The organism is Amycolatopsis sp. WQ 127309 (assembly GCF_023023025.1).
Lineage (GTDB): Bacteria > Actinomycetota > Actinomycetes > Mycobacteriales > Pseudonocardiaceae > Amycolatopsis.
The window spans coordinates 7205030-7260520 of the sequence record NZ_CP095481.1 but is presented as its reverse complement, the minus strand read 5'-3'; the positions used below and the strand labels follow the sequence as shown (position 1 = coordinate 7260520).

53 protein-coding genes and 1 pseudogene (2 of these 54 only partly in view) are annotated in these 55491 nt (G+C 73.6%); 17 read left to right on the top strand and 37 right to left on the bottom strand.

Features of this window, described 5'->3' with window-relative positions; genetic code table 11:
• Positions 1 to 157 carry the 5' portion of an MDR family MFS transporter gene (locus tag MUY22_RS32815; RefSeq protein ID WP_247051043.1) on the bottom strand. Its footprint begins 1316 nt before the window's first position, so only the first 157 of its 1473 coding nucleotides appear in the window; it begins with the start codon at positions 155 to 157; its stop codon lies off the left edge, out of view.
• Between the two features lie 88 nt (positions 158 to 245).
• Here MUY22_RS32815 and MUY22_RS32810 point away from each other — a divergent pair, with 88 nt between their 5' ends.
• The gene (locus MUY22_RS32810) at positions 246 to 830 is read left to right on the top strand and encodes a TetR/AcrR family transcriptional regulator (protein WP_247051042.1); all 585 of its coding nucleotides are present in this window, start codon (positions 246 to 248) and stop codon (positions 828 to 830) included.
• A 223-nt stretch (positions 831 to 1053) separates the two neighbouring features.
• On the top strand, positions 1054 to 1404 hold the full coding sequence (locus MUY22_RS32805) for a DoxX family protein (RefSeq protein WP_247051041.1): 351 nt from the start codon (positions 1054 to 1056) through the stop codon (positions 1402 to 1404).
• On the opposite strand, the gene MUY22_RS32800 is transcribed toward MUY22_RS32805, so the two are convergent.
• From MUY22_RS32800 to MUY22_RS32785, 4 genes are all read right to left on the bottom strand, one after another.
• A complete protein-coding gene (locus tag MUY22_RS32800) occupies positions 1405 to 3432 on the bottom strand; it encodes a glycosyl hydrolase family 65 protein (protein ID WP_247051040.1) in 2028 nt (675 codons plus the stop codon).
• Between the two features lie 110 nt (positions 3433 to 3542).
• A complete protein-coding gene (locus tag MUY22_RS32795) occupies positions 3543 to 4445 on the bottom strand; it encodes an NADP-dependent oxidoreductase (protein ID WP_247051039.1) in 903 nt (300 codons plus the stop codon).
• On the bottom strand, positions 4442 to 5398 hold the full coding sequence (locus MUY22_RS32790) for an alpha/beta hydrolase (protein WP_247051038.1): 957 nt from the start codon (positions 5396 to 5398) through the stop codon (positions 4442 to 4444). The genes MUY22_RS32795 and MUY22_RS32790 overlap by 4 nt, the downstream gene beginning before the upstream one ends.
• Positions 5399 to 5425: 27 nt before the next feature.
• Positions 5426 to 5986 (bottom strand): hypothetical protein, encoded by a 561-nt coding sequence (locus MUY22_RS32785; RefSeq protein ID WP_247051037.1) that lies wholly within the window; start codon positions 5984 to 5986, stop codon positions 5426 to 5428.
• 139 nt (positions 5987 to 6125) lie between these two features.
• On the opposite strand from MUY22_RS32785, the gene MUY22_RS32780 reads away from it, so the two are divergent.
• From MUY22_RS32780 to MUY22_RS32765, 4 genes are all read left to right on the top strand, one after another.
• The gene (locus MUY22_RS32780; protein WP_247051036.1) at positions 6126 to 6695 is read left to right on the top strand and encodes a TetR/AcrR family transcriptional regulator; all 570 of its coding nucleotides are present in this window, start codon (positions 6126 to 6128) and stop codon (positions 6693 to 6695) included.
• Between the two features lie 61 nt (positions 6696 to 6756).
• Positions 6757 to 7674, top strand: coding sequence for a serine protease (locus tag MUY22_RS32775; RefSeq protein ID WP_247051035.1), 918 nt, complete (start codon positions 6757 to 6759; stop codon positions 7672 to 7674).
• Positions 7675 to 7791: 117 nt separating this feature from the next.
• Complete coding sequence (locus tag MUY22_RS32770) at positions 7792 to 8427, top strand: hypothetical protein (RefSeq protein ID WP_247064233.1); 636 nt, start codon at positions 7792 to 7794, stop codon at positions 8425 to 8427.
• Positions 8424 to 9581: a PrsW family intramembrane metalloprotease gene (locus tag MUY22_RS32765; RefSeq protein WP_247051034.1), complete on the top strand. Its 1158-nt coding sequence runs from the start codon at positions 8424 to 8426 to the stop codon at positions 9579 to 9581. The genes MUY22_RS32770 and MUY22_RS32765 overlap by 4 nt, the downstream gene beginning before the upstream one ends.
• A gap of 73 nt (positions 9582 to 9654) precedes the next feature.
• Here MUY22_RS32765 and MUY22_RS32760 read toward each other — a convergent pair whose 3' ends face one another.
• On the bottom strand, positions 9655 to 10155 hold the full coding sequence (locus tag MUY22_RS32760) for a DUF6630 family protein (RefSeq protein WP_247051033.1): 501 nt from the start codon (positions 10153 to 10155) through the stop codon (positions 9655 to 9657).
• A gap of 78 nt (positions 10156 to 10233) precedes the next feature.
• Here MUY22_RS32760 and MUY22_RS32755 point away from each other — a divergent pair, with 78 nt between their 5' ends.
• Positions 10234 to 11820 (top strand): amidase, encoded by a 1587-nt coding sequence (locus MUY22_RS32755; RefSeq protein ID WP_247051032.1) that lies wholly within the window; start codon positions 10234 to 10236, stop codon positions 11818 to 11820.
• 14 nt (positions 11821 to 11834) lie between these two features.
• Here the strand turns inward: MUY22_RS32755 and MUY22_RS32750 are convergent, their stop codons facing one another.
• Together MUY22_RS32750 and MUY22_RS32745 are read right to left on the bottom strand one after the other, a co-directional pair.
• Positions 11835 to 12698 (bottom strand): AraC family transcriptional regulator, encoded by an 864-nt coding sequence (locus MUY22_RS32750; protein WP_247051031.1) that lies wholly within the window; start codon positions 12696 to 12698, stop codon positions 11835 to 11837.
• 33 nt (positions 12699 to 12731) lie between these two features.
• On the bottom strand, positions 12732 to 13154 hold the full coding sequence (locus MUY22_RS32745; protein WP_247051030.1) for a hypothetical protein: 423 nt from the start codon (positions 13152 to 13154) through the stop codon (positions 12732 to 12734).
• A gap of 115 nt (positions 13155 to 13269) precedes the next feature.
• Between MUY22_RS32745 and MUY22_RS32740 the strand changes: the two are divergent.
• From MUY22_RS32740 to MUY22_RS32730, 3 genes and pseudogenes are all read left to right on the top strand, one after another.
• A pseudogene (locus MUY22_RS32740) lies at positions 13270 to 13992 on the top strand (oxaloacetate decarboxylase); the annotation flags it as partial.
• Positions 13993 to 14257: 265 nt separating this feature from the next.
• Positions 14258 to 15076: an alpha/beta fold hydrolase gene (locus MUY22_RS32735; protein ID WP_247051029.1), complete on the top strand. Its 819-nt coding sequence runs from the start codon at positions 14258 to 14260 to the stop codon at positions 15074 to 15076.
• Between the two features lie 43 nt (positions 15077 to 15119).
• Entirely contained in the window at positions 15120 to 15692 is a 573-nt protein-coding gene (locus MUY22_RS32730) for a TetR/AcrR family transcriptional regulator (RefSeq protein WP_247051028.1), read from the top strand.
• 102 nt (positions 15693 to 15794) lie between these two features.
• Here the strand turns inward: MUY22_RS32730 and MUY22_RS32725 are convergent, their stop codons facing one another.
• Together MUY22_RS32725 and MUY22_RS32720 are read right to left on the bottom strand one after the other, a co-directional pair.
• A complete protein-coding gene (locus tag MUY22_RS32725; protein ID WP_247051027.1) occupies positions 15795 to 17210 on the bottom strand; it encodes a hypothetical protein in 1416 nt (471 codons plus the stop codon).
• A 97-nt stretch (positions 17211 to 17307) separates the two neighbouring features.
• Complete coding sequence (locus tag MUY22_RS32720) at positions 17308 to 18747, bottom strand: FAD-dependent monooxygenase (protein ID WP_305879318.1); 1440 nt, start codon at positions 18745 to 18747, stop codon at positions 17308 to 17310.
• Between the two features lie 115 nt (positions 18748 to 18862).
• On the opposite strand from MUY22_RS32720, the gene MUY22_RS32715 reads away from it, so the two are divergent.
• Positions 18863 to 19828, top strand: a complete 966-nt coding sequence (locus MUY22_RS32715; RefSeq protein ID WP_247051026.1) for an Lrp/AsnC family transcriptional regulator — start codon at positions 18863 to 18865, stop codon at positions 19826 to 19828.
• Positions 19829 to 19834: 6 nt separating this feature from the next.
• Here the strand turns inward: MUY22_RS32715 and MUY22_RS32710 are convergent, their stop codons facing one another.
• A complete protein-coding gene (locus MUY22_RS32710) occupies positions 19835 to 21289 on the bottom strand; it encodes an alpha/beta hydrolase (RefSeq protein WP_247051025.1) in 1455 nt (484 codons plus the stop codon).
• 85 nt (positions 21290 to 21374) lie between these two features.
• Here MUY22_RS32710 and MUY22_RS32705 point away from each other — a divergent pair, with 85 nt between their 5' ends.
• Complete coding sequence (locus MUY22_RS32705; protein ID WP_247051024.1) at positions 21375 to 22520, top strand: sensor histidine kinase; 1146 nt, start codon at positions 21375 to 21377, stop codon at positions 22518 to 22520.
• The gene (locus tag MUY22_RS32700) at positions 22517 to 23122 is read left to right on the top strand and encodes a response regulator transcription factor (protein ID WP_247051023.1); all 606 of its coding nucleotides are present in this window, start codon (positions 22517 to 22519) and stop codon (positions 23120 to 23122) included. The genes MUY22_RS32705 and MUY22_RS32700 overlap by 4 nt, the downstream gene beginning before the upstream one ends.
• Here the strand turns inward: MUY22_RS32700 and MUY22_RS32695 are convergent.
• From MUY22_RS32695 to MUY22_RS32685, 3 genes are read right to left on the bottom strand one after another with little or no spacing between them, the layout of a single operon-like run.
• On the bottom strand, positions 23119 to 23922 hold the full coding sequence (locus MUY22_RS32695) for an alpha/beta fold hydrolase (protein WP_247051022.1): 804 nt from the start codon (positions 23920 to 23922) through the stop codon (positions 23119 to 23121). The genes MUY22_RS32700 and MUY22_RS32695 overlap by 4 nt on opposite strands.
• The gene (locus MUY22_RS32690; protein ID WP_247051021.1) at positions 23915 to 25201 is read right to left on the bottom strand and encodes an O-acetylhomoserine aminocarboxypropyltransferase/cysteine synthase family protein; all 1287 of its coding nucleotides are present in this window, start codon (positions 25199 to 25201) and stop codon (positions 23915 to 23917) included. The genes MUY22_RS32695 and MUY22_RS32690 overlap by 8 nt, the downstream gene beginning before the upstream one ends.
• Complete coding sequence (locus tag MUY22_RS32685; protein ID WP_247051020.1) at positions 25198 to 26229, bottom strand: isopenicillin N synthase family oxygenase; 1032 nt, start codon at positions 26227 to 26229, stop codon at positions 25198 to 25200. Before MUY22_RS32685 ends, MUY22_RS32690 begins: the two co-directional genes overlap by 4 nt.
• A gap of 237 nt (positions 26230 to 26466) precedes the next feature.
• On the opposite strand from MUY22_RS32685, the gene MUY22_RS32680 reads away from it, so the two are divergent.
• Complete coding sequence (locus MUY22_RS32680) at positions 26467 to 27630, top strand: S8 family peptidase (protein ID WP_247051019.1); 1164 nt, start codon at positions 26467 to 26469, stop codon at positions 27628 to 27630.
• 53 nt (positions 27631 to 27683) lie between these two features.
• Here the strand turns inward: MUY22_RS32680 and MUY22_RS32675 are convergent, their stop codons facing one another.
• Both MUY22_RS32675 and MUY22_RS32670 read right to left on the bottom strand, forming a co-directional pair.
• Positions 27684 to 28505 carry a hypothetical protein gene (locus tag MUY22_RS32675; protein ID WP_247051018.1) on the bottom strand — a complete coding sequence of 274 codons (822 nt, stop codon included), beginning with the start codon at positions 28503 to 28505 and terminating at the stop codon, positions 27684 to 27686.
• Between the two features lie 234 nt (positions 28506 to 28739).
• Positions 28740 to 29276 carry a TetR/AcrR family transcriptional regulator gene (locus tag MUY22_RS32670; protein WP_247051017.1) on the bottom strand — a complete coding sequence of 179 codons (537 nt, stop codon included), beginning with the start codon at positions 29274 to 29276 and terminating at the stop codon, positions 28740 to 28742.
• An 86-nt stretch (positions 29277 to 29362) separates the two neighbouring features.
• On the opposite strand from MUY22_RS32670, the gene MUY22_RS32665 reads away from it, so the two are divergent.
• The gene (locus tag MUY22_RS32665) at positions 29363 to 30328 is read left to right on the top strand and encodes a TIGR03564 family F420-dependent LLM class oxidoreductase (RefSeq protein WP_247051016.1); all 966 of its coding nucleotides are present in this window, start codon (positions 29363 to 29365) and stop codon (positions 30326 to 30328) included.
• Here the strand turns inward: MUY22_RS32665 and MUY22_RS32660 are convergent.
• The 17 genes from MUY22_RS32660 to MUY22_RS32580 all read right to left on the bottom strand — a co-directional run bounded on the left by MUY22_RS32660 (position 30286) and on the right by MUY22_RS32580 (position 51261).
• Complete coding sequence (locus MUY22_RS32660; RefSeq protein WP_371827700.1) at positions 30286 to 31473, bottom strand: FAD-dependent monooxygenase; 1188 nt, start codon at positions 31471 to 31473, stop codon at positions 30286 to 30288. The genes MUY22_RS32665 and MUY22_RS32660 overlap by 43 nt on opposite strands.
• A 30-nt stretch (positions 31474 to 31503) precedes the next feature.
• On the bottom strand, positions 31504 to 32829 hold the full coding sequence (locus MUY22_RS32655) for a cation:proton antiporter (RefSeq protein ID WP_247051014.1): 1326 nt from the start codon (positions 32827 to 32829) through the stop codon (positions 31504 to 31506).
• Positions 32826 to 35744, bottom strand: coding sequence for a BTAD domain-containing putative transcriptional regulator (locus MUY22_RS32650; RefSeq protein ID WP_256474719.1), 2919 nt, complete (start codon positions 35742 to 35744; stop codon positions 32826 to 32828). Before MUY22_RS32650 ends, MUY22_RS32655 begins: the two co-directional genes overlap by 4 nt.
• Positions 35745 to 35926: 182 nt before the next feature.
• Positions 35927 to 36652, bottom strand: a complete 726-nt coding sequence (locus MUY22_RS32645) for a thioredoxin domain-containing protein (RefSeq protein ID WP_247051012.1) — start codon at positions 36650 to 36652, stop codon at positions 35927 to 35929.
• A 32-nt stretch (positions 36653 to 36684) separates the two neighbouring features.
• Positions 36685 to 37740 carry a serine hydrolase gene (locus tag MUY22_RS32640; RefSeq protein ID WP_247051011.1) on the bottom strand — a complete coding sequence of 352 codons (1056 nt, stop codon included), beginning with the start codon at positions 37738 to 37740 and terminating at the stop codon, positions 36685 to 36687.
• On the bottom strand, positions 37734 to 38327 hold the full coding sequence (locus MUY22_RS32635) for a nitroreductase family protein (RefSeq protein ID WP_247051010.1): 594 nt from the start codon (positions 38325 to 38327) through the stop codon (positions 37734 to 37736). The genes MUY22_RS32640 and MUY22_RS32635 overlap by 7 nt, the downstream gene beginning before the upstream one ends.
• Positions 38314 to 38859, bottom strand: a complete 546-nt coding sequence (locus tag MUY22_RS32630) for a flavin reductase family protein (RefSeq protein ID WP_247051009.1) — start codon at positions 38857 to 38859, stop codon at positions 38314 to 38316. Before MUY22_RS32630 ends, MUY22_RS32635 begins: the two co-directional genes overlap by 14 nt.
• Positions 38843 to 39961 (bottom strand): ThiF family adenylyltransferase, encoded by a 1119-nt coding sequence (locus tag MUY22_RS32625; RefSeq protein ID WP_247051008.1) that lies wholly within the window; start codon positions 39959 to 39961, stop codon positions 38843 to 38845. The genes MUY22_RS32630 and MUY22_RS32625 overlap by 17 nt, the downstream gene beginning before the upstream one ends.
• On the bottom strand, positions 39958 to 41208 hold the full coding sequence (locus MUY22_RS32620) for an HEXXH motif-containing putative peptide modification protein (protein WP_247051007.1): 1251 nt from the start codon (positions 41206 to 41208) through the stop codon (positions 39958 to 39960). The genes MUY22_RS32625 and MUY22_RS32620 overlap by 4 nt, the downstream gene beginning before the upstream one ends.
• On the bottom strand, positions 41205 to 42497 hold the full coding sequence (locus tag MUY22_RS32615; protein ID WP_247051006.1) for an HEXXH motif-containing putative peptide modification protein: 1293 nt from the start codon (positions 42495 to 42497) through the stop codon (positions 41205 to 41207). Before MUY22_RS32615 ends, MUY22_RS32620 begins: the two co-directional genes overlap by 4 nt.
• 5 nt (positions 42498 to 42502) lie before the next feature.
• The gene (locus MUY22_RS32610) at positions 42503 to 43756 is read right to left on the bottom strand and encodes an HEXXH motif-containing putative peptide modification protein (protein ID WP_247051005.1); all 1254 of its coding nucleotides are present in this window, start codon (positions 43754 to 43756) and stop codon (positions 42503 to 42505) included.
• Positions 43753 to 45087, bottom strand: a complete 1335-nt coding sequence (locus tag MUY22_RS32605) for a tetratricopeptide repeat protein (protein ID WP_247051004.1) — start codon at positions 45085 to 45087, stop codon at positions 43753 to 43755. The genes MUY22_RS32610 and MUY22_RS32605 overlap by 4 nt, the downstream gene beginning before the upstream one ends.
• Positions 45084 to 46439, bottom strand: a complete 1356-nt coding sequence (locus MUY22_RS32600) for a M48 family metallopeptidase (RefSeq protein WP_247051003.1) — start codon at positions 46437 to 46439, stop codon at positions 45084 to 45086. The genes MUY22_RS32605 and MUY22_RS32600 overlap by 4 nt, the downstream gene beginning before the upstream one ends.
• Before the next feature lie 6 nt (positions 46440 to 46445).
• Positions 46446 to 48017 carry an NAD(P)/FAD-dependent oxidoreductase gene (locus tag MUY22_RS32595; RefSeq protein ID WP_247051002.1) on the bottom strand — a complete coding sequence of 524 codons (1572 nt, stop codon included), beginning with the start codon at positions 48015 to 48017 and terminating at the stop codon, positions 46446 to 46448.
• A complete protein-coding gene (locus tag MUY22_RS32590; RefSeq protein WP_247051001.1) occupies positions 48014 to 49741 on the bottom strand; it encodes an alpha/beta fold hydrolase in 1728 nt (575 codons plus the stop codon). Before MUY22_RS32590 ends, MUY22_RS32595 begins: the two co-directional genes overlap by 4 nt.
• A complete protein-coding gene (locus MUY22_RS32585; RefSeq protein WP_247051000.1) occupies positions 49738 to 50988 on the bottom strand; it encodes an MFS transporter in 1251 nt (416 codons plus the stop codon). Before MUY22_RS32585 ends, MUY22_RS32590 begins: the two co-directional genes overlap by 4 nt.
• Positions 50989 to 51123: 135 nt before the next feature.
• Positions 51124 to 51261 (bottom strand): hypothetical protein, encoded by a 138-nt coding sequence (locus tag MUY22_RS32580; RefSeq protein ID WP_247050999.1) that lies wholly within the window; start codon positions 51259 to 51261, stop codon positions 51124 to 51126.
• A gap of 130 nt (positions 51262 to 51391) precedes the next feature.
• On the opposite strand from MUY22_RS32580, the gene MUY22_RS32575 reads away from it, so the two are divergent.
• Positions 51392 to 51991, top strand: a complete 600-nt coding sequence (locus MUY22_RS32575; RefSeq protein ID WP_247050998.1) for an alpha/beta fold hydrolase — start codon at positions 51392 to 51394, stop codon at positions 51989 to 51991.
• Between the two features lie 125 nt (positions 51992 to 52116).
• Here MUY22_RS32575 and MUY22_RS32570 read toward each other — a convergent pair whose 3' ends face one another.
• Complete coding sequence (locus tag MUY22_RS32570) at positions 52117 to 52680, bottom strand: TetR/AcrR family transcriptional regulator (protein ID WP_247050997.1); 564 nt, start codon at positions 52678 to 52680, stop codon at positions 52117 to 52119.
• A 98-nt stretch (positions 52681 to 52778) separates the two neighbouring features.
• On the opposite strand from MUY22_RS32570, the gene MUY22_RS32565 reads away from it, so the two are divergent.
• Positions 52779 to 53150: an ester cyclase gene (locus MUY22_RS32565; RefSeq protein WP_247050996.1), complete on the top strand. Its 372-nt coding sequence runs from the start codon at positions 52779 to 52781 to the stop codon at positions 53148 to 53150.
• 61 nt (positions 53151 to 53211) lie between these two features.
• On the opposite strand, the gene MUY22_RS32560 is transcribed toward MUY22_RS32565, so the two are convergent.
• The 3 genes from MUY22_RS32560 to MUY22_RS32550 form a co-directional block, all read right to left on the bottom strand.
• Entirely contained in the window at positions 53212 to 54234 is a 1023-nt protein-coding gene (locus tag MUY22_RS32560) for a S1 family peptidase (RefSeq protein WP_247050995.1), read from the bottom strand.
• A gap of 302 nt (positions 54235 to 54536) precedes the next feature.
• On the bottom strand, positions 54537 to 55274 hold the full coding sequence (locus MUY22_RS32555; protein WP_247050994.1) for a hypothetical protein: 738 nt from the start codon (positions 55272 to 55274) through the stop codon (positions 54537 to 54539).
• Positions 55275 to 55397: 123 nt separating this feature from the next.
• Positions 55398 to 55491 carry the 3' end of a MarR family winged helix-turn-helix transcriptional regulator gene (locus tag MUY22_RS32550; protein WP_247050993.1) on the bottom strand. The gene runs 326 nt beyond the window's last position, so only the last 94 of its 420 coding nucleotides appear in the window; its start codon lies beyond the right edge, outside the window — the gene reads right to left on this strand; the stop codon is at positions 55398 to 55400.

The window sequence follows — 55491 nt, the reverse complement described above, 5'->3', positions numbered from 1 at the left end:
TCGAGACCGGGACGTCGAGGCTGGTCGCCAGCTGGTGCAGGGCGACGCTGACGATCGTCGTGTCGAACACGACCGCCAGCGCCCCCACGACCAGGATCAACGCCGTCTTCAGCACTTTCGGGTCGACGCCGTCGCGCGCCGGGGTGTCCGCTGTCATCACTACCCCAATAAGAGAGGGATTATTTCCTTATTGGCGAGAGTAGGAGGACTGGCGAAGGAATGCAAGTCTCTCTTATCCTGGACGCATGCCGACCGAGGTCAAACGCCGCCGCCGGGGAACCGAGCTGGAGCACGCGCTCCTCGACGCGACCTGGGAGGAGCTGGCGGAAGCCGGCTTCGCGAAGCTGACGATGGAGTCCGTCGCGGACCGCGCGAAGACCGGGATCGCGGTGCTCTACCGCCGCTGGCCGGACAAGAACGCCCTGGTGCTCGCCGCCATCCGGCACTACGGCGACACCCACCCGGTCGAGATCCCGGACACCGGCAGCCTCCGCGACGACCTGCTCGCGCTGCTCCGGAACATCAACGCCGGCCGCATCGAGCTGGCGACGCTCGTCGGCGCGACGTTCGCGGGCCTGCACGACAGCGCCGGCCTCACCCCGGAGGAGGTCCGGCTGACGGTCCTCGGCGACGGCCCGAAACGCTCCGACCCGGTGTACCGCCGCGCCCACGACCGCGGCGAGATCGACCTGACGCGCATCCCGCAGGACGTCCTCGACCTGCCGTTCCAGCTCATGCGCCACGACATCCTGATGACGCTGAAGCAGGTCTCCCCCGAGCGCATCCGCTCGATCGTCGACGACGTCTTCTGGCCGCTCGTCTCGGGCTGACCCCACTCCCCCGGGCGGCTTCCCCACCCGGCGGCGAGGCGCCGGTGAGCGGTCTGCCGCGGCTGGTCGTGAGTGTTTAGGGCGGTTAGAACCGCCCTAAACACTCACGAGGGCCGCGGCAGAGGATTCGCCGGCAGCATCACGTCACCGGCCGAGTTCCGGGCTGTCACGTCTTGCGGGCCCGCGTCGTCCATCGGCGGACAGCCCAGCAGAAAGGGAGGCCATGTTCGCCGCCTATCTCAGCGTTACCCTCGTCGCCGCGGTTTTCACCGGTAGTGCCGCCGTTTTCTACCTGATCGGGCACGACTACCCGAAAGCCCAGGCGGACATGAAGGGCGTCCCGCGGCCGTGGCTGCCGTGGCTGGGTGCGGCCCTCGCCGCAGGGGCGGCCGGGCTGCTGGCCGGGCTCGCCGTGCCGCTGCTGGGCGTGCTCGCCGCCGGTGGGCTGGTGCTGTACTTCCTCGGCGCGCTCACCGCCCACCTGCGCGTCGGTTCCCGTCAGCTTGTCGGCGGAGTCGTGTTTCTGGCTCTCGCCGTGGCGGACCTCGTGCTGAACCTGGGCTACCACGGGTAGTCAGCCGCGGTACTCCAGCCAGTCGAGGTTGATCGAGCCGGTGTCGCCGGGCGCGTAGGACAGCGTCACCACCGGGTCCCGGCCGGTCAGTGGCACGCCGGTGAACGTCACCGTGCCCCAGTCGTCCCAGCTGCCGGAGACCACCGGGAAGCTCACCTGCCGCACGGCTTTTCCGGCCACCGACAGGGTCATCGTGCGCGCGTCGCCGTTGGCGTTCGCGTACCGCACGGTGATCGCGCCGGTCGTGGCGTCGGCCGAAGTGCGGTGCAGCGTGAACGACGACGCGGCGCCCTGGGCCCACAGCCCGTCGAGGAACGCGCGGCCGGAGTAGCCGGTGTGGTTGACGTTCGTCTTGACCCCGCCGGTGTTGTGCGCGTCTTCGGCCTCGAGGTGCCCGGGGGCGGGACAGCCGGCGACGGTGCCGGCCGTGTCGGCGCAGCGGTCGGCGGCGTCCGCCACGTGGTCGCCGTCCCGGTCGCCGGCGGGCGCGCCGGTGAGGGTGATCTCGACGCGGTGGCTGCCGCTCAAGGTCGCCGGGACGGCGTTGCCGGGCGCGGGCCGGCCGTCGAGGGTGAACGCGCTGATCCGGGTGCCCGCCCCGTGCAGGGCGATCGTCAGGTTCGCGTTGCGGTAGCGCAGGTTCCGCAGGGTGACGTCGCCCCAGCCCGCGGGCAGCTCCGGCGTGAACGTCAGGCCGCGGTCGGTGAACGTCAGGCCGAACAGTCCCGTGTGGACCATGTCGAGGAACGCCGTGGCCGACCAGGTCTGGTCGGGCTGTGACCCCCAGTGGAACTTCACCGTGTCGCCGAGCCGCTGCCAGCCGCCGTCGACGACCCCGGTGTCGCCGTTGTAGATCTCCCAGAACCCGCTGTTGCCGCCGGCCAGCTTCGCCAGTTTCGCCGTTTCCGACGCGAACCCGCTCTGGTTTCCCTGCGCCGCCAGCGCTTTCGCCCACAGGCCCTGGACGAGCGGCCAGACGATCGCGTTGTGCCTGCCGGGCTGGGCGGCGGAATAACGGTCCCAGTGCGGGAACGTGTCGGGCAGGCCCCAGGTCATCTCGCGGGCGTGGGCGACGATCGACCGGGCCTGGGCCGGGTCCGCGACGCCGAACAGGATCGCGAACGCCAGCCCGGTGCCCTCCTGGTAGGCGCCTCTCGTGCCGTCGGCGAGCAGCTGGTAGTCGTACAGGCCGGTCGCGCTGTTCCAGAAGTGGTTGTTGATGGCGGCTTTCAGCGCGGCGGCCTTGGTCCGGTAGCCGGCGGCCTCCGTGGGATTTCCCAGCTGGTCGGCCATGTTCGCGGCGTTGACGTAGGCGGCGTAGTAGACCTCGTTGGTGCTCAGGTACATCCCGCTCGCGACGCCCGGCCACGGCGAGCTGCCCGTGCTGACCGACTCGGTCGCGTCGGCGGGCGGCGCGGGGTAGCCGGCGATGCCGTCGTTGAAGAACGACGGGCCGGTGAACAGCCCGTACGTGGCGTTGAACCCGGCCGCGCCGGCGTGCTCCCGGATGGTCAGCGTGTCACCGGCGGTGCGGTAGGCGTCGCCGAGGAACTGCCGGTCCCCCGTGACCAGGTAGTGGTGCCACGCGGCCGTCACCCAGACGACCTGGTCCCACTGCTGGTCGTCCTGCTGCACCCGCAACGCGCCGCTCGCGTCCTTGTCGACGACCGCCCAGAGCGTGTTCTCCGCCAGTGCCGGCGCCAGCAGGCTCGTCGCGTTCCAGCTGTTGATCGACGCGTCCCGGGTCCACGGCTGGTCGTACCCGCCACCGGCGCGGACGAGGCCGACGGCCGGGTCCAGCAAGCCGCTCCTGTCGTAGCGGGCGTCGTAGCCGATCGTGTTGGTGCGCAGCAGGTTGTCCAGCGCGGCCGTGTACGCGGTGCCGAACAGGGCCTGACTGTCCGGGTTCGCGAACTCGAGCGCCGGCGCGGCGACCGGATCCGCCGTCGCCGGCGCCACGCCGGAGACGACGCCGCACGCGGTGACCAGCGCGAGGAGTGCGAGTGCGGTCCTGCGTCCGTGGCTCATGCCGTGCACCTTCCCCGGCACCGGGACCGCCGGACCGAAAGGCCATTGCACCACGGAATCCCGGCCGGGGAGCGGGCCGGCGAAGATCCTGTCCGCTTCTGTCCGGCGCGCTAACCCATCAGCAGTACGAGCTTTCCGCGGACGCGGCCGGCTTCCCCGGCCCGGTGCGCCTCGGCGATGCCGGCCAGCGGGAAGGTGCCGCCGACCCGGACGACGAACCGCCCGGCGCCGGCCAGCCGGCCGATCTCCGCCAGCACGTAGTACGCGCGGCCGGCGTCGCCCCGGCTGAACCGCACCCCGTGCCGCTGCGCGCCGGCGTAGTCCGCGACCGTGACGACGTGCTCCGGGCCGCCCGCGAGGTCGGCCAGTTCGGGCAGGACGCCGTTCCCGGCGACGTCGAGCGCGCGGTCCACGCCGTCGGCGGCCAGCGCGCGCACCCGCTCCGGCATGCCTTCGCCGTACGCGACGGGTTCCGCCCCGAGCGAGCGCAGGAAGTCGTGCGTGGCAGTGCTTCCGGTGCCGATCACGCGGACGCCGCGGGCCACGGCGAGCTGGACGGCGGCGGTGCCGACGCTGCCCGAGGCGCCGTTGACCAGCAGCGTGTCGCCGGCCGCGACGCCGAGCTGGTCGAGGGCCCGCGCCGACGTCTCCCCGGCGACCGGCAGCGCGGCCGCCGAAGCGAAGTCCAGCGACGCCGGGATCGGCGCGTACCAGGACAGCACGGCCCGTTCGGCCTGCGTCGCACCGCCCTCGGACAGCCCGAACACCCGGTCCCCGACGGCCACGTCGGTGACGCCCTCGCCGAGCTCGTCGACGATCCCCGCCGCTTCGTAGCCCATCGTCTGCGGCAGGTCCGGGTCCATCAGGCCTTGGCGCTTCTTCCAGTCGCTCGCGTTGACGCCGGCCGCGCGCACGGCGATCCGGACCTGCCCGGCCGCCGGCCGCGGGTCGGGGAGGTCGACGATTTCGAGCACCTCCGGGGCCCCGAACCGGCTGAACCGCGCGGCTTTCACGCGTCCTCCTTCTCGCGAAGGGGCACGCCGTGCCCGGCGAGGAAACGCCGCTGCTCGGCGACGGCTTCCCGGTCTTCCGGGCTGTCGCCGCCGAACCCGGCGTGCGGCATGGCCTCGAACACGTGCAGGTCGGCCGCGACGCCGGCGTCGCGCAGCCTGCGGTGCATCCGGACGGTGTTGGAAAGGAACAGGTCGCGGGTGCCGCTGCGGAGGAACGTGGGCGGGAAGCCGGTCAGGTCGCCCAGGACCGGCGAGAGGTACGGCTCCCGCGGGTCGGCCCCGGCCGCGTAGAGCGCGTTCGGCGTGCGCAGGCTGCGCAGGACGTTGTCCACGCCGACCAGGGTCCGGAAGGTGTCGCCCGACTCGGTGAGGTCGACCTGCGGGGTGTTGAGCACCAGGGCCGCGGGCATCGGCAGCCCGGCGTCCTTGGCGCGCAACAGAAGCGCCGCGGCGATGTTCCCGCCGGCGGAGTCGCCGCCGACGAACACCCGCGCCGGATCGCGGTCCCGCAGCAGACGCCGGTACACGGCGAGCGCGTCGTCGAGCCCGGCCGGGTACGGGTGCAGCGGCGGCAGCCGGTAGTCCACGCCCCACACGAGCAGCCCCGCGCCCGACGCGGTTCGCGCCGTCGTCGTGCGGCACGCGTCCCCGCCGCCGACCACGAGGCCGCCGGGGTGCATCCAGAGGTAGACCGGCTCGTCCGCGTCCTCCTCGACACCCTCGGGCCTCGCGGCGTACACGGTGACGCCGCCGACGTCCAGGTCCTCGACGGTGACCGGCAGGTCGGCGACCGGGAACCGCCGGGCCGTGGACCGGTTCGCTTCCTCGGCCAGCGCGAGCCAGCCACCGGTGTCGTCCAGGGCCGGGTAGGTCAGCTCGCTCTTGTCGAAGGCGAGCCACTCCCGGGCCTGCTCGCTGACGGTGGACGGGGCGGGGAAGCTGTCGTGGCGCATGACACTACCTTAACTGACTAAATTTAGTCACGCAAGCGCAGTGTTCCGCCGAGCACGGCCCAGGCGCAGGGCGGAGACGAGGAAGAAGATTCCGCCGAGCGTCGCGTAGCCGGCCAGGTTTGTCAGCGAGGCACCGTCCTTGGTGGCCTGCAGGATGAACGAACCCCCGGCCAGCACGGAGATGCCGCCACTGAGGATCATCGGCCACTGCCCGCCGAGGCCGCGGCGGCGGAGTCCGACGACGAGCTGGACGACGCCGGCCACGACGGCCCAGCTCCCCCACACCCGCAGGACGCCGGCGATCCCGCTCGAACCGGCCACGGCCAGGCCGATGGCGGCGAGCAGGCTGATCGCGATGTTCACGTACAGCACCGAAACCGGCTGGGCCGCCTTGGACGAACGGACGTCGACGACGGCGGCGGCCACGTCGAACACCGGGTACAGCACCAGCAGCGCGATGCCGGCGACCCCGAGGCTCGACCCGGTCGCGAACACCAGCGCGGCCCAGACGACGGCGAAGGCGAACCGGACGAAGTACAGCCGTCGCAACGACGAGGCGACGTCGGCGGCGGGAACGGTGGTGGTCATGTTTTCCCCTTCGGACACAGCGAGGTAGATAGAACGATCGGTCTTTCTGATGAGGACTATGGCAGCAGATCGCCGAGTCGTCAAGACCGACCGTTCTATCTGCTACTGTGGAGGCAACGAACCGGAGGCAGGAGTCCAGGTGTCCGAAGCACGCGCGCGGCTGCTCAGTACCGCGACCCGGCTGTTCTACACAGAGGGTCTCCACGCCGTCGGCGTCGACCGGATCATCGCCGAGGCGTCCGTCACCCGCGCCACGCTCTACCGGCACTTCGCGAGCAAGGACGACCTGCTCGTCGCCTACCTGACGGCCGCCGACCAGGCGATCCGCGCCCAGGCCGAAGCCGCCCGGGCCGGTGGCGGCGCCCCGGCCGATGTCGTCCGGGCGGTCGCCCGGTCGATCGCCGACGGCATCCGCTCCCCCGGCTTCCGCGGCTGCGCGTTCCTCAACGCCGCGGCGGAGTACCCCGACCCCGCCCACCCGGTGCACCAGGCCGTCCTCGCCCACCGGCAGTGGTTCCTGGACACCGTCACCGAACTGCTGGCGCGGACCGGCGAGACCGCGCCGGAGCCCGCGGCCCGGCACTTCGTCATGCTCCGCGACGGCGCGATGGCCGCGGGCTGCCTCACCGACCCGGCGCCGATCTGCGAGACGTTCCTGCTCGGCGTCGAAGGAATCCTGCGGTACCGGGACGCTTCCGTCGCGCCGTGAGGCGCTTCAAGATCACCCGCTCGGCGAACAACCCTCCCCGGCGAGCGGGCGTCCACCGGACATGACCACGAACTCGCGCGCCCTTTCCCGAGCCGGCACCCTGCTGGCGGTGGCCGGCACCGCGGCGGCGGTCCTGGCCGCCCCGGCCACCGCGGCCGACGGCGACCAGGTGGTGACGCAGGTGAGCGCGGCCGACCGGGCTGCGGCGCTGGCCCACTGGACGCCGGAGCGGATGCGGCAGTGGGTCGGCGCGGACTGGCTGCCGCCGGCCGAGACGATCGGCCGGGTCTGGGACGGCCCCGTCCCGGCGGGCGTCGGGCGGCTGTTCTTCACCGCCGAGCCCGGGGTCGACGAGTCCTGCACCGCGACCGTGGTGCCCAGTGCGAGCAAGGACGTCGCCCTCACCGCCGGGCACTGCGTCAACGGCGGCCTGGACCGCTTCGACAACCCGATCAAGATCGTCAACGTCGTGTTCGTCCCCGGCTACGACCACGGGGCGGCGCCGTACGGCGTGTTCCCGGTCCGGGCCTTCGCCTGGTCGGCCACCTACTCGGGTCCGACGAGCGGCACGGACGACGACGCGGTGCTCGCGCTGGACCCGGTCGGCGGCCGGCACGCCGCCGACGTCGCGGGCACCCAGGACGTCTCCTTCGACCAGCCGCCGTCCCCGGTGGACACCACGATCCTCGGCTACCCGGTGTCGCAGCTCGCGGGCGGCGAAGCGCTGCTGTCCTGCGCACGGCCGGCCACCCTCGAGGTCAACTCGGTCCTGTCGGACTGGAAGACCGACTGCGACCTGTCCGGCGGCTCCAGCGGCGGCCCGTGGCTGCGGGACTTCGACCCCGCCACCGGCCAGGGCACGATCTTCGGCGTCACCAGCCGGGGCACGATGAGCGAGGACGGCGTCACCCAGGACCTGACGAGCGCCGCGTTCACCGAGCCCGTGCGGGAGCTGTACGAGCGCGCCGGGCGGCTCTGACCCGGATTCACCCGCACGGGTGCACCACGCACCCGGCCTGCCGCGGTGATCGCCGCGGCAGGCCGGTTCGTGTTCTGATGACCGTTACCCGACCCCGCGAGGAGTTGTTCGTTGACCGTGACCGCGCCGGAACCACCGCAGGGCTGGGTGCCGGTCGAGCACCGGCTCTTCGGGCTCGACCGCCGGACCTTCACCCCGGCCCTGATCGTGCTCGCCATCGCCCTGCTGCTCGGCTACGGGCTGCCCGCGCTCAACGCCGCGATCCCCTGGCACAACGAGATCCGGGCCGGTGACCTGCTCGACCTCGGCGACGGCGCGACCGCCGTCCCGCCGGTCGGCTGGCAGCTGCAGAGCGGCACGCTGACCGGCGCCGCCGCCGCGAACCCGACGAGCCTGCAGGTCGTCCTGGCCACCGGCGGCGCGACGATCGCCCTGCGCGGCGCGTCCTACCCCGGCACCGCGGAAGCCTTCCTCGACCAGGTACGGCGTTCGGAGGGCAACGACGCTCCCGCGATCGACGGCACGCGGGGCACGGTGACGACCACCGCCGGGCTCACCGGCGTCGCGCAGAGCACGACGTCGCCGAGCGGTGACGGGCTCGACGTCGCCTTCAAGGTGGCCGGCCGCGGCGAGCCGGCCGACGCCGCGCCCGCGCTGCTGTTCCGGGTGCGTACGGCGCCGGGCCAGTTCGAGCGGTTCCGCGGCGAGATCGACGGCGTCCTGCGCAGCATCACCCCGGGAGCGAACCGGTGACCACGACGTCCGAGACCAAGACGGCCCAGCTCGCCGCCATCGAGCAGTCGGGCTGGGGCCTGCCGTTCCGCTTCTTCCAGCCGCACAACCTGGCGTTCTGGGTGTACCTCGTCGGCGTCGGCGGTGGCGCGCTCGGGATGCTGCGCTACTTCGGCGGCGACGGCGGCTTCTACACCCCGGCCCTGACCGGCGGGATCCTGCTGTTCGGGCTCTACCTCGTGCCCTGGCTGGTGCTGCTGCGCCACCAGAACCGCTACACCGCGCAGCCGGGCCGGCTGCTGACGACGGCGTTCGCCTGGGGCGGGATCGCCGCGACGTTCTGGATCGCGCTCCCGGCCAACACCGCCCTGCTGGAGCTGTGGACGAAGCTCGGCGGCACGGCCTTCGCCGCCGACTGGGCCGCCGGGCTCACCGCCCCGGTCAACGAGGAGTTCGGCAAGGCCCTCGGGCTCGTCCTGCTGATCGGGCTCGCGCCCCGGCTCGTCCGCAGCGTCTACGACGGGTTCATCATCGGCGCCTTCATCGGCCTGGGCTTCCAGGTCTTCGAGGACGTCCTCTACGTCTACAACGGCGCGGCGCAGAGCTTCGGCAGCAACCAGATCGGCGCGTCGCTGCAGGTGTTCCTCTACCGGGGCGCGTCCGGCATCGTGTCGCACGCGCTGTTCAGCGCCATCTTCTGCGCCGGGCTGATGTGGGTGCTGAGCCGGGTGCCGGGTGAGCGCAACGTCGTGCGCGGCGTGCTGACCATGCTGGTGGCGATGCTGTTCCACTTCGCGTGGGACGACATGACCGGCCTCGGCGGCCGCGGTCCCCTGGTCGCCGTGCTGCCGTTCGTGATCGCGGCGATCGAGCTGACGTTCCTGTTCTCCGTCCTGCGCCACGCCGCCCGCCGCGAGCGGGCCTGGACCCGCGACCTGCTCGGCCCGGAAGCCGGCGCGGGCGTGCTCGACCCGCCCCTGCTCGACGCGGTCAGCGGCCTCCGGAAGCAGCGCAAGGCCTACCGCAAGCACGTCCACAGCCGCCGCACGGCGAGGCACCGGATGGCCGCGGCGAGCGACCTGGCCCGGGAGATCGCCCGCGCCGGCGGCCGGGAGACGGACCGGGTCGCCCACGCCCGCGCGGAGGTCGTGCGGCTGGAGCGGCCGGCTCACTGAGGTCCGGCACTCAGGGTCTGTCCCCGCCGCACGTGTTGGCCACCACGCCGCCCGCAACCGCCGACGCGTGACGCTAGGCCGGGAGGACCGCGGCCTTGAAGCCCGCCGCCGCGGCCAGGCCGGGGAGGTCGGCGGCCCGGGCGGGCGGCAGGAGCACGAGCGGGTAGCAGTCGGACTCGATGTCGAGGACGGCGAGCGCGGTGCCCGCGGCCGCCAGCTGCCCGCCCGCCAGCTCCAGGAACTCGAAGGTCGGGAGGTCCGCCTCGGCGAGTGACGCCCACGCCGCGTCCTCGGCCGGCGCGGACCGCAAGGCGCGCAACCGGCCGACGATCTCGTCCGGTGCTTCCTTCCAGTCCACTTCGGCCAGCAGCCCGTGGTCGGCGAGCGCGTCCACCAGGGCGATCCAGGCCAGCTCGGGGATCGCGGTGTCGATGCCGCGGTCGTCGAGGCTGTCGCCGTGTTCTCGCAGGTAGGCCTCGGGATCGTCGTGTGCGGCCGCGGCGTGGGCCCGCACCTGCGGTACCTCCGGCGCCAGCAGCGCGGCCACGGCGATCAGCGCGTCGCGAGCAGTCATGAACGTCCTCCCAGGACACCCATGATCGCACCCGGGCCGACGAATGGCGGCTTGACCCCCGCCGGGTTCAGGAGTCACATGTACGCCGTGATCCGACTGCGCTCGTCCGCCGTGCTCCTCGCCCTCGCCGGCCTCGTCGCGGCCCCGGTGCCCGCACTGGCCGCCGCTGCTCCTGCCCAGGCCGGCCCGGCACTGGGCTTCGACCTGGACGCGGCCACCATCCCCGAGCTCCAGCAGCGGATGGACCACGGCCGGCTGAGCGCCGTGGCGCTGACCGCCGCCTACCTCCACCGGATCGACGCGCTGGACGGCAAGATCCACTCCGTCGTCGCCGTCGACCCGACGGCGTTGCGCGCGGCCGCCGCCAGCGACGCCCGCCGCCGCACCGGCCACACGCTCGGGCAGCTCGACGGGATCCCGGTGCTGCTCAAGGACAACATCGACACCCGGACGCTGCCGGCCACCGCGGGTTCGCGCGCCCTGCCGCGCAGCCGGCCGGCGGCCGACGCCGCCCTCGTGGACCGGCTGCAGCGCGGCGGCGCGGTGATCCTCGGCAAGACCAACCTCTCCGAGTGGGCCAACTACCGCTCCACGAACGCGACGTCCGGCTGGTCCGGGATCGGCGGCCAGACGAACAACCCCTACGTCCTCGACCGCAACCCGTGCGGCTCCTCCTCGGGCTCCGGCGCCGCCGTGGCGGCGAGTCTGGCGCAGGTCGCGATCGGCACCGAGACCGACGGTTCGATCGTCTGCCCGGCCGGCGCCAACGACGTCGTCGGCGAGAAGCCGACGCTGGGCCTGGTCAGCCGGACCGGTGTCGTGCCGATCTCCGCGGAGCAGGACACCGCCGGGCCGCTGGCGCGCCACGTCGTCGACACGGCCATCACGCTGTCCGTCCTGCAGGGACGCGACAAGGCGGACCCCGCGACGGCGGCGATCCCCGCGGGCCAGCCGACGGACTACGCGGCCCTGCTGCGCCCCGGTGCCCTGCGCGGCGCCCGGATCGGCGTCTGGCGCAAGGCCGGCCAGGACGCCGACGTCGACCGCGTCGTCCAGGACGCCGTCCGCACGCTGACCTCGCGCGGCGCGACCGTCGTCGAGGTCGACCTGCCCTACCAGGACGAGATCGGCGCCGCCGAGTCCCCGGCCCTGCGCACCGAGTTCAAGCGCGACGTCAACGCCTACCTCACCCACCGGCCGGGCCACCCCGCGAACCTGAACGAGCTGATCGCGTTCGACAAGAAGGACCCGGTCGAGCTGTCGAAGTTCGGCCAGGAGCTGTTCGAGCAGGCGGCGGCCGCACCGGCCCCGACCGATCCCACCTACCGCGCCCAGCGCGCGACGGCGACGTCGCTGGCCCGCCGGTCGATCGACGAAACCCTGGCGGCGCACCACTTGGACGCCATCGTGGCACCGACCAACAGCCCGGCGTGGAAGACGACGTACGGCACCGGTGACGCGTTCGTCCTCGGCTCGTCGACCCCGGCGGCCGTCTCGGGCTACCCGAACGTCTCGGTCCCGGCCGGGTTCGCGGGCCCGCTCCCGATCGGCGTCTCGTTCTTCGCCGGACGCTGGGCGGACGCGCGGATCCTCTCGCTGGCGGCGGCGTTCGAGAAGGCGGCCCCGGCTCGCCGGGCTCCCACCTTCATCCCGTCGATCGGCTGACCGTCCACAACGGACTACCGGGCCGCGCGGTACTGCGACGGGCTGATGCCGCGCGCCCGGCGGAACGCGGTGCTCAGGTGCTGCGGGTGGCTGAACCCGCAGTCCGCGGCGATCACGCCGATCGGGTCCGCCGTCGCGGCGAGCCGGTGTTCGGCCTCGCGCAGGCGCAGGTCGAGGACCCAGCGCATCGGCGTCACGCCGGTGCTGCGGCGGAACGACCGCAGGAAGTGCCGCGAGCTGAAGCCGGCCACCGCGGCGAGCTGGTCGACGGTGACCGGGTCGCGCAGGTTCCGCCGGACGAAGCCGTCCAGGCGTGACAGCGTCCCGGCCGGCAGCCCGGCGGCGGGCGGTGCGGGCTCCGCCCCGCGCGTCAGCCGCACGAGGTGCGCGAGGCTCTGGCGGGCCACGCCGTCGACGAACAGGTCGAACGTCTCGTCCGGGGCCGCTGCCTCCGCCGTGACCTCGCGCAGCGCGCGGACGAGCGGCGGCCGGTCGAAGCCGACGAGCGCGCGCCGCGGCGCCGGGAGGTCGTGGTCCGCGGCGAGGTCCGGGTCGAGGAACAGCACCGTGTAGCGGCAGAGCCCGTCGATCGCGAACGTGCCGGTGACCTCGGTGTCCGGCGGGATGTAGCACAGGCTGTTGGTCGCGGTGACGACGTCGTGGAACGGCCGGCCGTCCACCGCGAGCCGCAGCTCGCGCACGCCGGAACCCCACCAGAACAGCGCCGCGGCCGGCTGGCGGAAGCGCCAGCCGATCGGGTCCGCCGAGGTGCGGGCCAGGGTTTCGAGCCGGGCGAGCGGGGTGCCGCCCGCCGCGCGCTCGACCACCCGGCCGCCGACCTCCCGCCACGCGGGCCGTTCCTCACCCAGAACCGTCATACCGACATTCGTACCCGCTCCGGAGGTGTCCGGTCAGGACTTCCCGAGCAGCGAACGCACGTGCTGGACGATCTCGTCGTTCGTGTAGGCGTGCCCGCCGATCCCCCAGCCGCCCGGGACGGCCTCGGTCAGCGCGACCCACGTCCGCTCGGCCAGCCCCGGGTCACCCGCGGCCGCGGCGACCTGGGCGGTGATGTCCTGGACGACGCCGAGCTGCTGCTCGCGGTCCAGCGCGCCGGCGTTGGTCGTCACCTGCACGCGGACGTGGTCGCCGCCGCCACCGGCGTCCGACAGCGCGCCGTCGGGCAGCTCGTGCACGAAGGCCGCGGTGTTCCCGGTGAAGAACGGGATCACCGGGACCTTCTCCCACCGCATCATGGTCTGCGCGAGTTCCTGGGCGAGCTTCTTCTTGTCGCCGATGACGCCCGCCGGGGCGTACACGTCGATCATGGGCATGGCGGTTCTCCGTTTCGACCGGTTCACGGCGGTGCAGTCATCCTTGAGCGGTCCGGCGGCGGCGCACTTCCACGAGGCCGCCGTCTGCTACACCTGAGCGTCAGGAAACGAGGAGGTGGCCGGAGTGGCCGATCTGCTGGGACCACGGATCTCCGGGCCGGCGCGGCTGCGGGACCTGCTGGCCGGCGAGGAGATCGTCGTCGCGCCCGGCGCGTACGACGCGCTGAGCGCCCGGCTGGTCGAGGCGGCCGGGTTCCCCGCCGTCTACATGACCGGGTTCGGCACGACGGCGTCGCTGCTCGGCCGGCCGGACGTCGGCCTGCTGACGATGACCGAGATGGTCCAGGCGGCGAGCCGGATCCGCTCGGTGGTCGAGGTGCCGGTGATCGCCGACGCCGACACCGGCTACGGCAACGCCCTCAACGTCATCCGCACGGTCCGCGAGTACGAGGCCGCCGGCGTCGCCGCGATCCACCTGGAGGACCAGGTCGCGCCGAAGCGCTGCGGGCACCTGGACGGCAAGCGCGTCGTGCCCGCCGCGACGATGGCCGACCGGGTCCGGGCGGCGGTCGACGCGCGGTACAACCCGGACTTCGTGCTGATCGCGCGCACCGACGCCCGCGCCGTCGAGGGGCTCGACGCCGCGATCGACCGCGCCCGCCGTTACCGGGACGCCGGTGCCGACATGCTCTTCGTCGAAGCGCTGCAGTCCGAAGCCGAGATCGAACGGGTCGCGGACACCTTCCGCGACGTGCCGCTGCTGTTCAACTGGGCCGAGGGCGGCAAGACCCCGCCGCTGGGCCGGGATCGCTTGCGGGAGCTGGGTTTCCGGCTGGTGATCTGTCCGATCTCGACGCTGCTGGCGGCCACCGAGGCGATGCGGTCGGTGCTCGGCCGGATCGCCCGGGACGGCACGCCGGTCAACGCCGTCCGGGACCTGCCCGGGCTGACGGACTTCGCCGAGCTGGTCGGGCTGCCCGAGATCGAGGAAATCGGCGAGAAGTACGCGACGGCTGATCCCCCTCGGTTGTGCCCTGCGTCACCCTCCTTGACGATTCTAAGACGACCGGTCATATTGAAACGACCGAAGAGAGGACGAGGACATGAGCGAGATCAAGCCCCGGTTCCGCACCATCGACGGGCTGTCCGTCCGCTACGCCGAAAGCGACGGGCCGCACGAGACCGAGGCCTTGCTGCTGAGCCCGTGGCCGGAGAGCCTGTACGCCTTCGACGCGAGCTGGCCGCGGCTGGCGGACCACGCCCGCCTGATCGCCGTGGACCTGCCCGGGTTCGGGCACTCCGAACTGCGGGAGGAGCTGCTCTCCCCGCAGGCGATGGGCGAGTTCGTCGTGCGGATCGCCGACGAGCTGGGCCTGGCGAAGCCGCACGTCGTGGGGCCGGACGTCGGCACCAGCGCGGCGTTGTTCGCGGCGGCGCGGCACCCGGGCCGGTTCGCCACGGTGACCGTCGGCAGCGGCGGGACGTCCGTCCCGCTGAACCTGGGTGGCGTGCTGGACGAGTGGGTGCGGGCCGAGGATCTGGCGCCGTACCGGGCCATGGGACCCAAGGACATCGTGACGTTCGCGCTCGCCACCATCGAGGGGTACGAGCTGCCCGAGGTCGTGCGCGAGGACTACCTGGCCGCCTACCGGGGTCAGCGGTTCGTCGAGCAGATGCCCTACGTCCGGGCGTACCCCGCCGAGCTGCCGATCCTCGGCGACCTGCTGCCCGGCATCGAAACGCCGGTCCAGATCATCGCCGGCGGCAAGGACCCGGTGGTGCCGGTGGCCAACGCCGAGTACCTGCACGAGCGGCTCCCCCACAGCAAGCTCGACGTCCTCGACGCGGGCCACTTCACCTGGGAAGAGGCCGCGGCCGATTACGCCCGGGTGATCACCGAGTGGTGGCGGGCTAACATTTGAGGTGAGGTAGACGACCGCCCATATTGATCCGGAGGAGGCCCCGATGGCCCGGGCCAGCGTGCGAGAGCAGATCGTGGACGCCGCGTACGAGCAGTTCCACCGGCTCGGCTACAACGCGTGCGGCGTCAAGCTGATCACCGACAGCGCGGGCGTGCCCAAGGGGTCGTTCTACAACCACTTCGAGAGCAAGGAAGCGCTGGCACTGGTCGTCATGGAACGCTACGGCGCCACCCGCCGCGTGCCGGACCTGGCCGAGGCGGACGTCGCGCCGCTCACGAGACTGCGTGACCACTTCGGCTTCCTGGCGAGCGACATCGAGAAGCACGGCTACGAACGCGGGTGCGTGTTCGGCAACTTCAGCAACGAAGCGGCCGACCACAGCCCCGCCATCCGCGAAGGCCTGGTGACGAGCTTCGCGAGCTGGTCGGCGGCCGTGGCGAGCACGATCCGCGAAGCCCAGGCCGACGGTTCGGTGACGTCGGAGCAGGACCCGGAGGTACTGGCCCGCTTCCTGGTCAACGCCTGGGAAGGCGCCATCGTGGGCGAACGCGCGGCGAAGGACGGCTCGTCCTTCGCCGCGTTCTTCACCCTCGCGTTCGGCACGCTGCTGCGCTGAGCGGTCGCGCGTCCTGGTGCCGAAGGAGTGACCGACCGGACTCGCACCGGCGGTGGTTCAGCGGTGCCGCGAGCGCGGATGGCGGGCTCGGTTTTCCTTGCGTCAGGCCGTTCCGTCGGCCATCGCGGCCAGGAACGTCGTCCAGGGGCCGTCCGGGAAGCGCTCCTCCACCCGGGCCAGGTTGGCCCGCATAGCCTCCGCCAGAGCGGCGTCGCCCTCGCGCAACGCCGACAGCCGGCGGGCCAGGTCGTGGCCGGCCGGGCGCGGGTCCTCGGGATCCACCTCGACGCGGCTGAAGCCGGGGCCGAAGTGGTCGGCGAACGCGTCGTACGGCGTTACGGCGCACGGGATGCCCGCCAGCGCCGCGAGGGCCGGGCCGAGCCCGACCGTCTCGACGTCGACGCAGCTCGGCGTGAACAGCACCGCGCCGTGCGAGGCCCGCGCCACCCGCACCAGGTCGATCTCGTCCAGCTGCCACGCGCCGGCGCTGTCGCGGTGGCTCGAAATCGGGACCCCGTCGAGGAAGCGGACGGCGTCGGCGGCGTCCGTCTCCGCCACGGCCTCGCGCACGACGTCCGCGTAGCCCGGCTCCTCGTCGAGGCTGCCGAACACCAGCAGGACCGGGTCGGGGACGCCGAGTCGCGCGCATTCGTCACGCGCACCGGCGAACACCCGCACGGAGATGTCCACGCCCTTCACGGCGAAGACCCGCACCGGCACCAGCACGACCGGGCGGTCCGGCTCGATGTCGCGTTCGGCCAGGAACTCGTGGTGGCGGGACTCGAGCGGGCCGCCGGGCACCAGCGGGAGGACGTTGGTGAGCAGCTCCGGCTCCAGCTCGGACGGGTACTTCCGCGCCTCGGTCAGCAACGCCGGCGACACCACCGCCCACCGGTCCGATTCGGTGGTGCCGGGCACGGGCGTGACGTCGTTGGGCGCGGCGGGGTAGAACCGTTTGCCGTCCTCGAAGATCGCGCAGCTGCCGAACAGGTCGTGGTCCCAGTACAGCACCCCGCCCGGCCGGTCCCCCGCCCACCGGCGGGCCGCGGCGCGGTGCAGCGCCGTGGTGACCGGGACGGCGTCCGAGAGGGTGAGGTTGATCGCGATCACCCAGTCGACGTCGTGCTCGGTGAACCAGTCGTAGAAGTACTTTTCGTAGTGTTCGCTGTGGGTCTCGATCTCACGCCGCAACTCGGCGGCCTCGGCCTCGTCGAGCTCCTCCGCCGCGGCCACGGTCCGGCGGATCGTGTCGAGCTTTTCCATCCACCGCGCGGGATCCACCGGCACCGGCACCGCGTCGGAGACCTGCAGCCACGACGGATACTCCGCACCTGGCAGGCCCCGCGGGAAGAACCGCTGCTTGTCCGCCCGCCACGAGTAGCCGAGGTCCGCGGTGACCGGGAACTCCAGCAGGTCCGCCTCACGCGCCCGATCGACGACGTTGCGGAAGATCGTCAGCAACCCGCTGACCGGCAATCCGTCCCCACTGACCACTGCCCAGCGCATCTTCCGCCCCACCCACGGCCTCCTGTTCGTCCGGTCGCCCCGTCGACACCGACCGTAGCCGGGGTCCACCCCGCGAATACCCAGTCCTGCTCGCCGCGAACCGGCCCGGTCAGCCGCGTGGTTCGCCGAACCAGCGGGCCAGTGCCGGTTCCAGCTCGCCGGTGTCACCGGCCCAGCAGACGTAGCCGTCCGGGCGGACCAGCAACGGCTCGGTCGCCGCGCCCATGCCCGCGCGGTCGACCCGGTCCGACCAAAAGCCGGCCACCTCGGCGAAGGCGTCGTCCGGGTCGAGCAGGACGCCACGGCCCGGGCGCAGCAGCTCGTGCAGCCGGACCTCGCCCAGCCGCAGGTCCGGCGCCGGGCGGCCGACCAACGGGTGGACCTCGGTGCCCGGCATCTCGTAGCGGATCGCCATCCCGGACAGCAGGTCGCCGAGGTGGCGCTGCACCTCCGGCAGCTCCGCCAGCGCCACGAACAGCTCCCGGGTGGCCACGACGTCCGGGTCGCGGGTGCCCGCCCAGTCCATCAGCAGGCTCTGCGCCTGGACGTTGCGCAGCACCGCCGCGCCGACCGGGTGCCGCTCCGCGTGGTAGGTGTCCAGCAGGCCCGCCGGCGCCCAGCCGTGGACGGCGGCGCCGAGCTTCCAGCCGAGGTTCAGCGCGTCCTGCATGCCGGTGTTCATGCCCTGCGCGCCGAGCGGCAGGTGGACGTGCGCGGCGTCGCCGGCCAGGAAGACCCGGCCGTGCCGGTAGCGCTCGGCCTGGCGGGCCGCGTTGGTGATGCGCCGGCCGTAGCGCAGCTCGAGCAGCTCGACGGCGGAGCCGAAGACCTCCTTCAGGCCGCCGCGGATCTCGTCCTCGGTGACCGGGACGTCCCGCGCCGGCGCGTCCGGGCCGCCCAGGACGAGCCGGCGCAGCGGCCGGCCCCGCGCGTCCGTGCCGAGCGGGTACAGCGCCGCCCAGTAACCGTCGTCGGTCCACGTGTGCGACATCGGCTCGCCGGCACCGCTCAGCCGGACGTCGGCGGCGATCACCGTCGACGTGCCCGGGCGGCCCGGGAACCCGGCCCCCAGCAGGGATCGCACCACGCTGTGCGCGCCGTCGGCGGCCACGAGGTAGCGGGCGCGGAAGACCGCGCCGTTGCCGAAGGTGGCGGTGACGCCGTCGGCGTCCTGGTCGAGGCCGGTCAGCTCGTGGTCGCGCCGGACGTGGACGCCGTGCGCGGCGAGGTGCCGCTCGAAGAACCCCTCGATCTCGACCTGCGGCACGGACCGCCACGGCAGGCGGTGGGCGGTGTGCTCCGGCGAGAACCCGATGCCGGCGAAGTGCCCGGCGCTGGTCGGGTAGTTCCCGGTCGCCAGCAACGGTTCCAGGAGCCCGCGCTGGTCGAGCGCGGTCAACGTGCGCGACTGCACGCCGCCGGCGCGCGAGAGTTCGCTGCGCCGTGGCAGCTTGTCGACGAGCACCGCGGGCGTCCCCGCCACCCGCAGCTCGTTGGCCAGCGTCAGCCCGGTCGGGCCGGCGCCGACGACGAGCACTCCGGTGTCCATGGTTTCTCCCCTGGTTCGTGTCGATCAGGACGAGATCCACGCTGCGCCCGCCGCCGCGGCCGGGCCAGAAATGACGTGATCCGCGGCCGAATCCGGCACCAGTAGGCTTGTCACGGTGGAATCCGACTACGACGAGCTGGACCGCCGGCTCGTGCACGCCCTGCAGGTCGACGGCCGGGCCGCGTTCAGCACGATCGCCGACGTTCTCGGGGTGTCGGATCGCACCATCGCCCGTCGTTACGCCCGGTTGCGGGCGCTGGGGGCCGTGCGGGTGGTCGGCGACGTCGACCCGGCCGCGCTGGGTGGCGCGCTGTGGTTCCTGCGGGTGCGGTGCGCGCCCACCGCGGCGGTCCCGGTCGCCGAGGCGCTGGCCCGGCGGCCCGACACGTCGTGGGTGAGCCTGACCTCCGGCGGCACCGAGATCACCTGCACGGTGCGCACGGAGACCGCGGCCGACAGCGAGGCGCTGCTGCTGGCAAAGCTCCCTCGCACCCCGCGCGTCGAGGGCGTCACCGCGCATTCGGTGCTGCACACCTTCTACGGCGGGCCGGACAGCCTGATCGCCAAGCTCGGCCGGCTGGACGAGGCCGCCGTCGAGCGCCTGCGCCCACCCCCGGCGCCCCGCCGGCCGGGCCCGGTGCGGCTCGACGACGGCGACCGGAAGCTGCTCGCCGCGCTGGCCACCGACGGCCGCACCGGGATCACCCGGCTGGCCGCCCGCACGGGCTGGTCGCCGACGACGGTCCGGCGCCGGATGAGCGACCTGCGCGACCACGGCGTCCTGTACCTGGACATCGACATCGACGCCCAGCTCTTCGGCACCGGCACGAGGACGCTGCTCTGGCTTTCGGTCGTCCCGGCCCAGCTGGCGCGGGCCGGGGAAGAGCTGGCCGGGCACCCGGAGGTCGCGTTCGCCGCGGCCACGACCGGGCCGAGCAACCTCTACGCCACCGTCGTGTGCCCGGACCAGCGGGCGCTGTACCGCTACCTGACGACCCGGGTGGCGGCGCTGCCCGCGATCACGCACATCGAGACGGCGCCGGTGATCCGGACGGTCAAGCAGGCCGCGAACCAGCCGTGACGCGGGTCAGGCCGGGCAGAAGGCGTCGTGCGCCGGCCGCCGGCCCGTCGCGAAGTAGCCGGTCACAGCGGTGGTGCCGCACTTGTTCGCCGCGAAGAGGTAGACGCCGTGGCCGCCTTGGTCGACCGTCACCATCCGGGCCCGGTCGCCGAACGCCGCGCGCAGGCGCAGGGCGTCGGGCAGCGGGGTGGCCGGGTCGCGGAGGTTCTGCACCATGAGCACAGTGGACGGTCCGCGGCCGGTGATCCGTACCCGCGGCTCGGCCGGCGCCGGCCAGAACGCGCACGGCCGGATGTTCGCCGTGAACGGGCCGTACTTCGGGTACCGGATCCGGTCGACCGCGACGTTGCGCTGGTAGGTCCCCACCGACTGCGGCCACCGGGAATCGCCGCAGACCACGGCGAGGTAGCTCGCCGGGAAGTTGTCCCCGGCGGGAGCCGCGGCACCGGAGCGCGCCGACGCCGGCCGGCCGGTGTCCAGCTCGTGCCACAGCGTCGCCAGCCCCGGCAGCAGGGCGTCCGAGCGCAGCGCGAACGCGGTGATCGCACGGAACGTCGTGCCGTCGTAGCCCTGCGCCGGCGTCCGGTCCAGGCGCCCGGTCAGCTCGAAGTACTTCGCGGTCACCGCCGCCGGCGTGGCGCCCAGGCCGTACCGCCCGGGATCGGCCGCGGCGAGCTTCGCGAAGTCCGGGAACCGGGTTTCGAAGCCCAGCCCCTGGCTTCGCAGCGCTTCGACGTCGTAGCCGTCCGGCCCGAGGCTGCTGTCGAGGACGATCCGGTCACTGCGATCCGGGTACAGCGTCGTGTACACGGCGCCGAGGTACGTCCCGTAGGAAGCGCCGTAGTACGACAGCTTCGGCGCGCCCAGCGCCGCCCGGATCCGGTCCACGTCGCGCGCGGTGTTCGCGGTCGTGACGAACGGCAGCATCGCCGCCGTCTCCGACGTGAAGCACTGCCCGGCGACGGTCTTCGCCGCCTCCGCCGCCTTCGTCACGTCCGCCGCGGTGTGCGGGAAGGGCGGGTTCACGCTCGTGCCGACCTGCTCCGGGGTCATGTCGCAGGTCACCGGCGTGCTGTGGCCGACCCCGCGCGGGTCGAAGCCGATCACGTCGTAGGCGTCCCGCACCTGCGGCGGCAGGCCGCCGTCGGCGAGCGTGACCGGGAAGTCGAGGCCGGCCAGGCCGGGCCCGCCCTGGTTCACCAGCAGGACACCGCGCCGCTGCGCGGGTTTCGCGCTCGCCAGCCGCGAGACCGCGACGCCGATCTTGCGCCCGTCCGGGTGCCGGTAGTCCAGCGGCACCTCGAGGGTCCCGCACTGCAGGCCGGGCTTGGCGACGTCGGCCGGGCACGGCCCCCACACCAAGGGAGTCTCATCCACCGCGGCGACCGCGGGCACCCCCGACGTCACCGCGGCCGCGGCGAGCGCCACCGGCAGGATCTTCCGCATCAGTTTCTGCACCATGGCTTCACCGCACCACCGCGCGGCCCGGCCGTCCCGTGCCATCTGTCATGGGGCGGCGCGCACCGCCCGTGCTTAGGGTGAGCACGTGAGCAGGCGTGATCCCGACCGGTTCTCCGTGCGGCAGTGGCCCGACTGGAGTTTCTGGGCGAACCGGCGAAGCCGGGTGGCACCCGTGGTGGTCAACGGCCTCACGCTGCTGGTGCTGATACCCCGGATCACCCTGATCGGCCACGGTCCGTACGGCCCGTGGCGCACGGGCCTCGCGCTCGGCGCCATCGCCGGTTACGGCGCCGCCTACGTCTTCACCCTGTGGTCCGGGCCCGCGGCGGCCACGCGGCGGCGCGCGGCCATGGTGGCGGCGGTGTTCGCGCTCGGTCTGGCGCCGGCGTTGCTCCTGGGCTCGCCCGGTTACCTGACCGATCTGACCTTCGCCATCGCGGCCGGGCTGATGCTGCTGCCGCTGCGCTGGTCGGTCCCGCTCGGGTTCGCGACGGCCGCGGTCCAGCTCGGCTGGATGCGGTTCGGCGACGGGCACGTGAGCTGGGGCCAGGTGGCCACGCTCGGCGGGCTCACGGCCGCACTGGGCGTCGTCTTCGCGCTGACCTTCACGATCGGGCACCTGAAGGCCGCCCGCGAGCAGATCCGGCGGATGGCCGTGCTGCGGGAACGCGAGCGCGTCGGCCGCGAACTGCACGACATCCTCGGCCACAACCTCTCGACGATGGCCGTCAAGCTCGGGCTGGCCCGGCGGATCCTGGAGTCGGCCGCGGACCCCGATCTCGCCCTGGCCGAGGTCCGGGACCTCGAAAACCTGTGCCACCAGTCGCTTTCCGACGTGCGGGCCACCGTCTCGGGCTACCGCGAGGTCTCGCTGGCCACCGAGCTGTCGGGGGCCCGGCTGGCCCTGCGCGCCGCCGGGGTGCGGGCCGAGCTGCCGGTGTCGGTCGACGCCGTCCACCCCGAGCTGAACGGCGTTTTCGGTTACGTCGTCAGGGAAGCCGTCACCAACGTGCTCCGGCACTCCGACGCCGGGCGGTGCCGGGTCCGCGTCGGCCCGGACTGGGTGGAGATCACCGACGACGGCGCGGTCGCCGCCGCGGCCCCCGCCGGGCACGGCCTCACCGGGCTCGCCGAGCGGCTGGCCGCGGTGTCGGGCGTCCTCGAACACGGCCGGGGCCCCCGCGGCGGCTACCGGGTGTTCGCCGCCACGGCCGGGACGGCGCCGGCGTGATCCGCGTGCTCCTGGCCGACGACCAGGCCCTCGTCCGCGGCGCCCTCGCGTCGCTGCTGCGGTTCGAGCCGGACATCGACGTCGTCGCCGAAGTCGGCTCGGGCCCCGAGGTCCTCCCGGCCGCGCGCCGCACGAGCCCCGACCTCGCCCTGCTCGACGTGCAGATGCCCGGCCGCGACGGGCTCGCCGTCACCGCCGAGCTCCGGCACGCCCTGCCGGACTGCCGGGTGCTGATCTGCACCACCTTCAGCCGGCCCGGGTACCTCGCCCGGGCGCTGTCCGCGGGCGCGGGCGGGTTCGTCGTCAAGGACTCGCGGCCCGAGCAGCTGCTCAACGCGATCCGCCGGGTCCACGCCGGGCTGCGTTTCATCGACCCGGCCCTCGCGGCCGAGTCCCTCGCCACCGGCGCCAGCCCGCTCACCGCCCGCGAGGCCGACGTGCTCCGCGCCGCGGCCGAAGGCGGCACGGTCGCCGACATCGCGGCGGCGCTGGGCCTGTCCGCCGGGACGGTCCGCAACCACCTGTCCTCGGCGATCGGCAAGACAGAAGCCCGCACCCGCGCCGAAGCGGCCCGCCTCGCCGAGACCCAGGGCTGGCTCTAGCCGCGGGCGTGTTCGGCGGCGAACTCGGCGAAGACGCGGTGGACGTCGTCGCGGTCCAGCTCGTTCAGGATGTTGTGGCGGTCTTCGGGGAAGACGACCACCCGGGCTTCCGGCAGCAGCTCGGCGGCCTTCCGGGCGCCGTCCGCGGGGGCCAGGTCGTCCTCGGCGCCGTGCAGCAGGAGGACCGGCAGGTCGAGCTTCGGGAGGACGGCCGTCGCCCGGGGTGCGGCCGCGCCGAGTGCGCCCAGGGTTTCCAGGCGCAGGCCGCCCTGCCAGGTCAGCGGGTCGTCGCGGATCTGCTGCGCGTAGCTCGGGTGGCGGGTCAGCTCGCCGGGGTCCTTGCGCAGCTCCCAGGGGTCGACGCCGCTCGCGAGCAGGTTCACGAGCCCGCCGGCGGCGTCCGGCACCAGCGAGGAACCGGCGAGCACCAGCGCTTTCGGGCGGTCCGGGAGCCGGTCCTCGCCGACGAGCAGCGTGGCGACGGTCGCGCCGAGCGAGTGGCCGGCGACCACCAGCGGCAGCCCGGGATGCGCGTCGCGCGCCAGCTCTGCGAGCGTGGCGGCGTCGGCGAGCAGGTCGTCGACCGACTCGATCAGGACGCGCTCGCCGTCGCTGTGGCCGTGCCCGGCGTGGTCGTGGGCCCAGACCGCGAACCCGGCGCCGGTGAGTGCGTCGAAGAGCGGCTGGTAGCTGCCGATGTGCTCACCGAGGCCGTGGAAGAACACCACGAGCGCCTCGGGTTCGGGCGGGCTCCACTGTCCATAGTGGATCTTCCCGCGGCTTCCGGTGAATTCAGCCATCGCGCGTCCCCAGTCCGTGTGCCAAGTCGGCGAGCAGGTCGCCGATCCCTTCCAGGCCGACCGAAAGCCGGATCAACCCCGGCGTGACCCCGCTGGCCAGCTGCTGCTCCGCGTCGAGCTGGGCGTGGGTGGTCGACGCGGGGTGGATGACGAGGCTGCGCACGTCGCCGATGTTGGCCAGGTGGCTGAACAGCCGCACCCGGTCGACGAACCGGATGCCGGCCTCCACGCCGTCCGCCAGGTCGAACGCCACCACCGCGCCGACGCCGAGCGAGAGGTAGCGTTTCGCCGCGTCGTGCCACGGGTTGCCCGGCAGCCCGGCGTAGTGCACCGCCTCGACCTCGGGCCGGTCGGCGAGCCACGCGGCGACGGCCCGCGCGTTCGACACGTGCCGTTCCATCCGCAGCGACAGCGTCTCGATGCCTTGCAGGAGCAGGAAACTGTTGAACGGCGAGACCGCGGGGCCGAGGTCGCGGACGAGCTTGGTGCGCAGCCTGAGGCTGTAGCCCAGCGCGCCGAACTCCCGCGCGAAGACGAGCCCGTGGTAGCTCGGGTCCGGCCGGGTCAGCTGCGGCCAGCGGTCCGGGTCCGCGGTGTAGTCGAACGTCCCGCCGTCGACGACGACGCCGCCGATCGCGGTGCCGTGCCCGGACAGGAACTTCGTCGTCGAGTGGACGACGACGTCCGCGCCGTGCTCCAGCGGCCGCGCGAGGTAGGGCGTGGGCACGGTGTTGTCGACGACCAGCGGCACCCCGGCCGTGTGGGCGACCTCGGCGACGGCGCTGATGTCGAGGACGTTCCCCCGCGGGTTGCCCACGGTCTCGGCGTACAGCGCTTTCGTCCCGGGCCGGATGGCGGCGCGCCAGGCCGCGAGGTCGTCGGGGTCGCGCACGAAGCCGACGGTGATCCCGAGGTCGGCGAAGGTGTGGGCGAGCAGGTTGTACGTGCCGCCGTACAGGCTCGCCGCCGCCACGATGTGGTCGCCGGCGCGGGCGATGTTCAGCAGGGCCAGCGTCGTCGCGGCCTGGCCGCTGGCCACCGCGACCGCGGCGACGCCGCCTTCGAGGTCCGCGAGCCGCTCCTCCACGACCACGGTCGTCGGGTTCGACAGCCGGGTGTAGGCGTGCGTTTCCAGTTCGCGCAAGGCGAACGCCTCGGCGGCGTGGTGCGCGTCGGCGAAGGCGAACGACGACGTCTGGTACACCGGCGTCGCGCGGGCCCCGGTCGCGGGATCCGGGCGGGCGCCGGCGTGGATCTGGCGGGTCTCGAAGGTGCTCACCCGCGCTCCGCCAGCACGTCGCTCCACCACCGCTGCGCGACCTTCGGGTGCGACCGCAGCCAGCCGACCAGCGCGTTCTCCCCGAACGCCGCGTGCAGCGGGTTGTCCGCGTCCTCGCTGACGCCCTTCGCGTCCGCGGCCAGCTCCGGCGGGAGCCGCAGCGGTTCGACGACGGCGTCGAGGCGGGGCCCGAGGAAGAACGGCACCGAGAACCGCTCGACCCCGGCCTGCGGGCTGACGACGCGGTGCCGGGTGGCTTTCAGGTACCCCTGGGTCGCGATCTCCAGCATCTCGCCGATGTTGAACACGAAGCTGCCCGGCACCGGGGTGGCGTCGATCCAGCTGCCGTCGGCCGCCTGGACCTGCAGGCCGCCGATCCCGTCCTGCTGCAGCAGGGCCAGGTAGCCGTAGTCCTTGTGCGCGCCGACGCCCTGGTCCCGCTCGGCCGACGGCCGGCCGGGGTAGCGCAGGATCTTCACGTGCGTGGACGCTTCTTCGTCGAACCACGCGTCGAAGTAGGCCTCGTCCTGGCCCAGCGCCGCGGCGAGCGCGCGCAGCACCTCACGGCTGACGCGCAGGGCTTCGGCCTGCCATTCGAGGGTGGTCTCGCGGAGCCCGGGAAGCGCTTCCGGCCATTGGTTCGGACCGATGAGCCGCTGCCACGCGGGGCCGCCGGGCGCCACCGGCTCGCGTTCCGGGCCGATGTCGATCTGCTCCCGCCAGTCGGGCGTCCCGCCGGTGTACTCGTGGCCGGTGCGGGTGTAGCCGCGGAACTGCGCGGAGTGGATGTTCTCGATCGCCAGCCGCTGTTCGACGGGCAGCGCGAAGAACTCCTGGGCCGCGTCGAAGATCCCGCTGGTCAGCCGCTCGGGCACGCCGTGGCCGACCACGTAGAAGAAGCCGACGTCGTGCGCGGCCCGCCGCAGCTCGCCCAGGAACTCCGCGCGGTCCGCGGCGGGCCCGCGCAAGCGCGAGATGTCGATCAGCGGCAGGGCGGTGGCCGCCCCGGATTCCTCGAGCGTCGTCACGTCTCGCAGCCTAGGCCCGCCCCGGCGCCCGGGCCGGGTGGTCCCACATCGCGGACAGGTCCGAGCGGGGCGTCCAGTCCGCGGAAACCTGCTTCCGCCGCGGGAAAACGCTTGCCCGGCGTCGTTGCGGAACCGCAAAACCCGCCGTAAAACCGCAAAAATCCGCGGCTGCCGAAGAAACACCGGGCGACCTAGCTTCGGAGTCGGAGAAACCCACTTCCCCCCGAGGAGCAGGAAATGCGCGCAGCGAGATCCGTCGGAGCCGCCGTCGCCGTCACGGCGGCCGTCGTCCTGACCGGAGTCACCCCCGCCCAGGCCGCGGAAGGCGTCGTGCTCGGCGCGGCCGACGCGAACGCCGTCAAGGACAGCTACATCGTCGTGCTCAAGGACAACGCGACCGACCGCGGTGACCTGGCCCGGCGCTACAGCGGCACCGTCGACCGGGTCTACACGCGGAACCTCGCCGGGTTCTCGGTGCACCTGGACGAAAAGCACGCCAAGCGGCTGGCCGCCGACACCGCGGTCGCGTTCGTCGAGCAGGACAGGACCGTGCGCACCGAAGCCGTGCAGCAGAACCCGCCGTCGTGGGGCCTGGACCGGATCGACCAGCGGAACCTGCCGCTGGACAGCAAGTACACCTACGCCACCACGGCGTCGAACGTGAACGTCTACGTGCTCGACACCGGCATCCGCGCGACGCACCAGACCTTCGGCGGCCGCGTGCACCAGGGTTTCGACTTCGTCGACAACGACACGAACGCCGACGACGGCTACGGGCACGGCACGCACGTCGCCGCGACGATCGCCGGGTCGCAGTACGGCGTCGCGAAGGGCGCGCAGCTGTACCCGGTGCGGGTGCTCGGTTCCGACGGCAGCGGCACCACCGCCGGCGTGATCGCCGGCGTCAACTGGATCACCGCCAACGCGAAGAAGCCGGCCGTCGCCAACGCCAGTCTCGGCGGCGGGGTCTCGACCGCGCTCGACACCGCCGTCCGCAACTCGATCGCCTCCGGCGTCACCTGGGCGGTCGCGGCGGGCAACTCCAACGCGAACGCCTCGACGTCGTCGCCGGCCCGCGTGGCCGAGGCGATCACCGTGGCCGCCGCGGACAAGACCGACACCCGCGCGTCCTTCTCCAACTACGGCGCCGGGGTCGACCTGTTCGCCCCGGGCGTCGGCATCACGTCGGCGTGGAACACCAACGACACGGCCACCTACACCGGCAACGGCACGTCGTTCGCCTCGCCGCACGTCGCCGGCGCGGCGGCGCTCTACCTGGCCACCCACACGACGGCGACCGCGGCCCAGGTCGCCCAGGCCCTGATCACCGCCTCGACCCCGAACCTGGTCAAGAACCCGGGCAGCGGCAGCCCGAACCGCACGCTGTACGTCGCTCCCTGACGCCGCCGCGCAAGGAGGGTGTGGCCCCGGCACTCGCCGGGGCCACACCTGTTTCACGTCTCCCAGCGGATCCCGATCCGGCCCGCGACGTCGGCCTCGGCGACGTGCACGGTCCCGCCGGAGTCCGGCACCAGCTCACGGTCGGCGTCCTCGCCGTGGACGCGGACGCACTGCGCGGGCAGCTCGGCGAAGCGGGCTTCGAGCAGGTAGTCGCGCACCGGCCGGTCGAAGATCCGCACGTACCCCCGCGCGACGGGCCGGGCCGGGAACGTCGCGCGGTATTCGACGACGACGGATTCGCCCGGCGCGGGCGGTGAGTCCAGCACGAGCTCGGCGGTCAGCCGGTCGTGGTCCAGGTCGTGCTCGACGCTGCCGACGCGGCAGTTGCGGTCCGCGACGATCTTCGGCGCCACGCCCGGCTCGAAGTGCCACCGCACCGGCCAGCGGTCCAGCCCGGCCGCGGTGGCGCGCAGGACGACGCGGGCCCGGACGGCCGAGAGCCCGCCGAGCGCGTCGATCTCCGCCCGGTCGTGCTGGCTGACGGTCACCAGCTGCCCGGCCCGGCCGCGGACCGGGGCCCGGCCACGCGGCCGCGACGGCCCGAGCAGGGTCCCGAGGGAGCCGGCGGGCAGCTCGAGCACCTGCTCCAGCCCGGTGAGGACCCGCAGCGACTCGGCGCGTTCCGGACGGCGGCGGCCCGACTGCCAGAGGCTCAGCGTGGGCACGCTGACCGAGAGGCCGCGCCGGGCGAGCCGGTGGCGGATGCGGTCCAGGGACAACCCGCGCGCGACGATCGCCGCCCGCAGCGCGGCCGGGAACGGCCCGTGCGCGAGCAGGTGGTCGAGATCGGCCGGCCGTTCGGTGGCGCGGTGCATGAGGACTCCTCGGGACGGATCGGTCGCGGAGACACGCTCAGCGACAACAGACCCGTCTCGCGGACGCCGTCGGACACGGTCGTGTGAGACGCCATCCCGTTGCCATGCACCGAAAGTAAGAACACGTGCGTGAAGTGTCAACGATGTCCGAATCATGAACATTTCTCACGACGTGCCGCGGACGCATCCCGTGCCCGGAGGGGCCAACACGGCGACCGGAAGCGCCCACACGCGCTACGTGCGGACGCACTCCTGGCGCAGGCCGTCGAGCATCACGGTCGTCAGGTGGTCGTCGGGCCGGGCGCCCGGGCGGCAGACCACCACCGCGAGCAGCGCGACGACCTCCGGCGGCGGGATGTCCCGGCGCACGGTGCCCTCCCCCTGCGCCCGCTGGACGACCCGCGCGAACAGGTCGTTGCTCTCCTGTTCCAGCTCGGGCAGCCCGGTCCCGGCGGGCAGCGACCCGGCCAGCGACTTGGCCAGCGCCAGCGGCAGGCCGGCGCAGAACCGCACGATCGCCACCAGCGCCTGCCACGCGGTGTCCTCCCGCTCCAGCGCCCCGGCGCCGAACTCGATCAGGTCGCGCAACGCGCCCGCGGCGATGTCCAGCAGCAGCGCCTGCCGGTCCGGGAAGTGCCGGTACAGGGTGCCGACGCCCACCCCGGCCGCCTGGGCGATGGTGTCCATGCAGACGTCCGGGCCGCGCTCGGCGAACAGGGTCAGGGCGGCCGCGGCGATCCGCTCGCGGTTGCGCTGCGCGTCCGCTCGCATCGGCGTCCCTCCCATCAACCGGAATATCACCTTCAGTTTAGGGTACGGTGGTTCCGGAAGATGAAGTTCCGGTTCACCTTGGAGGCATGATGCGGATCGGCCTGTACGTCCCGAGCGCGGACGTGACCCTGGACGACATAGGCGCGCAGGTCGGCGCCGCGGAGACCGCGGGGCTGGACAGCGTCTTCTTCCCCCAGCTGACGGCGTGGGACGCCCTGACGGTGGCGGCCCTGGTCGGGCAGCGGGTGCCGCGGATCGGCCTGGGCACCGCGGTCGTGCGGACCTACGCCGTGCACCCCCTGGCGCTGGCCGGGCAGGCGCTGAGCGTGCAGGCCGCCATCGGGAACCGGCTGACGCTGGGCATCGGGCCCAGCCACCGCGAGGTCATCGAAGGCCAGTACGGCCTGTCGTTCGACCGCCCCGCGCGCCACGTCCGTGAATACCTCCAGGTGCTGCGGCCCCTGCTGCGCGGCGAAGAGGTCGAGCAGCGCGGGGAGGCCGTCAGCGCCGCGGGGATCGTCGACGTCCCGGGCAGCACGCCGCCGTCCGTGCTCGTCTCGGCCCTCGGGCCGGTGATGCTGCGGATCGCCGGGGAGCTCGCGGACGGCACGACCACGGTCTGGGCCGGTCCCGAGGTGATCGGCGACCACATCGTGCCGGCCGTCACGCGAGCCGCCGCGGCGGCCGGGCGGCCGGCGCCGCGCGTCGTGGCCACGATCCCGGTGAGCGTGACGGCCGACCCGGACGGCGTCCGCGCGGACCTCGCCGCCCGGCTGGGCGCCGCCAGCCGGTTCGCCAGCTACCGCCGTCTCCTGGGCGAGCAGGGCAAGACCGACACGTCCGAGACCCTCGTGGCGGGCGACGAAGACGCGGTCGCGGCCGCGATCCGCCGCTTCGCCGAAGCCGGCGTCACCGAACTGGTGGCCAGCGTGGCCGGCGGCGAAGCCGATCGCGCCCGGACCGTCGAAACCCTGAGGCACCTGCGGGAAACCCTGCCCCAGACCGACGACTACGGCGTGACCGAGGCCCCGGCGTCCGGCACACCCGCGTAGTCGGGCAGCTCGACGCCGTTGATCGCCCGCTCGACCAGCTCGGTGAGCGCCTCCATGTCGGGCTCCTCGCTCGGCTCGTCGTCCGGCCCGGGGACCGCGAGGCTGCGCACGTGCAACCGGCCGATCTCCTGGTTGGCCTCGACGAACGGCCGCATCCGCCGTTCGTAGCCGGCGAACCCGGCCGCCGGGTCCCAGCCGGCGGCGGCCAGCTCCCCGGCCAGCAGGTAGGCGCCGACCAGGGCCAGCCCGGTGCCCTGCCCGGACATCGGCGACGCGCTGAACGCGGCGTCCCCGAGCAGCCCCACCCGGCCGCTCGACCAGCGGTCCAGCACCACCTGGGCGACCTGGTCGAGGTAGAAGTCCGGGGTGTCGTCCAGGTGCGCGAGGATCCGCGGGGCCAGCCAGCCCAGGCCGGACATCCGCTCGCGCAGCAGGTCCTTCTGGGCCGCGATGTCGCGGTAGTCGACGTCGAACTCGGCCGCGGGGAAGGAGAACATGGCCATCGCCCGGGTGGTGTCCCCGATGGGCCGCAGGCTGGCGGAGCGCCCGGACGCGCGGTCCTGGTGGTCGAGCAGCCAGCGATCCAGCCCGAACTCGTCGGGCACGCTGTAGAAAGCGAGCACGAGCCCGAGGTGGCGGACGAACCGCTCGCGCCGTCCGAAGACCATCGCCCGCAGCGCCGAGTGCAGCCCGTCCGCCCCGATCACGAGGTCGAAGCGCCGCCGGACGCCGCCCGCGAAGGTCACGTCGACACCGGCGTCGTCCTGGATGAGCTCGGCGATCCGGTCGCCGAAGAGGTACTCGACGCCGTCGCGGGTGTCGTCGTAGAGCACCTGGGACAGGTCCCCGCGCAGGATCTCGATCTCCGAGATGTACCCGTCGCCGCCGTCGTCCTCCGCACTGAAGGTCTCCAGCACGGTCCCGTCGGCGTCCACGGTGTGCGCGCCGGCGGTCTGCGTGCGGGCCGCGCGCACCGCCGCGTCCAGCCCCATCCGCCGGATGACCTCCTTGGTCACCCCGCGCGCGTCCACCGCCTGCCCGCCGGGCCGCAGCCCGGGGGCCCGCTCGACCACGGTCACCTCGGCCCCGCGCCGGCGCAGCCAGTGGGCCAGCGCCGGCCCCGCGATGCTCGCTCCCGCCACCAGAACCCTGATACCGCTCACCGTGTCCCCCGCTCACCGTCCGGCTCTCGGTCCGAAGTGTACGGTGCGCCGCGGCCCCGGCGAACGACGCGACCACCGATTCGCCCGGCTTCTCCCGGTTCCGGCCGCCCGGAGATTTCCGGTGTCCGGCAACGATCCCGGCTCGCCGATGCCCAGCAGCGACAGGAGCGGCCCGGTCATCGCCGTCGTCACGATCGCCATCACGACCATCATCGAGTACAGCGCTCCACTCAGGACGCCGAGCTGGAGCCCGACGCTCAGCACCACCAGCTCGGTGAGGCCGCGGGTGTTCATCAACGCCCCCATCCCGAGGGCGTCGCGGGTGTCCAGCCCGACCAGCCGGCCGCCGAGGAAACCACCGCCGAACTTGCCGGTGACCGCCACCAGGAGGATCAGCCCGAACGTCAGGATCCCCGCGGCGCCGACGCCGGAAAGGTCGACCTGCAGGCCGGCGACGACGAAGTACACCGGCAGCAGCAGCTTCCCGATCTTGTCGGCGTAGCCGGCCAGCTCCGCGCGGGCGCCGGCCGAGTCGCCGCGCGGGAGCAGCGCGCCGAACAGGAACGCGCCGAAGATGAGGTGCAGGCCCAGGAACTCGGTGATCCAGCCGGCGGCCAGCACGCCGACGAACACCACCGTCAGCCGGTCCGCGGGCACCCGTCGCGCCCGGTCGCCCCGCTCGCGCCACAGCGCCCACCGCAGCACCGGCCGGAGCGCGACCAGGGCCGCGACGAACGGGACGACGAGGAGCAGCCGCCACGGGCCGGCCCCCGCCGGCTGCGCGATGGCGGCCACGACCGTGAGCAACGACCAGGCGAGCACGTCGCTCATCGACGCGGTCGCCAGCGCGAGCCGGCCGAGCGCGGTGTGCTGCAACCGCCGGTCGGTGAGGATCCGGGCCAGCACCGGGAACGCGGTGACCGCCATCGCCGCGCCGAGGAACAGCACGAACCCGAGCGGGCTGCGCGGGTGCTGCCCGCCGATCAGCACGACACCGAGCCCGGCGCCGAGACCCAGCGGGAGCAGGGTGCTCACCACCGACAGCCCGATCGCGGAGCCGGTGGCGCGGCGCAGGTGCGCGTGGTCCAGCTCGAACCCGACGGCGAACATGAACAGCGCGACCCCGACGTCGGCCAGCGCGCTCAGGGTCGGCCGGGCGGCCGCCGGGACGAGCGTCCCGGCGACCGCGCCGTGGAACAGCGTCGGCCCCAGCAGGAGACCCGCGACGATCTCGCCGATCACCGGCGGCTGCCCCAGCCGGAGCGCGACCGCGCCGCAGAGCCGGGCCAGCACGAGGATCAGCACGAGGTCGGCGAAGACCAGGGGCACGCCGGTCACCGGGTCACCTCACGGGCGCCCCCCGCCGACAGGCACGCCCGGATCCGCGCGGTGAGCGCGGAATCGAGCGTCTCGCACTCCCCCAGCGCGCTGCGCCAGAGCCAATGGGCCTTCTCCGGGCTGCCGGCGGCGAGCGCGGCTCGCGCGAGGCCGTTCAGCGCCCGGGCGATGACGGCCCGCACGCCGGTCCGGCGGCCCAGCTGCAGGGCCGACTCGTGCACCTGCCGCGCGCCGTCGAAGTCCCCCGCGTCGTAGAGGGTTTCGCCGAAGCTGTTGAGCGCGCCCGCTTCCAGCAGCGGCTCCCCGGTGATCTTCGCCAGGGCGAGGGCGCGCTGGTGGCAGTGGAGCGCGTCGGAGACGCGCCCGGCGTCGCGGTGGACGTCGGCGAGGTGGGTCAGCACGATCCCCCGCTCGACCCGGTGGTGCGGCCGGCTCAACAGGCCCAGGGCCCGGTTGAGGTGCGTGACGTCGGCGGGCCGGTGCCCCAGCAGGGCGTGCGCCCGGCCGAGCGCGCCGAGGATCAGGCCGTGCTGCGTTTCGTTCCCGGTCTCCGCCACCAGCCCGAGCGCGGTGCGCAGGTGCACGACGGCTTCGGCCGGTTTGCCCCGGTCGAGCGAGATCTCGCCGAGGACGCGCAGGGCGTACCCCTCGCCCTCGCGGTCGCCGGCGTGCCGGTGGACGTTCAGCGCGCGACGGCAGAAGTCGACCGCGTCCCGCGTCGGGCCCAGCAGGCGGGCCACCTCGGCCAGCACCGACAGCGTCTGCGCCTCGCCCCGCACCTCGCCCAGGTCCCGCCGGAGCACCAGCGCGTCGACCAGGTGCGTGCGGGCGTCGTCGAGTGTGCCGGTCCGGGCCTCGAAGCGGCCCAGGTCGTGCAGGGCATCGGCTTCCCCGCGCTGGTCCCCGGTGCGCCGGGAGGTCTGCAGGGCCCGCAGCGTCAGCGCCTTGGCCGCGTCGAGGTCGCCGCCGAGCTCCGCGTGCCGGGCCCAGGCCCGCGCCAGCGCGATCGACCGGGCCGGGCGCGCGACGTCGGAGTCCAGGGCGGCCAGGGCCAGCAGGGCCGGGAGCCGGTTGCCGCAGGCGCCCGGCTCGCCGGGGCCGGGGGACGCGCCCCGCGGGGCCGGGACGAGGACGGTGGTGTCCGCCTCGTCCAGGTAGTACTCGACGAGCTGGTCGACCACCGCGGCCCGGGTCCGGTGCGGGATGTGGCGCTCGGCCAGCCCGGCGGCGTAGCGCCGGACCAGTTCGTGCATCGTGAAGCCGGGCGGCTCCGCGCGGAGCAGGCCCGCGTCGGCGAGGTCCGCCAGCAGGCCGCGCGCCCGGGCCGTGGTCACGCCCGCCATCGCCGCCGCCGCGCCCTCTTCGATCGGCGCGCCGGGGTGCAGCCCGAGCAGCAGGAACAGCTCCCGGGTGGCGCCGGTGAGCGCGCGGAAGGAGCTCCCGAACGCGGCCGCCACCCCGCCGAGCTGCCGCAGCGGGTCGGTCAGTTCCGCCGTGACCGCCTCCGGCGTGCCGTACGCCAGGTGCTCGACGGCCGCGCGCAGGGCCAGCGGGAGCAGGCCGCACTTGCGGGCCAGCTCGCCCAGGGCCGCGCGCCCGCCGGCGTCGGGGTGCCCGGCACCGGCGGTCAGGAGGGCGACGGCGTCGTCCTCGGGCAGGGTGTGCAGCGGCAGCCGGACCAGCCGGTCGATCCCGGTGAGCCGGTGCCGGCCCGTGAGGAGGACCAGACATCGCCCGGCGGCCGGCACCAGCGGGGCCACCTGGGCGGCGGACGCGGCGTCGTCGAGCAGCAGCAGGATCCGGCGGTCGGCGAGCACCTCCTGGAACGCGGCGGCCCGCCGGGCGGGGTCGGCGGGCACCGGGTGGTCGAGGGCGCCGAGCAGGTGCTCCAGCGCGTCACCGGGTGGCAGCGGTGTCTCGCCGGTCCCGCGCAGGTCGAGGTAGAGCTGCCCGTCGGGGTAGTCGTCGGCCAGCTGGTGCGCCGCGTACAGCGCGACGGCCGACTTGCCGCTGCCGGGCATGCCCTCGATCGAGACGATCCGGGGGGCCTCCGTCCGGCCGTGCCCGGCGTGCAGGATCCGCGTCAGCTCGGCGGCGCGGCCGGCGAACGACGGCGGTGGCGCGGGCAGCTGCGCGGGGGTGGGCCGCGGGCCCGCCGGGGCGGCCGGGGCCGCGTAGAAGTCGCCCAGGTCGTCGCGCAGGATCGCCGCGTGCAGGTTCCGCAGCTCCGCGCCCGGTTCCACGCCCAATTCGTCGATGAAGTGCCGCCGGGTCTCCCGGAAGAACTCCAGGGCCTCGGGCTTGCGGCCCGACAGGTAGAGGCAGCACATCAGGGCCTTGCGCAGCCGTTCGCGCAGCGGGTTCTCCCGGACCAGCGTGAAGAGCTCCGCGAGCAGTTCTTCGTGGCCGCCGACCGCGAGATCGGACTCGACGCGGCGTTCGAGCGCGTCGAGCCGTTCGCTCTCCAGCCCTTCGCAGAGCGCCTCGCGGACGTGCTCGGCCATGCCGACCAGCGGCTGGTCCCGCCACAGCGCGAGCGCCGTGCGCAGGTCGCCGGCGACCCGGTGCAGGTCGTCGGACCGGCGGGCCAGCCGCACGAGGCTGCGGAACCGGCCGACGTCGACGGCTTCGGGGTCGACGTCGAGCCGGTAGCCGGAACCGGTGGTCACGACGTACTCCCGGGGATCCGCGCCGAGCGCGCGCCGCACCTGGGAGATGTAGACCTGGATGGCGGCCCGGGCCCGGGCGGGCGGTTCCTCCGCCCAGAGCACGTCCACGAGGCGGTCGACCGACACCGTCCGTCCCGGGTTCATCAACAGGGTCGCCAGCGTCTGGCGCGCGCGGGGTGGTCCCAGTTCGATGGCTCGGCCGTCCCGGTGTACCGCCAAGGACCCCAATACGAAAAACCTCAGCATCTGAAGAACCCCCAAAGTCGATCAGCCTGCTTGGATCCGGCTTACCAAGAACTCACAAGTAGATCAAGAGCTTTCAATCTTTGGTAAATGATTCGACGAGCGCCGCGAACGCCTGACCGGCGATTGCCGGAAATCGCCGATCCGGCCGGGCCGGTTCGACGATTTCGAGCGACCCGCGGGGCTCAGCTCGCGACCCCCAGGCTCGCCAGCCACCGCTCGTCGTCGGTGTCCAGCACGCGGGTGCCGAGGGCGATGGTCGGCGTGCCGCGGAAGGCGCGCCCGTTGCCGTCCGGGCGGTCGACCTGGAACGCCGGCTCGGCCTTCACCTGCTCGAAGGCGGTCTCGACCTCGGCGAAGTGGGTCTGCCCGGTGACGCAGGCCGCGAACTCCGGCGCGGTGATCCCGAGGTCGTGCCCGATCGCGATCAGCTTCGGGTCGTCGAAGACCGGGGCCGCCTCCGGGGGCTGGTTGTGCATCAGCGTCTCGTGGTAGGACACGAACCCGCCCTGATCGGCCGCGCACAACGCCGCGTTGGCCGCGCGCAGCGAATAGCGGTCGCTGTTCGGTTTCCGCTGCAGCATCGGCAGTTCGTGATAACGCACTTTGAGCCGGCCCGCGTCGAGCTCGGTCCGGATCCGCTCGGAATACTTCTTCTCGAATTCCGCGCAGTGCGGGCAGAGGAAATCCTCGTACACGTCGATCGTCACCGGCGCGGAATCCTTTCCCGCGGTGACGACGGCGTCCTGCCGGACCGCCGGATAACTCGCGGAAACGGATTGCGCGTGCACTTCCTGGGGCGTCCGGAAGAGCCACACGAGCGCGCCGGCCACCACGGCCAGCACGAGCACGCCGACAAAGATCAGGTTGGCTTTCCGGCGCCGGGAGCGGACCGAAGTGGTCGCGTCCATCAGCACTTCCTCTCTCTCGGGGAAACAACGGTTCACCGGGAGGACCCGGCGAGCACTCGGCCGGCGAACGCCCGGACGTCCGGCAGCGCCGTCTCCGACTTCGGCGTCACCGAGACCGATACGCAGCGGAAGGGGTCTTCGACGCACCGCACGACGGTCAGGTAACCGCCGAAGCCACCGGTGCAGCCCCACGCCGGCCGCCCGTCGGGCAGGGCGTCGCGGAACAGCGCGAGCCCCCAGTCGCGCCCCTCGTCCGCGGGCACGGTGGTGGTCAGTTCCCGCAGTGCGCGGCGGGAGAGCAGATCGGCGGTGAAAAGCGCGGTGAAGAACCGGCACAGGTCGGCGGCGGTCGTGATCAGATCGCCGGAACCCCACGCCTTGGCCGGGTTCTGCACGGTGATGTCGATCGGCCGCCGCGCGCCACCCCGGCCGGGCCAGGCGTACCCGCGCAGGTGCGGCCCGGGAATGAAGGGCGACGTCCCGGGCAATGCGCTCGAGCCGAGTCCGGCGGCCGCGAGGATCCGGCCGAGCGGCGTTTCGTACCGCTCACCGGTAACCCGTTCCAGGAGCAGCGCGAGCACGAGGTAACCGGTGTTCGAATAACGCCATTCCGCCCCCGGCTCGAAATGGGCGGGCCGGGCCAGCGCCGCCTCGGCGAGCCGGATCGGCGCCGTGGTCCGGAACCGCGCGGCGGTCAGCAGGTCCGCCGGGGTGACCGGCCGGACCTCGGTGGTGTCGACCAGGCCGCCGGTGTGGTTCAGCAGGTGCCGGACCGTCACGCGGGGGTGGTCGCGCAGGAGTTCCGGGAGGTACGAGCCGGCCGGGACGTCGAGGTCGACGCGGCCCTCCTCCACGAGCCGGAGGACGGCGACCGCGACGAACGCCTTCGTCAGGCTCCCCGCCCGGAAGAGGTGCTCCGGCGACGCGAGCCGGCCGGTGGCCAGGTCCGCGGTCCCGGCGGCCGCGCCGTGGCCCGCCACGCCGTCGGTCACGTGCGCGACCGCGGCGGTCGCCGCCGTCGTCACGAGCGCGTCGAGCCCGGCGCGCAGCACGGCGTCCGGCGCCGTGGTCGTCAGCAGCGTCACCACTTTCCCCAGTGCACGACGTCTTCCAGGGGCTTGCGGGCGATCGCGGGCCGCCACGGCGGGTCCGGGTCGAGGCGGTGGTCGCGGTGCCCGATGGCGATCGCGCCGACCGGCGTGTACTCGGCGGGGATGCCGAAGCGCTCGCGGAACGAGTCCAGCACCGGCGGGAGGATGCCGAAGAACTTCGCCCCCAGCCCGGCGTCGACGGTCGCCAGCAGCGTCAGCAGCGCCGTGAACCCGGTGTCGATGTACCAGTACGGCACCGCCCACCGGTCCTCCGCCCGGTCGGTCCAGTTCTTGTCCGCCTGCGTGTAGCGGTCCAGGTACGCCTGCTTCGAGGCGAGCGGGACGACGATCAGCGGCGCGCGCTTGACCGGGTTGCCCTTCGCCGGGTCCTGCCCGAGCGCGAGCCAGAACTCCGCGCGTTCCTCCGCGGTCCGCAGCGCGAGCAGCGCGTAACCCTGGCTGAACCCGGCCGACGGCCCGCGGTTGGCCACGTCGAGCAGCCGCCGCACGGTGTCGTCGTCGAGCGGCTCGTCGGTGAACGAGCGCACCATCCGCCGTTTGCGGATCACGTCACGGAATTCCATGTGCTGAGCCCCTTTCCCGAGGCGTCGGGCCGCCGAGCCGGGCGTAGTCCCCGCGGAAGTGCACGAGGGGCGCGCGGTCGGCGGCGGAGGTGACGTCGAGGACGGCGGCGAGGACCACGTCGTGGTCGCCGCCCTCGACGGTCCGGGCGACCTCGCACTCGAGCCAGGCGAGGCCGCCGGTGAGCAGCGGGGCGCCGGTGTGCGGGCCGGTCCGGTGGGCGAGGCCGGTGAACTGCGCCGCGCCGTCCGGCCGGCCGCCGTCGGAGAACCGCCGGACGGCCGGGTGGTCGCGCTCGCCCAGGACGGTGAGGGCGAACCGCCCGGCGGCGCGCACGAGCAGCGCGGTGCGGCTCTCCCGGGCCAGACAGACCAGCACCATCGGCGGCCGCAGCGACACCGACGTCAGGCTGCTGACGGCGGTCCCGTGCGACGCGCCCGCGTGGTGGACGCCGAGGACCGCCACCCCGGTCGCGAAGTTGCCCATCGCCCGGCGGAAGGCGGCGGCGCCGACCCGGTCACGGGCGGGCAGCACCGGCGCCGTCCTGTCCGCCTTCGCCGTGGCACACCGGGCACTCCGGGTGCGGCGGCCGCGGCACGGTCACCGGGCCCGGGTCGACGCTGATCTCGACGACGGCGTTCGTCGTGGCCGGCGGCGCGTACCCGCTCAGGAAGCGGAAGATGTCGAGCGCCGCGGGCGCGCCGGCCAGCATCGCCAGGGAGCTCAGCGAGCCGGAGTTCCCCTTGGGCAGCCGCCTGCCGGCCTCGACGAGCCGCGGCATCTTGGGGTTGCGGTCGACCAGGGCGGCCCAGTCGCACATCTGGCAGCTGGTCCGGCCCGGCACGTAGAGCGGGCCGACCCGGGTGCCCGAGACGTTGATGTTCGGCACCCCGGCCTCCCGCCCGGCGCGCGCGGCCCACTCCCGGATCAGCCACGGCGGGGTGTCGGCGCACCCCACCAGCAGGTCCGCACCCTTGATGAGCGGCACCAGCTCGTCCGGGCCGGCGATGTACCGGTCGTGGAGCTCGACGTCGGTGCGCGGCGCGAACCGCCGGACCGCGTCGCGCGCCGCCTCGACCTTGCGGCGCCCGACATCGCCTTCGGCGTAGAGGATCGAGCGGTTGAGGTTGGAGGCTTCCACGACGTCGCCGTCGATCAGGCGCAGCCGCCCGACACCCATGCACAGCAGGTTGTAGACCATCCAGCTGCCGAGGCCGCCGGTGCCGAGCACGACGACGTCGGCCCCGATCAGCCGCCGGATGTAGTCGAACCGGCTCGTCTCCGGCGTCTCGAACTCGGAGAAGAAGTCGACCAGCCGCGACAGCCGCGCGAGATCGTCGGGGTCGATGTCGTCGGGTGTGTGCGGTTCTTCGAGAAAACCCAGCTCCCGCAACCGGTTCACGGCCGCCTCGGCCGCCGCGGCGGCCGCCGGGCCGAACCGGGCGGCGAGCCGGCCGGACAGCACCTCCGGCTCGGCGCCCTCCGCCAGCCGGGCGAGCAGCTCCTCCACGGCCTCGTCGAACGGGGCCAGCACGTGCACCCGCTTCCCGAGGCGCAGGATGACGCGCTCGCCGTCGCTCACCAGCTGCGTCCGGGCCCGCAGCCGGACCATCGTTTCCGTGCCGACCGCCGTCATGTGCCTTCTCCTTCCGCGCGGGCCCCGCTCACGCGGCCGCTCGCCGGGCTCGCCGCGTGCGCGGCGGCCTCTTCCAGCAGTTCGGTCCCCGCCTCGCTGAGCGCCCCCGACGTCGCCAGGGTGTCCTGGGCTTCGCGGAACTCGGCGTGGCATTCGTGGCCGCGTTCGGCGAACCGCTCGTCGCCCGTCACGGCCGCCGCGCGGGCCATCACGACCGCGACCCGGGCCAGGACGAACGCCGCGTGGTAGACGCCGGCGGCCGGGCGGGCGTCCTTGCGCAGCGGCGAAGACAGCAGCCGGTGCTGCCCGCCTTCGGCGAAGAACCGCGTGCGCACGGACAGCACGTACAGCCGGGTGTGCGCGGCTTCGTGCACGAGCCGCTCCGCGGTGAAGCGGACCGGGTCGGGGACGTCGTCGTCCGACACCGCCCGGAGGAAGATCGCGCCGAGGTGCGACAGCGACGTCCACCCCTCCATCAGGGCGCTGGTGAACGGCACGACCAGCCGGACGTGGGTGGTCAGCTCGGCCAGGCAGTCCGGCCAGGCGCGGCCGATCAGCCCGGCGGCGCGGGAGAACACCGCCTCGACGCGGGTCGCGTCGGGCACCGGGCGGATGTCGCGCGGCGGGTACGGCGGCGGCGACGGCGTGGCGTTGACCCCGGCGAGCACCTCCTCGACCCACGGGTCGGTCGCGTCCAGCTCCACCGGGGTGCCCGCGAGCACCGGCCTGCGGGACTCCCCGAGCCCGGCGGCGGCGAGGATCCCGGCCGGGAACGTCTCGGTGACGCCGTCGCGTTCGACGCGCAGCTCGCCGCCTTCCCGCGACACGACCACCGACGGGTCGGTGCCCGGCCGCACCACGAGGTGCCGCGGCAGCCCGGGAACGCGCAGCTGGTCGCCGCGCACGAGCGGCACCCGGACACGCGCGAAGTCGTCCCGCGCGAGCAGCGCGGGGGCCAGCAGCAGCCGCGGCAGGCTGTCCAGCCACGCCGAGATCCGGTCGCCGGCGCCGATCTTCACCCGGGCGTCCAATGTGGACCGCCAGTGCCGGAACAGCGGGTGCAGCACGGCGGCGCGCAACGCCGCCGGATCGGCCGCCTCGACCAGGGCCCGCGCGGCCGCCAGCGGACCGTCCGGCTCGGCGCCGCCGGCGTTCAGCACGGCGGTCAGCGACCGCAGCGCCGCGTCACCGCAGGCCAGCAGCGCGGGGTCGGCCGGCTGCCGCGCCGGGACGAAGGCGGCCGTCACCGCTCCTCCCCCGGGCCGGCCTCGACCGGGGTCCGCGCTTCCGCGGCGAACTGGTCGAGCAGGGTCCGCCCGAGCGGGGTGAACCCGACGTTGTTGATCTCGAGCACCTGCAGCGCGGCCTCGACGTCGGCCACGACCTCGATCCGCCGCCGGGCGTACCGCTGTTCGCCGGTCAGCCGGTGGGCGTAGCGCAGGAACCGCGCGACCCTGGCGAAGACGAAGACCCCTTGCACGATCCCGATGAGCGGCCGCGGGTCGCGCCGCCACGGCGACTCGACGAGCGTGTCGCCGCTGCCGTGGAAGACCGGGTCCTGCTCCATGATCATGCACAGCCGCACGTGGCTGTGCTCGTGCAGCAGGTGCTCGGCGGTGTACATCAGGTCCGAGAACGGGTGCCGGCACTCCCCCATGAACACCGCGCCGGGGAACGCCGCCTCGGCGAACGTCGAGTAGGACCGGCTCACGAACGGCACCAGCAGCCGGGTGTAGCCGAGCAGCTCGGCGCCCGCGGCGGGCCAGGCGCGGGAGATCAGCGCGCAGGCCGCGGCGAGGTGGTCGAGCGTCTCCGGGGCCACCACCGGCATCGCGGCGAGGTCGCGGGGCGGGTAGCCGGCCATCGGCGGCCGGGCGTTCATCGACGCGTACAGGTCGCCGACGAACGGGTCGGTGCCGTCGACCTCGATCGCGGTGCCCGGGATCAGCGGCCGCTCGGCGACCGGCGAGCCGCCGCCGGGCGCGACCTCGCCGAGCAGCTCGGCCACCGGGACGTGGATGTCGCACCCCGGGCCCGACACGTTCAGCCGGTCACCGTCCACAGTGGCGTGGACCGGGCCGTCCGGGGTGCCGACGGGCAGCAGCACGTGCCGGAGGTGACCGGGGAACCGGAGCTGGCCGCCCCGGGCCCGCAGCTCGACCCCGCCGCCGGGGACCAGTCCGTGCCGGGCCGCGGGCAGCAGCACGAACCGCCCGACGTCGGGCATGGCTTCCAGGAGCGCGGCCCGCTGGCCGGCCACGCACCGCTCGTACTGCTTGACCAGCCAGTACATGTAGTAGGGGTGGGACTCGACGGCGGCCCGCTCGGCGGCGGGCAGCCCCTTCAGCGCGTCGGCCGCGAAGCGCAACGGGGCCAGCTCATCGGGCGTGAGGACCGTCGCCAGGCGCGTCGCGATGCGGTCGAGAGCACCGTCCAACCGGGACAGGACGAACCGGCGGCTCAGGTCGTTCTCGACGGTGCTGACGGCGAGGTCCGCGACGCCGTCGGCCAGGGGCGTGTCTTCCAGGGTAGTCATGACGCTCAGAACTCCTCGTAGATCTTGGGTTCGTCGGGGGCGGCGGCGCCGTAGGCCGCGGCGAGGTCGGTGATGTGCGCGTCGGCCTCGTCGAGCAGCGCGGCGCCGTCGGGGGTGAGCCGGACGTCCCGGCGCAGCGTGCCGAGCGCGAGCCGCACCTGCGTGACGAGCACCGGGATCCGCTCGCCGTAACCGAGATCGCCGTCCAGCCGGTGCACGCGGTCGAGGGCGCGCGCGGCGCGGGTCACCACGAACGCGCCGTGGTAGAGCCCCATGATCGGCCGCAGCCCGGCGCGGAACGGCGACGGCACCCGGTCGGCGGCGTCGTGGTCGTAGAGCTTCGTGCGCGCCATCACCAGGTTGAGCCGCAGGTGGCTGGTCTCGTGGACCAGCCGCTCCACGTCCTGGACGTCGTCGTGGACGGTGGTGCGCAGGAACACCGCGCCCTGCCAGCCGACGTTGGTGAAGGCCGCGCGCACCTGGCTGGAGAACGGCGCGACGAGCCGGACGTAGTCCTCGAACTCGCGCCGCATCTCCGGCCACGCCCGGCCGAGCCGGTCCACGGCACCGCCCAGCCAGGTCTGCGCGGCCACGTCCGCCTCAGCCGGTTCGAGGTCGTCGCGGCTGCGTCCGGGCGAGGGCGCGGCGACGTTCTCGACCTCGAAGAACTTCCCGACCCACGGGTCGGAGGAGTCGAACTCCACGGCCGTACCGGGGATGGCCGGGCGCAGCACACCGGGGCCGGGGCGGTGTTCGTCCAGCAGCTCGGCCACCGGCACGGCGTCGTGCCCGGTGAGCACCAGCTCGCCGTTCGCGGCCCGGGCCCGCAGCGCGCCGGACCCCTCGACGCGCAGGTGCCGTCGATGGCCGGGGAACCGCAGCTCGCCGGCACGCGGTGGCGGCAGGGCCAGGTCGACGTCGCCCCGGCGCAGCAACGGGACGAGCAGGAAGCGGGACAGCTCGGGGACCAGCGACGTCACCTCGGCGGCCCGGCCCGCGGCCACCGCCTGGGACAACCGGCTCCACCAGTACGAGTAGTACGGGTGGAGCGCGATGTCCGTCCACTCCGGACGGTCCAGCTCCGCGGCCAGCCGGGCGCCGCGTTCCAGGAGAGCGGCTTCGGCGGCCGGGAGGCGGGTGCCGAGCAGGCCGGCGAAGCGGCCGAGCCCGGCGAGCCGGAACTCCGCGAACCGGGCGACCGACGCGTCGCTCTCCTTCGGCACCGGCGAAAACGGCACGGTGGGACTGATGGTGGTCATGCTCGGGCCCCCTGTCGGACGGTCGTGGACGATGTCGGCGCGGCCGGGCCGGCCAGCCGGTGGTGCAGCACGTGGAGGCGGTCGCGGGCCCAGCCGGCGAGGAACCGCTGGCCGGTCCGGTCGGCGACACCGTGCAGCCGGTGCAGCGCGGTGATGCCCAGCGGCTCCGCGGCGACGGAGTTCGCGTAGGCCTGCGCCGCCTGGTCGAGGTCGCCCAGCGCCTCGTGGCAGCGACCCGTGCAGTACCAGGCGGTTCCGGTGAAGGGCGCGCCCAGCACGGCCGCGGTCCGGTAGGCGTCCAGCGCGTCCTGCGTCCGGCCGTCGTCCCAGTGCACGGCCCCGAGCTGCAGCCACGCCCGCGGTTCCCGGGGGTCGTGCCCGGTCAGTGCGGTGGCGGCGGCGAGCGCGGTCTCGCGGTCCCCGCGCGCGACCGCGGCGTTGGTGATCGTCTCGAGGACGGCGTAGCGGTTCTCGTCGGCCAGCACCAGTGGCACCCCGGGCGCTCCGGTGACGTCGACGGCGTGGGCTTCGGCCTGCTTGAGCATCGCCGCCACGGCGTCGTGGTCCCCGCGCACGAACGGGCCGAAACTGGCCGCGCGCAGGGTGATGCTCGCCATCAGGAGGTCCCGCGGGCTCCCCTCGGCGTGCTGCGCGGCGGCTTCGGCGAGCACCCGGTCCGACCACTCGACGGTGGCCTCGCGGTCACGGGTGGCCCGGCCGTAGTGGATGGCCAGGTTGACCGCCACGGCGAGCCGCACGCGCGGGGACGCCGGCGGCTGCGCCAGCACCGCCAGCGTGCGCGGCACCAGGTCGTGGACGGACTCGCCGAGCTTGGACCGCGCGCCGATGACGCGCAGCTCGCTCAGCGCGGTGAACTCGCCGGGCGGCCCGAGGCGGTCCCCGAGGGCGACGGCCGCGTCGAACAGGCACAGTTTGTACAGCGCGCAGATCACCTGGTAACGCCGGAACGCGCCCAGCTCGTCCCACGCGTCGACGGCGTCGCACAGCGCCTGCCAGTGCGGGCTCCGCGCGGTTTCGGGCAGCTCGCCCGGCCAGGTGACGTCGTAGCTCGCGAGGCCGGTCTCGCGGATCAGTGCCGTCCGCAGGGACCGTTTCGTGTTGCCCTGGGGCGCGATCCAGCCGTCGGCAGCGGGCTCCGGTCCGGCGACGCTCTCCCCCACGTAGGCGGCGGCCTTCGCGTTGACCGGCCCGCCGGGCCCGCCGAGGTCGAGGAACGGGCGGAGCAGGTGGCCCGAGAGCGTCCCGGTCTCCGGGGTGACGAGGTCGTGCTCCTCGAGGAACTGCGTCGCGGTCAGCACTCGCTGTCTCATCGTGCCTGCTCCTTCGCCGTCGTGCGGGCGGGCGCCTTCAGCCGGGTGGTGATCTCCCCCAGCGAGCCGCCGGCCCAGGCGGGCAACGCCGCGAGCCCGCCGGCCGCGGCCCCGGCCAGTTCGTGGATGCGCAGCCGGGCGTCCACACTGGCCGGATCCGCGCGCACGGCTTCGGCGTAGGCCCGCAACGCGCCCGCGTGGTCGCCGAGCCGGTCGAGGCAGCGGGCCGTCAGGTACCAGGACAGGCCGGTGAACGGCGCGCCCAGCGTGATCGCCCGCCGCAGCTCGGGGAGCGCTTTCTCGGGCGCGCCGTCGTCGAGGTGGAACTTGCCGACGTGGATGCGCACCTTCGCGCTGAGCGGTTCGAGCTCGGCGAGCTGCGAGAGGCGCGCCCACCCGCCGTCGCGGTCGCCGGTGTCGAGCGCGGCCCGCATCCGGGTCTCCAGCAGCGGGTTCATGTTGGCGGCCCAGACCATCCACTCGGTGCTGTCGCGGGGCCGGAACGCCAGTGCGTGGTGCTCGGCGGCGTCGAGCTCCTCGGTGGTCCGCACGCGGTCGCCGAGCAGGTGCGGCAGGTAGCACACGGCGCGCCAGAACGTGCTGGCGTACAACACGTCCGGCAGCCCGGCTCCGGGATCGAGCAGTGCGTACTGGGATTCGGCGACCTCGCGCCAGTGCCGGACCTCCTCGATGTCCCGCCGCTTGGCGGCCAGGACCACCAGGGTGAGGGCGGCGCCGAGCCGGACGTACCGGTCGCCCCGGTCGTTCGCCGCGGCCTGCCGCAGGGTCGCCGCGTTCACCCGCTCGGTGTCGGCCGAGGGATCGATGCGCAACCGGGCGATGGCGAGCTGCATGCTCAACGCCGTCGCGACGCCGTCGCCGCTCTCGACGTCCCCGATCCGGCCGGTGAACAGCTCCACGGTCTCGCCGAACAGGCCCAGCGTGTTCAGCAGCGTCGCGAGCCGCAGCCGCTGGCCCAGCGGCAGCAGCCGGGCCCGCGTCCACTCGACGAGCTGCCGCCACCGGTCGGTGCGCAGCCGCTCGGGCAGCTCCCGCGCTCGGGTGATCCCGTAGGCCGGCAGGCCGCTTTCGCGCACGAGCGCGGTCCGCAGGCCGCGCCCGGGATGGGTCTGGATCATCAGCCGGGGCGCGTCCGGCGCGGCGAGCTGGCGGAACGCGACCTCGACCGACGTCGTCTCGCTGGGCCCGTCGGCGAACTCGCTCAGGTCCAGGTACGGCCGGAGCAGGTACGCGCTGAGCGGGCCGCCCACGTCGTCGAGCCCCAGCTCGCGCGCCGGGACGTCCGCGACGCCCAGCTGGGCCCGCTCGAGCACGATGTGTTTGTGGTGCATCGGAACTCACCTCTCCGCCGGGAGCAGGCCGGCCCCGGCCGCGCGGAAGATGCCCGCCTTCACCAGCGCCCCGGCCAGCAGGGCCAGGTGCTGCCGGCGGGCACCGTCCGATGTGGACGCTTCGAGCAGGCTGCGGAGGTCGCGCCGGCCGTCGACCGCCGCGAGCAGCCGCTGCCCCGGCGTGCCGCCGGAGAAGTCGATTTCGTGCGTGCGACGCCGTCGGTGCGCCACGCGCGTCGCCGGCACCAGCCGGCCGCCCGCCCGGGTCCAGTCCTGGCGCAGCTCGACCTCGTCGGCGAACGACAGCACGGTGTGCTCGGGCAGGCGGGTGGGCGGAAGCGCCGAGGTGAACTCGGGCAGCAGCCGGCGCACCGCCGCCGGGAGCCGGATCGAGCCGTCCGCCTCCGCTTTGGCGAACAGCTCGACGCTGCCGGCCCCGATGTGGCGCAGCAGTTCCTCCGCCTGGCCGTCGGTCAGGTGCTCGAGCGAACGGGCCCGCCAGAACCGGGTGCCGCCGGGGTGGGCCGCGTAGAGCAGCTTGGTCATTTCGGTGGTGCGGCGGTAGTGCCCGCGGACGCGCTCGTCGTACCACTTCGCCGCGCTGTCCTCGGGCAGGTCGCCCGCCAGCACCGACGCGACGCCCGCCGCGGCCAGCGAGGCCGAGTAGAGCGTCGCGTTGATGCCGGTGGAGAACAGCGGGTCGACGAACGCGGCGGTGTCGCCGACGAGCAGGTAGCCGTCCGTCCACAGTGGAGTCGCCACGGTGTGGTTGGTGTAGCGGAGCAGCCGCGGTTTCCGCGCCATGGTCGCGTTCGCCAGCAGCCGCCGCACGAGCTGCGAACTGGCGATCTGCCGGGTGAACACCTCGGCGGGCGCGCCGGTGATGTCCTCGGCGTCGCCGACGAAGCCGACGCCGGTCTGGCCGTCCGCGAAGGGGATGAACCAGATCCAGCCGTCCGCGCAGGCTTCGCTGATGACGTCGGCGGTGTGCGGCGCGTCCGGGCGCAGCGCGTCGTCCCAGTAGACGGTGACCGCCGCCCGCTGCGGGCCGAACAGGTCCATCGGCAGGCCCAGGCGTTTCGGCAGGAACTGGAACAGGCCGCTGGCGTCGACGACGTAGCGCGCCCGCACCTCGAAGGTCGCGCCGCCGGCTTCCTGGGCGAGCAGCCCGGTCATCCGGCCGGTGTCGTCCCACCTCGGCTGCCGCGCCCAGGTCTCGGTGCGGACGTCGACGCCGGCTTCACGCGCGTTGTCGAGCAGGAGCTGGTCGAAGTGCTCGCGCTGCACCTGGAACGCGAAGCCCGGGCGCGGCATCTCCAGGCTGATCAGCGACGGCGAGGCGCCCCAGACCCAGAGCGAGCCGAGCTTGCGGTTGAACCGCTCCAGCTGCGGCAGCACGCCGAGCTCCTCCAGGACCGGCATCGACGCGGCCAGCAGCGACTCGCCGATGTGCCAGCGCGGGAACCGGGTGCCCTCCAGCACCAGCACCCGCGCGCCGGCCCGGGCGAGGAACGTCGCCGTGGTCGAGCCGCCGGGTCCGCCGCCGATCACGACGACGTCGTAGTCCAGGGTCGTCATGCCAGCACCCGCCCCAGGAAGTCCCGCGCCGCGGCGGCGTAGCGGGCGGCGTTGCGCCGGATGCGGAAGCTGTGGTCGTCGTTCGCCAGCAGCAGCCATGCGTGCCCGGCGCCGTCGAGCCGGGCGAACATCGCCTCGGCGTCGCCGGCGGGCACCTGCTTGTCGCGTTCGCCGTGCACCGACAGGACCGGGCAGCGGGAGGGCAGCGCGGCCGCCGGGTCACCGGCCCAGGCCCGGTCCGCGAACGCCGCGGCCGCGAAGCGGTGCACCTCCGGGTCGCCGCTGCCCGCCAGCACCGCCGGGTGCAGGTAGCCGCTCGTCGTGATCACGCCCGCGACCTCCGGCAGCGCCAGCGACGCGCGGTAGGCGATGAACGCGCCGTGGCTGTGGCCGACCAGGACGATCCGGCCGGACTGGGCGAGACCGAGCCGGATCAGGGCCGCGACGCTGTCGGCGACGTCCTCGACTTCGCGGACGCCGTGCTCGGTGACTGGCACCGGGGGCACCGGCCAGCCGGTGAACGTCGTGCCGCGGGTTTCCAGCAGCACCACGCGGTAGCCGGCGCCGAGCAGGTCTAGCAGGACCGGGTTCCAGCCGTTGCGCCAGCAGGATGCGGGTCCGCCGTGCAGCATCACGACCGTCCCCCGGTCCGGGATCCACGGCTCGTAGGCGAGCGCGGGCAGGTCGAAGCCTTCCCGGCTGGGCAAGCGGACCACGGACGGCGAGACCGGCCGGGACACCGTCGCCGGCGGGGTCACCGGTAGCGCATCGGTGGCGCCCGGGCGCCACCGCCGGACCGCGGGCGGGTGGTCCGGGCCCAGCACGCGGAAGTAGCAGTCGTCGCCGTGCCACTGCGGCGCTTCGGCGCAGGTGCCCGCCGGGGCAGGCACCTCGGTCAGCGTCCGGCTCGGCAGGTCGTGGACGTACAGCCGGGTGACGGGCCAGTCGTGGCTGGCGAACGCGAGCTTGGTCCCGTCGCCGTTCCACACCGGAACGTCGGTCGGCGCGGGCCCGTCGAGGACCTCCATGGTGCCGGCGGTCAGGTCGATCAGCCGGGCTTCGGTGGCCCGCCGCCGCCGGACGAGCACGACGACCGACCGGCCGTCCGGGCTCCAGCGCGCCCGGGCCGGTGCCGCGCTGCGGTTGCCGGCGAGCAGGGTGGTGACCACGCCGTGGTCGAGCACCACGATGTCCTGGCCGGTCTCGGACGCGACGGTCAGCACGATCCGGCCGTCCGGCGCGACGTCGGGCACCGGGTCCAGCCACCGCGGCGAGGCCGGCAGGCACCACAGGGTCTCGGGACGCGCTCCCGGCGTCACGGCGACCCGGGCGAGCACCGGGCCGTCGGCGGTCTGCCAGGTGGTGACGACGTGGTCCGGCCCGGCCCAGGCGAGGGCGCAGGGCTGGCGCGGGGCCTCGATCGCCGTCCGCACCGGTGCTTCCCCGGGGACGGCGGTGAACAGGACGAACCGGTTGTCCTCGTCGGCCAGCTGCGCCCAGAAGGCGATCCGCCGCGGGCCGCCGGAGAGGCCGGCCTGGTCGATGCTCGGCAGGGTGTTCGCCGGTTCGGGCGGGCTCGCCGGACCCGGCACGGTGTGGACGCGCGGGCCGTCGGCGGTGCTCCACGCGACCGCCACCCGGCCGTCGCCGGTCACCGCGAAGGATTCGGCCCAGCCGGTCTCCAGGAACAGCGCGCCGGGACGGGTTGTCGAGGTCGTCGTCATTGCAGGCTCCTTACCGCGCGGGAAGAAACGATGGCGGCGCCCCCGGCGAAGAAGGTCGCGGCGATGATCACGACGGCCCAGCGGGGCTCCAGCAGCGCGCCCAGCCAGCCGAAGAACAGCGGGCCCAGCGGCATCAGCCACTGCACGAAGGACGTCAGGGTGCCGAACGCCCGGCCGCGGAACTGTCTGTCCACATTGGTCTGGACCCAGGAGGACAGGGCGATCTGGCTCGCGCCGGCCGGCAGGCCCATCAGCAGGAACGCGGCCGTGCAGACGACGGGGTCGGGGACGAGGACGAAGAGCCCGAGCATGACGCCCTGGGAGAGGTGGTTGACCGCGAGCACCGGCCCCCGCCGGCGCTTCAGCCCGGTGTGCGCGAACACCCACGCCCCCAGCACCCGGCCGATCGCGTTGGCGGCCAGGAGCGCGCCGAACAGCCAGCTCGCGGTGTACTTCGCCGCGGACAGGTAGGACGGGAGCAGGAAGACCAGCGAGTAGGCCGCGGCTTCCATGAAGGGGAAGACGGTGAACTGCCGGCGGAGCACCTCGTTGCCGAAGATGTACCGCAGTCCTTCCCGGACATCGGCGAGGAGATTTCGGCGGGGGCGCGGCGGTTCCGGCGGCGGCGCAAGGGCCGGCGTCCCGGGTCCGGGAAGCGCTCTCCGGACGTAGAAGACCGCGACCGCGGACACCGCGAACGTGCCCGCGTCGAACCAGAGGAACCCGCTCATGCCGACGAACGGGTACAGCGCCCCGGCCAGCGCGGGGCCGACGACCCCGACGACGTTGATGGTCGTCAGGAACAGCGCGTCGAACTTGATCATCCGGTCGCGGTCGGGGAACAGGTCGGGCAGCCACGACTGCAGCGCCGGGGTGAAGCAGACACCGGACGCCGCCAGCACCGCGGCGCCGGCCAGCAGTGCCGGCAGGCCGGGTCCGTTGCCGAGGAAGAGCACGGCGAACGCGGCCACCACGGCGAACCGGACGACGTCGGTCACGATCATCAGGCCCGGGCGGTTGAAGCGGTCGATCACGACGCCGCCGAACATGCCCAGCAGAGCCACCGGCAACGCCATCGCCGTGCCGAGCAGGGCGGCCGGGCCGATGCCGCCGTCCGTGGTGGCGTTCCAGGTCAGGCCGACCCGGTAGAAGCTGTCCCCGAGCAGGGACACCGCGAGGCCGAGCCACAGTGCGGTCGTGACTCCGGCCGCGACCGTGCGCTTCGGCGCTACTGCAGGCGACGACATCCGTGGTCCTTTCCTGGGTGGGGAGTCGAAGACTGGGTGCGCCCGTCGCGATCGCGACGGGCGCACCCGCTGGGAAACCGTCACTCCGGTGCGGAGCCGGACCCCGCGGCGCGAGCCGGGGGGTCACTCACCGGGTCACGCGCCGTAGCAGTACTCACACAGGGAGAGCACACCGAACTCGTCGAGGAGTTCCTGCTCGCTCACGTCGAGGCTGAACGTGGCGTCCTTCGGAGCCTCGACCTTGGCCTGCACGGTGGTGGTTGCCGACATCATCTTCACCTCCTCTCGTCTGACGGGAGGAAGGTTCGCGCGCCGCCCTTTCCGTCCGCCAAAGATTCACCAACCGGCTACCAACGGCCGGGTTTTGCGGTTGACTGGCGGAGGCCGACCCGAAGGAGCGCGCGTGAACGTCCTGCTGGTCCACGGCGGACTGCACGAAGACATGGACGCCCGGCGATTCTGGGGAAGCACCGGCGTCGTCAGCGGTCTGGAGCAGCGGGGACTGCGCGTCCACGCACCCGACCGCCTCGCCGGCGCCCGCAGCTGGCAGTCCGAAGCGGACCACCTGACGCCGGTGCTTCCTGACGAACCGGTCGTGGTGGTCGCCGGGTCCAACGGCTGCTCGGCCGCCGTCCGGCTGGCCCTCACGCACCCGGGGCGGGTCAGCCGGCTGCTCCTCGCCTGGCCGGCCACCGCCGGGGACACCTCGATCGACGACCGCGTCCGCGAGCGCGTCACCGACCCGGCGATCGCCGCCGAGCTGCTGCGGGGCGAGACGCTGCGCGGGGTCCTCGACGGCGAGCTGGCGAGCCTGCGCGTGCCGACCGGCGTGCTCCCGTCGGCGCCGCACAACCCGGTGCACCAGCGCCGGACGGTGGACGCACTGCTGCGGCTGCTGCCCGACGCACGGGAGCTACCCGGCTTCCCCGAACCGGTGCGGCCCGGGTTCGCCGATCACCAGGACGCGTTCCTCAGCACGGTCACGGCGTTCGCCGGGAGCTGACCTCCCCGGGCCGCCGACCGACGCCGTCGAGGACGAACCCCAGGAGGCGGCGCGCGTCGCCGATCACCAGGACGCGTTCCTCAGCACGGTCACGGCGTTCGCCGGGAGCTGACCTTCCCGGGCCATCAGGGCCGCCGGCCGACGCCGTCGAGGACGAACCCGAGGAGGCGGCGGGCGTCGCCGGGGTCGCCGCCGCCGGCGTGCGCGACCGCCGCGACCAGCGCCATCAGCTCGGCCGCACGCAGGTCCGGGTGCGCGGTCCCGGCAGCCTGCGCGTCGTGCAGCAACGGGACGGCCGCGTCGTCGGTCATGCGATGCCATTCGGCGAGCTGCGGCGCCCCGCTGCCGGCACCGAGGTGGTGGGCGTCGACGAACGCGTCCCGCAGACCCCGGCTGCCGCTGATGTGGTCGACCACCGCGCGCAGCCACGCCGGCAACGCCGCGCCGGCCGGTTCGGCGGCGCGCATCTGTTCGGCCAGCACACAAAGCGCGCCGATGCGCTCTTCGTACACGGCGTCGATCAGCTGCTGCCGCGTCGGGAAGTGGCGGTAGAGCGTCGCGTTGCCGACGCCGGCGGCGCGGGCGATGTCGTCCAGGGACGCTCCCGCACCGTGGGCGTTGAAGGCGCTTTCGGCGGCCGCCAGCAGGTTCCGGCGGTTGCGCTGGGCGTCGGCGCGGGGCTCGGGCATCGGACACCTCTTGCCGATCCGGGGACAGTCCCCGTATCGTACCGGCAGCGTACCGGGGACAGTCCCCGTTACTTGCTTCCCGTGAGGAGACCGAGCCGATGACCCGACCGTCGAGCCCCGCCGAGGTGAACCGGGCGATCCTCGCCGCTCGCGCCGCGGGCGACCTGGACACCGCGTTGAGCTACATCGCGCCCGAATCGCGGGACCAGGGCCACCGCGTCACCCACGCGGACTGGCGGCGGAAGTGGGAGAGCCTGCTGGCCGGGGTTCCGGACTTCGACGTCGTCGTCGAGGCCGACGTGGAGAACGGCGAGTGGGTCGCCCACCGCTACACCGTCCGCGGCACCCACACCGGCGACTTCTTCGGCAGGCCACCGACCGGCGACCGGTTCGAGGTCGCGGGCATGGACATGATCCGGGTGGTCGACGGCCGCCTGGTCGAGCACTGGATGGTCGCCGAACCGTTCTGAGCCAAGCGATCGCGGCGCCGCCTCCTCTTCGGAGACGGCGCCGCGATCAGTTCGGCGAAGATCAGGCCAGGGTGAGGCCGTAGGACGAAAGCTCACGGGTCAGCGGGTAGAAGTAGCTGACGGTCGTGTTCCCGCCGGACAGGGTGCCGAGGCCCTTGGAACCGTCGTAGGCCGGGCCGCCGGAGTCACCGTGGTCGGTGTGGGCGGTGGTCCCGAACTCGTGGTTGAGCACGCCGACGTCGAAGTTGACCGACTGGTCGACCGACGTCACCTGGCCGGTGCCGCCACCGGTGGTCGAGCCCTGCTTGGAGATGCGCTCGCCGACCTGCGGCGCGGCCGCGCTGGTGATGGTCTGGCCGGTGTTGATGCGGCCGGGACCGGAGCCGTTCGGCCGGGTCAGCAGACCGGAGTCCGCGCCGGGACAGTCACTTCGGACGACCCGCGCGCCGCTGACGTCGCCGCCGGACCAGGTGCCGCCGAGGTTGGTGCAGTGCCCGGCGGTGAGCAGGTACGGGGTGCTGCCGCTCTTGACGTTGAACCCGAGCGAGCAGCGCGCGCTGCTGTTCTGGATGGCGTCGCCGTCGGCGATGTACAGCTCGAGCTTGCCGGTCTTGTACTCGACGCGGGCGCTGTCGCCGTACTGCTTGGCGGCGGTGGCGACCTTGTCCGCGGTCGCCTTGGTCGCGGCCGAGAAGATCGTCACGACGACCTGGTTGGTGGAAGTGTCGATGCCCCAAGAGGTTTGCGGCACGTTGCGCACGTTGTCGAGGGCGTTCTTGACCCCGGTCAGCGCGGCGAAGGTGTGGGTGACCTTCTTGGCGGTGAGACCGGCCGCTTCGACTTTCCGCGCGCCGGCGTCGTCCAAGACGTTGACGATCGCCTTGCCGTTGTCGAGGTAGTAACCACCCGACGCGGCACCGAGTGCACCGGTCACCTGGTCGGCCTGGGTCATGGCGTTGCCCTGGGCAAGGGTGAACGCGGCTTCGGCCGACAACGGCGCGGCGTGGGCAGCCGGGACACAAAGCGCACAGGCCAGGGCGGCCGAAGCGAATGCGGTGAAGCCGGCGAGTTTCCGGGAAGTCATCAAAATCCTCCGGGTCGTCTTTGGGGGGAAGACTGGCGTGAGGGGTGCTTGCCACGGTGGAACACTGCGTGACGATCCAGCTTCCGCGGGTGATACACCACCGACGAAGGTTTGTTTTCAACCGAAAGCCCACTTGGAAAACGGACAAACGAGAGTTCACCCGGTAAATCCACCAGCAGTTGTCCGGCGCGGATCACCGGACCACTCCGTCGCGTGGTCACTTCCCGGCAACCCCGGATGTGGCCACCATCGCGTGACCACTTTCCTGCCGCTGCCTCAGTGCGAGCCGCAGGCAGACGCGCTCAGCGATCCGAGAGCCCCGAGCCGGGAGGCGTGGGATCCAGCTCCGTCCGGGGCCATGACTCCGGCGCGGGACCGAACGCGCGTCGGGCGGCTCGGACGGCCAGGGCTGCGACAGTGGCGTTGGCGCCCCCGCCGATCACCGCGCCGATGCCGAACGGAGCCACCCGGCCGAGCACGATGATGCCCTGCTTGGTGCCGTACTTGGTGACGAAGTTCTTGCCCAGGACGCCGTTGATCTGTTTCAACGCCGTCGAGGGCACCTTGCTGACGAGCTGGCGGGCCCAGTGCTGGCCGGTGCGCTCGGCGGCCTTGCCGACGATGGTCGAGGAACCCGACTGGCCGAGCAGGATCCCCATGACCAGCGTCCGCCGGCGTTCGATCTCGTCCAGCGGAACGCCGTGGACCTCGGCGACCGAGAGCACGAACAGGGCGCTCAGTTCGAGCGAAGAGAAGGCCTCGCCCGCCGACAGTGCCAGTGCGACCCCGGTGCCGACGGCGGGTGCGGCCGCGGTGGCTCCGACCGCGGCCCCGCTGCCCGCCAGGGTGCTGACGTACATCCGCTCCAGGGTGCGCACGACCTCCGCCGGCGTTGCCTCCGGGTTGCGCTGACGGGCCCGGGCGATGTTCTTGCGCACCAGCGGTGTCTGCATGCCGATGGCCTTGTCCAGCAGCGCAAGGACCGGCTGCCCCGGCCCGCTCGACGCCGGAACCGGTCCTTCGAGGGCATCAGCGGCCACAGCGAGCTCCTTCGCGTCGTCAAGTTGCCGCACAGTCTCGCACCCACGCGGCCAGAGCCCACCGATCCCCACGCCCGCCGCGTCACGTGCCGGAGTCGCGCGGGGTTTCGCGCCGATACGTCGTCAGTCGGATTCGAGGATTTCCGCCAGCCGGAGGGTGTCTTCGAGGTAGCGCTCGTAGGGGAACCCCGCGGCGATGAGCCCGGCGCGGAACTCG

What these genes read in the sequence shown, in the direction of transcription:
- MUY22_RS32650 (WP_256474719.1), bottom strand. Translation starts at nt 35,744, where the DNA reads ATGCTGAGGTTTTTCGTATTGGGGTCCTTGGCGGTACACCGGGACGGC.
- MUY22_RS32645 (WP_247051012.1), bottom strand. Translation starts at nt 36,652, where the DNA reads ATGGACGCGACCACTTCGGTCCGCTCCCGGCGCCGGAAAGCCAACCTG.
- MUY22_RS32625 (WP_247051008.1), bottom strand. Translation starts at nt 39,961, where the DNA reads ATGACGGCGGTCGGCACGGAAACGATGGTCCGGCTGCGGGCCCGGACG.
- MUY22_RS32735 (WP_247051029.1), top strand. Translation starts at nt 14,258, where the DNA reads ATGAGCGAGATCAAGCCCCGGTTCCGCACCATCGACGGGCTGTCCGTC.
- MUY22_RS32665 (WP_247051016.1), top strand. Translation starts at nt 29,363, where the DNA reads ATGATGCGGATCGGCCTGTACGTCCCGAGCGCGGACGTGACCCTGGAC.
- MUY22_RS32605 (WP_247051004.1), bottom strand. Translation starts at nt 45,087, where the DNA reads ATGAGACAGCGAGTGCTGACCGCGACGCAGTTCCTCGAGGAGCACGAC.
- MUY22_RS32720 (WP_305879318.1), bottom strand. Translation starts at nt 18,747, where the DNA reads ATGGACACCGGAGTGCTCGTCGTCGGCGCCGGCCCGACCGGGCTGACG.
- MUY22_RS32790 (WP_247051038.1), bottom strand. Translation starts at nt 5,398, where the DNA reads ATGCGCCACGACAGCTTCCCCGCCCCGTCCACCGTCAGCGAGCAGGCC.
- MUY22_RS32810 (WP_247051042.1), top strand. Translation starts at nt 246, where the DNA reads ATGCCGACCGAGGTCAAACGCCGCCGCCGGGGAACCGAGCTGGAGCAC.
- MUY22_RS32745 (WP_247051030.1), bottom strand. Translation starts at nt 13,154, where the DNA reads ATGCCCATGATCGACGTGTACGCCCCGGCGGGCGTCATCGGCGACAAG.
- MUY22_RS32595 (WP_247051002.1), bottom strand. Translation starts at nt 48,017, where the DNA reads ATGACGACCCTGGACTACGACGTCGTCGTGATCGGCGGCGGACCCGGC.
- MUY22_RS32775 (WP_247051035.1), top strand. Translation starts at nt 6,757, where the DNA reads ATGACCACGAACTCGCGCGCCCTTTCCCGAGCCGGCACCCTGCTGGCG.
- MUY22_RS32565 (WP_247050996.1), top strand. Translation starts at nt 52,779, where the DNA reads ATGACCCGACCGTCGAGCCCCGCCGAGGTGAACCGGGCGATCCTCGCC.
- MUY22_RS32585 (WP_247051000.1), bottom strand. Translation starts at nt 50,988, where the DNA reads ATGTCGTCGCCTGCAGTAGCGCCGAAGCGCACGGTCGCGGCCGGAGTC.
- MUY22_RS32610 (WP_247051005.1), bottom strand. Translation starts at nt 43,756, where the DNA reads ATGACCACCATCAGTCCCACCGTGCCGTTTTCGCCGGTGCCGAAGGAG.
- MUY22_RS32570 (WP_247050997.1), bottom strand. Translation starts at nt 52,680, where the DNA reads ATGCCCGAGCCCCGCGCCGACGCCCAGCGCAACCGCCGGAACCTGCTG.
- MUY22_RS32670 (WP_247051017.1), bottom strand. Translation starts at nt 29,276, where the DNA reads ATGCGAGCGGACGCGCAGCGCAACCGCGAGCGGATCGCCGCGGCCGCC.
- MUY22_RS32615 (WP_247051006.1), bottom strand. Translation starts at nt 42,497, where the DNA reads ATGACTACCCTGGAAGACACGCCCCTGGCCGACGGCGTCGCGGACCTC.
- MUY22_RS32730 (WP_247051028.1), top strand. Translation starts at nt 15,120, where the DNA reads ATGGCCCGGGCCAGCGTGCGAGAGCAGATCGTGGACGCCGCGTACGAG.
- MUY22_RS32590 (WP_247051001.1), bottom strand. Translation starts at nt 49,741, where the DNA reads ATGACGACGACCTCGACAACCCGTCCCGGCGCGCTGTTCCTGGAGACC.
- MUY22_RS32635 (WP_247051010.1), bottom strand. Translation starts at nt 38,327, where the DNA reads ATGGAATTCCGTGACGTGATCCGCAAACGGCGGATGGTGCGCTCGTTC.
- MUY22_RS32800 (WP_247051040.1), bottom strand. Translation starts at nt 3,432, where the DNA reads ATGAGCCACGGACGCAGGACCGCACTCGCACTCCTCGCGCTGGTCACC.
- MUY22_RS32710 (WP_247051025.1), bottom strand. Translation starts at nt 21,289, where the DNA reads ATGGTGCAGAAACTGATGCGGAAGATCCTGCCGGTGGCGCTCGCCGCG.
- MUY22_RS32755 (WP_247051032.1), top strand. Translation starts at nt 10,234, where the DNA reads ATGTACGCCGTGATCCGACTGCGCTCGTCCGCCGTGCTCCTCGCCCTC.
- MUY22_RS32695 (WP_247051022.1), bottom strand. Translation starts at nt 23,922, where the DNA reads ATGGCTGAATTCACCGGAAGCCGCGGGAAGATCCACTATGGACAGTGG.
- MUY22_RS32560 (WP_247050995.1), bottom strand. Translation starts at nt 54,234, where the DNA reads ATGACTTCCCGGAAACTCGCCGGCTTCACCGCATTCGCTTCGGCCGCC.
- MUY22_RS32760 (WP_247051033.1), bottom strand. Translation starts at nt 10,155, where the DNA reads ATGACTGCTCGCGACGCGCTGATCGCCGTGGCCGCGCTGCTGGCGCCG.
- MUY22_RS32675 (WP_247051018.1), bottom strand. Translation starts at nt 28,505, where the DNA reads ATGCACCGCGCCACCGAACGGCCGGCCGATCTCGACCACCTGCTCGCG.
- MUY22_RS32805 (WP_247051041.1), top strand. Translation starts at nt 1,054, where the DNA reads ATGTTCGCCGCCTATCTCAGCGTTACCCTCGTCGCCGCGGTTTTCACC.
- MUY22_RS32750 (WP_247051031.1), bottom strand. Translation starts at nt 12,698, where the DNA reads ATGACGGTTCTGGGTGAGGAACGGCCCGCGTGGCGGGAGGTCGGCGGC.
- MUY22_RS32580 (WP_247050999.1), bottom strand. Translation starts at nt 51,261, where the DNA reads ATGATGTCGGCAACCACCACCGTGCAGGCCAAGGTCGAGGCTCCGAAG.
- MUY22_RS32680 (WP_247051019.1), top strand. Translation starts at nt 26,467, where the DNA reads ATGCGCGCAGCGAGATCCGTCGGAGCCGCCGTCGCCGTCACGGCGGCC.
- MUY22_RS32785 (WP_247051037.1), bottom strand. Translation starts at nt 5,986, where the DNA reads ATGACCACCACCGTTCCCGCCGCCGACGTCGCCTCGTCGTTGCGACGG.
- MUY22_RS32600 (WP_247051003.1), bottom strand. Translation starts at nt 46,439, where the DNA reads ATGCACCACAAACACATCGTGCTCGAGCGGGCCCAGCTGGGCGTCGCG.